Raw genomic sequence first — 57,671 nt, forward strand, 5'->3', positions numbered from 1 at the left:
TCTCAATCAAAAAATATACAGTCAATTCTCGGCAACTAAAAAGGCTGCCCCTTTTGAGACAGCCTCTTCTTTATTATTAATTGTATTTCGTTAGGAAAGTGTTATACTCAGATTTTAGTTCATCGAAGATTTTTTGATAAGAACTTGTTCGACTTCTGAGTTCTTCAGGATCATCAACCGTTAATTGACTTACATCAGACCCATTTTCTTCGGCCTTGAGTTTAATAGCCTTATCTGCTTGTTTCAAATCGTGAAATAACTCATCAGAAACTTCACTATGCCTGATAAACTGGTTTTGAAAATGTTCAACAAAGGGCATAGCGTCGGCGTTTCTTTTTTTAACCACCTCGGTTAAGCTCGAGTTAAACTTTTTTAGTTCATCTCTAACCGTGTTTACCAGGTTTTTCCATTCTGCAATTTCTCCGTGTAAGTCGGATGCTTGAATTGTGCTGTTCATAAGCGTAATTTTTAATTAATGAACAAATAGAAGAGTATATCCGGTGGGATATAATTAGTATAAATTTTATAAAAAAATACCTTATTTCGAAATCATTTTCTTGAAAAAATGAACCTCTTTTAGTTATCTGAATAAGCTGATTTGGCAGCGGTTTTTCGAAGAAAAAAATAATTTTCAGCATTGCAACAGTTCTTTTAATAAATTTGGGTATGGATAATCTACTTGCCGCCCGTTCACAAATGGCCCTATCCCTGGGCTTTCATATCATATTTTCTTGTATAGGCATGGCAATGCCTTTTTTTATGGCCGTTTCTCACTATAAATGGCTAAAAACAGGTGATGAACAATTCAAAAACCTTACAAAAGCATGGAGTAAAGGGGTTGCAATATTTTTTGTTACCGGAGCTGTTTCAGGCACTATGCTATCATTTGAATTAGGTTTATTATGGCCAGCATTTATGAAACATGCCGGTCCTATTTTCGGAATGCCATTCTCTCTTGAAGGCACCGCCTTCTTTATTGAAGCAATTGCCCTAGGATTTTACCTTTATGGATGGAAAAAATTTAAACCGTGGTTCCATTGGTTTACAGGTGTAATGGTTGGTGTAACCGGACTTGCTTCTGGAATTTTGGTGGTTTCGGCAAATGCATGGATGAATAGTCCGGCTGGATTCGAATTTATAAATGGTGAGTATCTTAATATCGACCCAATTAAAGCCATGTTTAATGATGCCTGGTTTTCACAGGCGTTACACATGACCATAGCAGCCTTTGTATCTACAGGCTTTGCTGTAGCAGGCATACATGCTTTAATGATCTTAAAAGGCAGCAACACATTATTTCATTGGAAAGCCTTTAAAATTGCTATTTCATTCGGAGCTGTTTGCGCCATTTTACAGCCTTTGAGTGGTGATATTTCGGCAAAAGATGTAGCTCAACGCCAGCCTGCCAAGCTTGCTGCCATGGAAGCGCATTTCAAAACGGAAGAAAAAGCAGCTCTAATTATTGGCGGTATTCCAAATGAAAAAGAGAAAAAGGTTGATTATGCCATTAAAATCCCGGGGGCTTTGAGCTTTTTAGCCCATGGCGATTTTAATGCCGAAGTAAAAGGACTTGATCAAATTCCAGAAAAAGATCACCCCCCTGTAGCAATTACCCATTATGCTTTTCAGGTAATGGTGGGTTGTGGTGTAGTTTTAATGTTAGCTGGAATATTGTTTCTAATTGCCTTTTATAAAAAGAAGAATTGGCTTGAATCCACTTGGTTTTTCAGGCTTTTTGCCATTCTAACTCCTCTTGGGTATATCGCTTTAGAAGCAGGCTGGGTGGTTACTGAAGTCGGTCGTCAACCCTGGATCATTTATGGTGTGATGAGAACCTCCGAAGCCGTAACACCTATGCCTGGCATTCAATATTCATTTTATCTATACTCATTAGTTTATTTATCCTTAAGTGTAGCCGTTACGTTTTTATTATACCGACAAATTAAAAGCATTCCGCTTAAATACGATTCTAACAACATCCAGCAATCTTTTACTTTAAAATAACCAATGCTTTATATTGACATTGCCTTTTTAGGCCTTTCGATTCTACTCTACTTGTTATTTGGCGGTGCCGATTTTGGTGCTGGAATTATCGAATTATTCAGTTCGGCTGAGACTAAGAACAAAACCCGAAAATTAACTTACAAGGCCATTGGCCCTATTTGGGAAGCCAATCATATGTGGCTCATCATTACCATTGTAATATTATTTGTAGGTTTTCCGATAGCTTATACCACTATTACAGTCCATCTTCATATTCCTTTGCTGATAATGTTGTTTGGCATTATTGCACGTGGTACTGCCTTTGTTTTCAGACATTACGATGCGGTTAAAGATGATATGCAAAAAGTATATAATTTGATCTTTGTCTATTCAAGTTTTATCACTCCCCTATTTTTAGGAATTATAGCAGGATCTCTAATGAGTGGCAAAATCAACCCAACAGCGATAAGTTTCCATGAAGGATTTATAGCGCCATGGTTCAATTTGTTCTCAATAAGTGTCGGTTTATTTACCGTTTGTATCTGTGGTTTTTTAGCGGCTGTTTACCTAATAGGTGAGGCAAAATCAGCAGATGATGCTGCTATTTTTATTTCAAAAGCTAAATGGATGAATGTTGCTACTGTTTTATCAGGTGCATTGGTATTTATAATTTCAGAGGTTGAGCATATTGGAATTTTTAGAGGATTACTTACTAACCGAATCAGTTTGCTTGCTATTATTGCAGCGTCAGTTTCATTATTCTTTTTGTGGGATTATCTTCTAAAGGGAAAGAAAAACAGAGTGAGAATATTGGCTGGGTTTCAAATCACGATGATCTTATTTGCTGTAGGATATGAGTATTTTCCTGCTTTTGTTTTGTTAAAGAATAACTCATTTATATCACTGCTTGAAAATACGGCCCCTTTAAGTACATTAACAGCCTTAGGATGGGCGCTAATACTGGGCAGTTTGTTTATTCTCCCTGCATTATTCTATTTGTATTATAGTTTCCAGCATAGGGAGCAGGAATATTAACAGCTCACTACTAAATGTCAAATGCGGGCTTCGTAATGAAGACTGTATTATTCATATTTCCAAAGACCAAGGTTTTTAGTCCGTGCTTCGCGTTCGAGTTTTACAAAATACTTTGAGAACTTCACATTAGGAGGAAATGTTGCTGCTTTGGCATAACCAAGAGCAACCAGCTTTTCATTAATAAAAACTCCATTAGGCAAATAAGCGTAAGCTAATGTTCGCCCGTATCGGTCTTTCTTGCTAACGTCATATTCCAGTTTTATTTGTTTATCCTTCAACAACGCAATTAAAAAGGCCTTTGCTTGCTGACCATAAATTCCAACGTCTTTATGAGCCGATTTATGAATCTCGGGTGCATCAATGCCAATTAACCTGATCTTTTCAATCTTATTATTACCTATTGAAATATAAAAGGTATCTCCATCAATGACTTTCTGAACATGATAATATCTTATTTCCGGTTCGGTTTTGGGCGAATTAATCTCAATAACGCTGATAAAGAACAGCATTATGGTTGATAGAACTTTAATCATTAAGTTTTATTGGTTTAATTGAAGGCTATACAAGAAACCGGCGCTCTCATCACTGATTAGCGCCGGCAATAATACAACCTATCTACGTATTTTGCTTAATTATTGTTCCAAAACTGTACACCCATTAAGCGTTTTAAAGCTAACTGGGTGGTTGCTAGTTGATATTCGAATTGAATTTGATCGACCTTAGCCTTTAATAAATTACTTTGAGCATCCAACAATTCAATATTGGTTATTACACCATTTTTGAATCTTGAGTTAGCCAGATCAAGCGCCTTTTGAGCTTGCTCCACTTGCGTGGCCGAAAACGTCACTTTTTCGCTTTCGGTACTTTCATCAGCAATTGTTTGCTGAATATCTTTTTTAAGGTTAATGCTTACAGCATCGGTATTGTATTCAGATGCTTTATAGTTAACTTTTGAGATATTATGCTCATTGTCGTTACGCCCTCCCGTATAAATTGGAACAGATAAAACCGCCCCAACATTATAGTTGAACTTCATTTTGTAAATATCTCCAGGGAAATAGCCGTTTTTATAGCCTGTTCCTCCAACAAAACGCAAAGCCGGAGCCCAATTCTTTTCCGTTGTTTTCAGCTCACTTGCGGCTGCATCCTGACGAGATTTTGCAGCAGCTAAATCAGGATTGGTTGCTTGTGCTACAGCGAAAACTGAGTCGGCATTATGCTGGGTAAGTTGGTAATCGAAACTCTTAAACGGAATTGAACTACTATTGTAAGAAGTACCCGCCATGGTGTTCAACAAAATAACTTGCTTTTGAAGGGAATTCAGAAGTTCGGTTTTACGGTTGATGGCATCATTCAGCTTAACCTGTGTCGATACCAAATCAAACTCAATACCCACACCATTACGAATACGGCTGTCGATGATCTTCTTTGTACCATTTAGTACTTCAATTTGTGCGTCAATGGCATCAATACTTTTATTCAGAAAAATAATATTGTTGTAAACATTGGCCACACGATAAGCAAAACCAAACGAGGTGCTCTTGTATTGGCTTTCTACAACCTTTTTCTGACTTTTACTTTTATCAATATCAGCTTTGGTTTTCCCAAAATCATACACCAGCTGATTTACTTTAATACCAGCATCCCATTGGTCGAGTGGGTAAAAAGAGAATTGCTCCGGTCCAAAGTTAGCGTAAGAATCAGGGTACACGTGATGATAAGCAGCGTCACCAGTAACAGTTGGCAAATATTTACTTTTAGTAATTTCAGTTTGAAAATCGCTTACTTCCAACTGAACCTTTTGCTCTTTTAATGTTGGGTAATAATCGATCGCCTTGGCAACAATGCCATTTAATGACGCTGGTTCATTGGTTTGCGCCTGTAAAGAGGTAAATGCAAACAATGAAATTATACCGAGTACGTATTTTTTATTCATCTATCTTTCGATTTATTTTTTGATTGTAGTTGTAAATTGAAAATGTAGTTCAATTTACTACAAGCTATTTTTATTTACTAATGTGCTGCCTCTGCTGCTGCTTTTTGAGCTTGTTCAGCTTCTTTTTTGCTCATGGTTTTACGTTTTACCAAACCAATTAAAGGAAGGCAAATAATAAAGAAGATCCCAACCAAACGAAATGCATCCTGATAACTTAGTAATGCAGCCTGTTGATTAACAATGCCGTCGATCATGTGCAAGGCCTGATCTTTGGCGCGGGTCAAGTCAGCTCCTTTGCTCATAAAAAAGCTGGTTAATTGATTGATACGTTGTGATGAAATAAATCCACCATCTACGTTGCTTATCAAATCAACCCGGTGTGTGCCCATACGGTTGCCGATATATGTATTGGTGATAGCAATACCAAAAGCTCCACCCAACTGGCGCATCATATTGTTAATAGCAATTCCTTGCGGAATATCTTTTGGTGCTAAGCCCATAACTGCCTGGTTGGTCAACGGCACCGTTAACATAGCTGCTCCCACCCCACGGATGATCAAGGGATGAAAGAAATCCCAGCTACTTGCATCAGCATTAAAGCTGGCCATCCAAAAACAAAATCCTATGTAGCAGGCAAAGCCAACACCTACGAATAATTGTGGCGAAGTTCCTTTAACCATCATTTTACCAACGATAGGCAAAATGAAAAAGGCACTTAATGTCCCCGGAATTAAGGAGACACCTGTCATTGTTGGCGTATACCCCATTAGACGCTGCACCATCACCGGGTAAATAAATACCGCCGCAAACAATCCGTAACCGAAAATAAAGGTTAAAATAGTGGTAAAGGCCAAGGTTTTATTACCCATTACCCTGATGTTAACCACGGGTTCTTTTTGCCTAAGCTCCCAGATCACAAAACCTACCAGACCTACTATAGCAGCAATGGTTAAAGCGGTAATATAATTGGTATGGAACCAATCTTCCGATTCACCTTTTTCAAGAACAACCTGTAACGCTCCAATCCCTACAGCAAGCAACACGATACCAATCACATCAATATGCATGTTTTTGCGATCGATACTGTATTCTTCCGGTTTCTTGTCTACAAAAAGATAAACTAAAACCGCGGCTACAATACCTACCGGAACATTAATATCGAATATTAAGGGCCAGTTAAAATGATCAATGATCACACCTCCTAGAGTTGGGCCGAAAGCCGGTCCAACAATTACTCCCATACCAAATAAAGCGGAAGCAAACGGGCGTTCTTCAGTAGGAAATGAATCAAATAAAAGAGCTTGAGATGTAGATAGAAGCGCGCCACCGCCTACGCCTTGTATGAACCTGAAAATAACTAACTCAACCAAACCAGTTGACTGACCACAGGCATACGAAGCAATGGTGAATAATATAATGGAGCCGAGATAGTAATTTTTTCTGCCGAAATAACGGGCAAGAAAGCCTGTCATTGGAATAATGATTACGTTGGCAATAGCATATGATGTTACCACCCAGGCTATGTCTTCAATTGACGCACCTAAACTGCCGCTCATTTGCGACAAGGCAACGTTTACAATTGAAGTATCAATAAGCTCCATGATTGCTGCAACAATAACCGTTATTACAACAATCCATTTTTTAAAGCCTGTTGGAGTAGCCATATTACTTAACCTCTACAGAAACGTCCAAACTTAAGCCCGATTTTAAATACTCGCGGTATTTATCAGGTTCGTTCAACTGGATTTTTACAGGAACACGCTGGGTAACTTTAACGAAGTTACCAGTGGCATTATCAGGTGGCAATAAAGAGAATTTAGCGCCCGTGGCTTCAGAAATTGAAACAACTTTACCTAAAATGCTTAAATCAGGATAACTGTCGATAGTGATTTTAGCGGATTGACCAACTTTGATCTTCTCAATCTGAGTTTCCTTAAAGTTAGCTACCACCCAAAATTCATTATTATCAATGATGGTCATTAATGGCTGACCGGCTTGAATATATTGTCCGTTCTCAATGTTCTTTTTACCGATTTTACCACTTGCTGTTGCAACAATAGTCGTATAAGAAAGCTTCAATTTTTCTTCATCTATTTTAGCTTTCTTGAAATCAACATTTGCCTGGGCTTTAGCTACAGCAGCCTGCATCATTGGAATTCTAGAAGCTGAAATGGCTACATCTTCCTGTGAGGCTACTATTTGTTTTTGGGTAACATCATAATTGGTTTTCGAATCATCAACTTGTTTAGAAGTGATGGCCTGATCTTTAAACAGGTTTTGATCCCGTTTATAATCAGCTGAAGCCTTATTAGCTTTAATTTGATTTAAAGACAAATTGGTTTTGCTCAGGTTTGCGGTCAGTTCCGTATTCTTTAACGAAGCCTTTGCACTTTCAAGATCAGCCAATGCCGTTTGATATTCAGCTTCCATTTGTTTCAGGGTTATCTGTAACTCATCGTCATCAACGGTAACAATGGTATCCCCTACTTTTACTTGTTGATAATCCTGAACATTTACAGTTTTTACATAACCTCCCACACGCGATAAAATTGGCGTCATGTGACCCTCTACTTGTGCATTATCAGTGCTTTCGTGGGCTAAAAAGAAGATAACGCGCTTATAGCCATAAATACAAGCAGCGATAATCACTATACCAATTATCACGCGGCTAATAATTTTCTTACTTGGATTTGATGTAGAATTCTCAGTGCTCATAAGTTTTAAAATATTTTACAAAGGTAAACCACGTTGACTATATTGTCAACCTTATTGACTATTTTTGTAAAATAAATTTACATATTGCACTCTGAATGTTATTGTAGCTGCAATCAGAAACGTGAGTATTTTATGAAAGAACTATTAAAAGGTCAACTTGAGCAATTAAAGGATTTAAGAAAGAAAAGTCTTAGCCGAACAGTTCATAACCTCAGAATGCATTTAAGCAGTAGACTTACTAAACGTATTCACGAAATGGGTTATCCTTCGTGCTCGTTTCAGCATACAGCCATTTTTGCCAACATCGATATTGAGGGAACCAATATTGTAACATTAGCCGACAGAGCTAATATTTCTAAACAAGCGATGAGTAAGCTGGTTAAAGACATTGAAGAAATGGGTTATGTAGAGACGATTAAAGATCCAAAAGATTCAAGGGCACTTCTGGTTATTTTAACTGATTTGGGAGCTGAATTAATAATTAACGTGCAATCTTGCATTAAAGAAATCAAGGATGAGGTGGAAAGCGTTATCAGTAAGGATAAACTCGATACCTTCATGTCCATTGCTACCGAAATCAACGAATATTTTGATCAGGATAACAGATCAGAAAAAGGATATAAAGTTCAATAAAAACGAATGGATCTGATTTCAGATCCATTCGTTTTTATTGTTCTATTTTATTTCAACTTCCATTTCGTCAAGCATCCCTACTCCCCAATAAATATTCGCAGAAGTGTTAGTGCCCTAAACTAACCTTTTAATTTCGACACAAAACCTCAAATAGATTTGGATTTACCGTACCATAATTTGCTGCCAGATGAGCATATAGTTCTTTCTTTACCGCATTGTTATTGTTAGGATAAAGCTGTTGTAAATTATTGCGAAGCACTCCTAATTCAGAAACAATTTCAGCTTTATCCACTACCACAGGAGTAAACTTGGCCACTACTTTTGACTTAGGGCTTCCGCTTGTAACTTCCTGAAAACAAAGCATGGTGCTAACGTAACTATCAGAATTTAAAACGGCCCCACTTTCATTAATAAAAATCCCCTTATTAAATGCAATAGCATTGCCTTGTGCCGGTAATTTCTTCAAAACAGTTTTGCCATTGATAGAATATTGAATAAAGAAAAAATTCCCTCCTTTTACTGAATATTGATCATTGATAGGAATCCATTCGTTTTCGACTATTAAGAAATGATCGTCAGTATCGGTTTTAAAATAAGTCTCTGGATTCACAGTTGGCTCAGCTAAAGAGCGTGTACTTAAATGGTAGGTTCCGGTTGCAGGAACAAGGCTTGATTGCAAAACAGCAAACAACTCTCCTTTGTTACCTGCCTTTACCGATTGTGCATTTATATCAAATCTGCCTTTTGACGGACTTATACAAGACAACTTTGCAGTTTTATCACCAAACACAAGCTTATCTTGTGGATCTAATGCATCTCCAATTTTAACTGCTTTTTTGGTGCGATCTAAAACAATGGTTCCTTTTACGAAAGTGACATAATATTTTTCAACAGGCTTTGCAACCATTGAAATCAATAATAAAATAGTAAGTAGTTTTCCCATCATTATTTAAAGTTAAAATAAGTTTCACGTATAGCCAGCGCCCATTCCTTGAACTGGTCTTTAGTCCATTCCACTTGATTAAGCCTTATAGTATATCGAAGAATGGTTATATATATTGTTAATATCAAAACCTGAAGGTGAATATTAAATATTAAGTAAGATACTATCGATAATACACACAGAAAAGTGGCACATCCTAAAAAAGGCCCTAGCCAATTTATTTTTTTAACCTTTTCAGCATCTTTTTCCGGAAAAAGCATGAGTCGCGAAAAAATTGTATACCCTATCACTAAGAATACAACCCACCAGTACGTTATAATATGCCAGCCTGATTTTAAAGTAAGGTATACGTTCAATAAAATTAGTGTACCGGGAGTTGATCCATAAATTGTACTATGGACATCACTATTAAAATCACCAAGTAATACAATTCGATTCTTTAAAAAATCGTTTACAATTACCTCCTCGGGCAGCATAAGAAGCTCTGAAAGATTAACCACGGGATATTCCGCTTGCTCAAAAAGCTCATGGCTACGTATCTGGTAATCAATAATCGTTGAGTTCAAGTTTAAGTTTCCATTATCGAAATACAGCCCATGCAGCCCCGTGAATTTCCTCCCTGTAGTTTTCTCATAGAGGTAAACAGGAACAGTAGAAAGCGTGTCATCCTGAAAAAGCTTGAATTTTAGAAATCCTCCGCTCGCCATCCTATAATCAGCAATGGCACAAGGAACATTCAAGTCCAGTTTTTCAAGCTCCCCTTCATCGTTATGGTGCGTTGGAAAAACCACATTCCTAATCCCGGAAATATTATGTTGAAGCAACCTATCGTTTTCTGATTTCCCCTTTAAAAACACATCACACACAGTAAATTTAACCGACTTCTGATTCCGCTTAAGAATCTCGAAGAACTGCGCAAGCTTTGCTCTGTCGGTAATTACCTCCTTCCCTAAGCCATCTTCTCTTTGAATTAATGCTTTTTCATAAGCTAAGTTGATAAATAAATAATCCTCTTTAGGTGGATCCTCGTCAATTTTAAAAACCACCCGTTTAAAAATTGATGCCCACTTAACCAATAACTGTTCATCGCCATAGCTAAAATCAGAGTTTAGCCAAAAGGCAGTTAGTACCAGCAAAACAATGGCATGTCCGAAACTGATGAACCATTTTTTCCAATTTTTCATTTCTTCGTAAAAATAAAATCTCCACCCACATGCCCGGCTGCCTCTAAAGTGCCATAACGAGGTTCTGTTTTCGTTTCAGACATCACCGCTTCAATAATTTGAGTGATGAACATTTTCTGTGCGGTAAGGTATTTATCTTTATTATCCGACAAGGCTTTTACCAGATATTTCATAAATACAGATTCATCAGGAACTTCCGTATCGTTACCTGATGTAATGGCCACGCGACTGATCTTTTGACCTAGTTCCTTTACTGCTGCAGGTGCATCAGCACCAATGCTTCGTGTCTTGAATACTGAGCCTGAAAAACACGCATCAGTAATCAACAATGTATGGCGGCTAGGAAGTACGGAAATCATAGTTAAAACCTCTTTGTTCGGCAGCCAAGTATTTACATCATTTCGCATGGCATCTGTCAATAACCAGTATCCTTTCTTCTCTTTATCCACCCAAATACCATGGCCGGCATAGAAAATGATCAAGTTGTCTTCTGGTTGAATGATCTCAGATAACATCAAAAACTGTTTCTTGAAATTAGATCGCTCCGGGTTAAACAGCGTAATAATGTTTTCTTCAGTAAAATTATAACTGTTTTTGAGGATCAATTTTAATTTAACAGCATCCGAAATGGGGTTTTCAAGAGATGGAATTGAACTGTCATCATAATTTTGACTTGCAATTAAAACAGCGAAATTTCTTCCTATCTTTTCTTGCACTGGTATGATATCATTAACTGCAATAGGATTTATTGGATTTACTGATTTTTCAAAATCAAAGATAAATTGGGCCGTATTGCCGGCCATATCAGTTGCCGCAATCATTATTTTGGATGAACCATCTTTTAAAGCAACGTTTCCCCAAAAACTTCCAGCTTCTTGTGAATACACAGCTTGCCCGTTAATGGACACCGCTTTTAAACCAGACGGATCTATAGCGGTACCTTTTACCATGATATCACTTCCAGAAACAGTTACCTTTAACCCTCTACTTACAGAAGGCTCCGTCACTGTAATTACTGGAGGAGTTTTATCAGCCTTTCGATCCTGCACCATCCTTCCCTCTAATTTTGCAATTCCATTTAAAGCTGGTTCATAATCGGGATTATACGTTAAAGCCGCATCATAGTCCTTTCGCGCCTGAATCAAATCACCTATGGCAAGATATGCTTCTGCCCTTTTAGTATAGTGCTTATATTTTCCTACAGGCTCTATCCTATGATATAAAAACATTTTACCTTGTATTGCCTTGCTGAAACGATCAATTGCTCCCAAATAATCCTTTTTATTAAGTGCGATTAATCCATAAACATATTGAAAATCATCCTCTCCAAGTAGAATACTTCTTTTCGCATTGTCAATAGCGGCCAGCGCTTTCTCATTTTCTCCCATATAGGCAAAAACAGTTGGTAATAAACTATTAGCAACCGTTTTTGAAGTCATAAAACCACCGTTCACTTGTACATCTTCAATCCTTTTAAGTGCTTTTTCATAGTCTTTATTCAACAGATTGAGATATACAAAACTTAAAAACTCGCCGTAATCAGCATTTTTTATACTTGCAGCCTTTTCATGAAGCTTAATGAGCGCTTCTTTATTGTCAAGGGCAAAGGCCGTTTCAGCAGCTGAAGTATAAATAGGTAGAAAAAGATTACGCTCTGATAGTCCGATCCTATCACCCAGCGCTTCCATAAACTGAAGAGTTGAAGCTAGCCCAACCTCCGGATCTCCTTTTTTAAAGTTGTTATCTATCTTTTGATAATAATACAAATTCAATGACTGACGGGCCGTTAATTGGTTCCCCTTTAGGTTTTCTGTTTGATCTTTAATGACAATATCAAAAACAGAATTTGCTCCTTTTATATCACCTATTTCAAATTTCTTATTCCCTAATTCGGATAAATAAAGCGTATTTCCATTATTAGCATATGCTTTTCTATAAAACTTTTCAGCTTCTGTATAATCTCCATTCTTCCATAATTTTTGAGCTTCCCTATAGTTTTTATAATCCCCATTAGAAGCCCCTAAACCACCATACAGCTGTGAATAGACAAACGAAACAGGCAATAATAGTAATAGAGTAAAAAATATTTTCTTCATACATTTTGTAGTTTACTTCTTCATAAAAATAAAATCTCCAGCCATGTGTTCGGCTAACTCAAGCGTACCGTAACGAGTATAAATGATAAGGGTAGTCCATTTTTCATGCCCAGAGTTTAATTTTTCAGGATTATTATTTATGTTCCAACTCTACCATCATGGCTACCACTTGCTTGCCTTTACTGAACCCTTTAAATGCTAGCTTATCTTTAGAAAATTGAATATTCTTAGGGTCTACCAATTTATCTCCGATCACTTTAAATATTCTTTCACTAAAAGACCCTTGTTGAATGCTTATCTTTTGAATCAAATCGTTAATGTTCAATTCCTCCCTACTATACAAAACACATAAGAAATCCGTTCCTGGTCGATTGTCAAATTCTATAAAATGATCTTCATCCGGTATAGCTACATCATTTCTTTTGTCAGTTAAAGCTGCACTAATATTGTCTTCATAGGGAAATATTTTCGTTATTTCATTACTTAGATCGGTACTGAAAGCGTATACAAAGGCTGGCTCATTGTTGGATATGTAAATTCTGAACCGGGTGCCAGAGGTATAAGGTTCAGCGATTCGATAAAGGGTTAAAGGTCCGGCAGCTGGTTTTGCAGGTACAACAGTTAAGCCGCGGCTAGAAACATAAAGGTTCGCAGGCATTTCCTGCCCTGAAGCCAACACAAATTTCAATGCTCCGGAAAGGTCCGCTACTTCCGGCTTTGGTTGTGGTAGGTCTACCAATTCGAAAGCGTATTTGGTGTATTTGGCAAAGTCCTGATACCTGATCCATACATAACCTTCGTTGGCCCAGGTTTTACCCCAGCTGTTTTGAACTTCTACTGCTCCTCCAAACTTTTCATCATCATAGCCTACTATGCACATGGCATGGCCGCCATATTTAGTCCAATCGGCTTCTTCTCTAGGATTCCACACTTCGCCACAATAGTTAAACGAAGTAGGACAAAGCATTCCAATTATTACGGGTTTCTTTTCTGAGATCGATTTTTTTACACCTTGAATTTTTTGTTGATCGGTAGCATTTACATCAAATAATGTTAAATAGTCGTTTATTCTTGATTGAAACGCAGTTGTTAATTGGCTTTCGGTAACGGAAGGGATGCAACTTGCTGAAATCTCATTATAGGGTAGCGCACCTTTTTCTTTCAATAGCAATAGTGCCGTATTTAGATAGGCTCCTCCTTTACATAGATTATCATCAGGTTTTAACAGTCGGAATAAAAAAGCAGGTGAAAAAGCATGACGAGTAATTTCTTCCTTTTGCGTCCAATTGTTTTTTATGGCTTCTACAATTGTTTTAGCACAATAAGCTGATGCCCAAGCAGCACACGTTCCGTAATTACCCTGATTACCCGGATTGGGCGCATACGACTTAAGAGAGGCTGAATTAGGAACCACCTCAAGTCCACGTGTTAATTTGGCTTTACGGGGAGTTTTAGCATAAGAATCGTCATCAAAATCCAATCCTGTTGGAAATTTGTCCTGAGAAAAAGCATTTAAATGACTGAGAGAGGTAATTAATAGAAAGCAAATACAACGCAATAAGATGCCGGGCATATTTTTTTGTGGATAAATATATCCGAACTAGATTGAGAAAACAATACCTATAATTAGGTAATTTTATCAACAGTGAATATTCAAGAAACATCTTTCGTAAAAGTATAAATAATTAAAAATTAATTACTTACAATTAGATCAGATAATCTAGGTATCACCTATGAAATCAAACCCATTTTACCAACGGTGAAATACAAACCAAAGCATTTTGCTACTGTAAATTTAAACCTGCAAAGGATAAAGAGGTTATTGCACAATTGAAGTTTAAATAATTTCCATCGCTGTTTCGTTCTTAATTTCTTTTAAAACAAAACTACTTTGCAAGTTTGCAATATTTGGAATTTGCGACAATTTGTTTACCACAAATGCATGATAATCATTTACATCTTTTACTGCGATCTTCAATAAATAATCATGGTTACCCGCTAAACACAATACTTCTAATACCTCTTTAAAGGTTTTTATGGTTTGTTCAAAACTCACCAGCGTTTCCATTGATTGCTGCTTTAAAGTAACCGTACATAATACTAACAAGTGTTTACCTATTTTTTCCCGGTTAACTATAGCTACATATTTCTCTATAAAACCGTCTCGCTTTAACCTGCTAATTCGCTCATATGTAGGTGAAACACTTAAACCTATGGCCGACGAAACGTCTTTTACGCCTAGCGAAGAATCCTTTTGAAGTAGATTTAAAATGCGAATGTCAATTGAATCAAGCTTTTCCATAATCTTTTTTCCTGTTAAGGCCCCAAAACACCTCAAAGTTCAATAATATTTTCTAATAAAATTAGCCAAACAGAAATATTTACTGATTATATAAATTTCATAGGAGCATTTTTTATATCACTGTATTTTTGCAGAAGATTAACCTAAATGATTATGAATAACTTACACCCATCAGATCGCACCCGCTTGCATGATTACATGCAAAAAGCCGTTGAGCGAGGAAAGCATTTTATAGGCTATCCTATTGCCCGCGACTTTGATTACTCTGAATTATATCCTCTACTTGAACTTCCATTGAACAACGTTGGCGATCCTCAGGTGGAATCAACATATGATTTAAATTCCCGTTCATTAGAGCAAGAAGTTCTTGAATTCTTTGCAGAGTTGTTTAATGCACCTTCGAACAATTGGTGGGGCTATGTTACTAATGGAGGCTCAGAAGGAAATCTGTATGGCTTGTACGTTGCTCGTGAGCTTTATCCAAATGGAATTGTTTATTATTCTGAATCAACCCACTATAGCGTTCAAAAAAATATTCAGCTGCTGAACTTAAGAAGCATTGTTATTCGCACGCAGGAAAATGGTGAAATGGACTATGAGGACTTACGTCAGATGTTGCAAATGCACCGTGATCAGCCGGTTATTATGTTAGCCAATATTGGAACCACTATGACCGAAGCGAAGGATGATTTAGGGCAAATTCAAAAAATATTAAGAGACCTCGCCATAAAGAACTATTACATCCATTGTGATGCAGCATTGTCAGGTACTTATAGTGCTTTATTAAAATTAAATCCGGGGTTTGATTTTACCTACGGTGCAGATAGTATTGCCATCAGTGGTCATAAATTTATTGGTTCTCCTATTCCTTGCGGATTAGTGTTGGTGAAAAAGAATTATAAAGAACGTATCGGTCGCACTATTCCTTATATCGGAACTGTTGACACTACAATTACTGGAAGTCGTAACGGACACAGCCCCATTTTTATGTGGTATGCCATTAAAAAAATGGGTAAAAATGGACTTACCCAACGCGCCTTGGCAAGCTTAGCAATGGCCAATTATACGGTCGATAAATTAAACTCTATTGGTGTTGAAGCCTGGAGAAATCCGGATGCACTAACAGTGGTATTTCCGCAGCCTTCTTATAAACTTCGTCAGAAGTGGCAAATAGCGACAGAGAATGGCAAAAGTCACATCATTTGTATGCCTGGTGTAACGCAAGAGCAAATTGATGAGTTTGTAAGTGAACTAGAGGCTGAAATTGCCGAAAGTAAAGCAAACGCAAATCGTTTGCAACCAGCTATTTAATCTTCATTTTTCATATATCGATTTTGGATCGGCTTTGAGTATTCTCTTAGCCGATTTTTTTTATTTATCCTTCATCTCCCTGATCATTTTAAAAGAAATCAAGACCAAGATTCCTACTAATAGAATCAAACCGGTCCAAATCCAGTTTTTACTGGTAAAGAAAACAGATTCCTTTGTTTCAGCTGCTTTTTCAATCGGCTTAATTTCATCTACCTTTAATGCAGGCAGATTACCGTTGATTTTATCAGTAAAATAGCTGAGATCATATTGAGGCGCTGAATTAATAGTGGGATTGCCGAAATTCAAGTTATAATTTTTATCCTTTTCCAGGTAAGCAGTTAAATAATATCGCTGTTGAAAGGCTTCTATCTGTTTAAAAGCTAAAGGCTGATTATCTTCATTTTCAATAACTAAGTACACTGAGCTTTCTTTAACAGGTTTATCTAAAGTAACTTCTTGTATTGCACCAGAAACTAAAGAAAATGAGCTTACAGGTAGGTATTCAATTGTTGATTGCTTTTTATGTCGATGAACTTTATCATTTTTCAAAGCCAAAATAGCTTCTCTTTTAAAAAATTTAGGTGCAGCAACATCAAATAACAACTTCCTTATAAGAAAAGGTTCTTTAAAAGTTAGTCGTAGAACTGTTTGATGGCTGTTGGAACTCTTTACTTTAGTTATTACCGGAGATGGAACCTGGTCGTAATCCGAATTATTGATTATCGAAGTATTAAATCTTCCAATATTTTTAATAAACAATGGAGCACTTAATGAATCATTAATCTCCAATTTATAAAACTGGTAATTAGTGGTTGGAACCGCGATCGTGTAAATCAGTTCCGTTCCTGATTTAGTAAAAGATGCTTCCTGCGGATCAAGGCTGATCGAATTATTTACGCTATACCATTGTGTTTTATCATTACTGCCACTTATTGATGCGACTTTCAGTACTGAAGTATTGTTTACCACAATGCTGAATTCATCCAGCTTAGCGGCATTTTCATTCGCAAATATTACTGATGTAAACTGCTTTGGAGTTTCTGTTTTTTGAATACTATTAAACGGCGTTAGTTTAGTTTCGTCGTATGCAAGTGGTTTAGTACGCAAAACATAGGAAACTTCCTTCTCCCCTTCTGTTAATCGTATGTCGAAAAGATCAGGGCTTTTTGCTTTCGCAATGATTTCGGGCGAAAGCAAAATCTCGTAAAATCCATTTTTATCGACAGGTTTTAAAGAACCTTTCCACTCAAAAGATTGTGCAATTGATACCGTTGAACACAGCACGCAAAAAAGAAATAGTAAATAGCTCCTTCTCCACAAAAAAAACTGGCCATTAGGATTCAATTTGAACCTCCCCATTTTCATCATTATTATTTTCCTGGGATTCATCTGACAAAAGGATCCTTTTTAATCGCTGATACATAAAAGATATTACAAGTAGTAATGCTCCCAATGAAAGGAATGCAGCAATTTTACCACCTTCAGATAATCCTCGTAAATCAAAAGCAAAAAGCTTAATCAAAGTAACCGCGAATACCGACAGTGAGATAATACGTACATTTTTGGATTTCCAATGCATTCCTAAATAGATAAGGATAAATGCAAAAACTCCCCACAAAATTGCATAGCCTGTTTTATGTGTTACTTCCGTTAAGATATCGGCATAGGTTTCAGGATTTCCGTATACAGCGGCAACAACATGATCAAGTTCCGAACTTAAAATGAAGATCATACAAATAGCGGCAGACCACTGAAAAATACGCAACAACTTTTCATTTGAAAGTATCTTAACAAGTCTGTAAACCTGAAACAAAGTAACAAAGAACAAAGCCACCAGCCCAAAATGCAATAAGACATCGAACGTTGAAAATCCATTGCTCATGTTTTGCAAACGAAGTGTAATAAGCTGATCATTATAAAAAGCAGGGTAAGCAATTAGGTTAATTAATCCTATTATACCTAAAATTTGTGTTGCAAACAGAGAAAACTTCTCTTTTGCTCTTACAGCAAAGTACAAAAGAATAGCAATGAACACATAGTTATAGCAACCAACTATTATGAACAACTCATCGTTAAAGTAATAAGCAGCCTGGTAGTTGATCTCCAATCGGAATAATATATAGATCAGTAAAACTGAAATTACCGACAATACAGCTTTGTAAGATTCAATCTTAATACCATTTACTAAATGACTTTCAGGTTCATCATTTTTTAACAACTTAAGCGTTGTATAAACTGAAACAATTGCAGCCACACCGGTTATGAAACCATTGTTACTAAACGGCCTTAAAAACTTAAGGGAAGTTAGGTAGATTGAGTCAGTATTGTAGATAGTGAACCAATCCATTCCTAAGCTGACGAACATCAGCATCATTACAATTACGGATGCAATTCTTATATACACAATGCCCGATTTTTGAGATAACCAGAGTAATAAAACTGCCTCTGCTGCCCAGAATAGAGTAATGTAGTTGCCATGTAATTGTATTGGTGCAACTAAACTGCAGAAAGTTAACACCAAGCCGATCAACAGGTAGATCAAATTCTTATCAACCCGCTCATTTTTATATAATACATAAGCAAATACTAAATTAAATACGGCTAATAATGCAGTAAAAAGACCTTGGTAGGCATCTGCTTTCATGCTGTTAAGTACCAGCATTCCGGCCGAAAAATAAAAGAAGGTATTACTTAATAAAATACTTATTTCAGCTGCATTAAACCTTGTTTTCTCTTTTATATTGTTGATAATGTTCATCAAAAAGAAAACAAAATAGAATAAGGTTGCAAATAGTAGAGCGCCGGCATAAGGGACATTTTTAGCATCACTTTCAACCCTAATTACTTTAGTTGAAAGCCAAACCCCAAACATTATTACGGTAAATACATAGCAGATAATGTTTAATATATTCCACTTTTTAAAGTAAGCCAACACCAGCATACCGATGTTTAAAATTAGGATATAAGAGAACAGTACGATGTAATTACCCTCACCGGTGCTAATCATTAATGGCGAAGTAAAACCACCCAAAATAGCCAGAATGGCAAGCTCTTTTCGATCATAACTTATTGACAACAACACAGCAAAACCGGTTATCAATACCATGATAATAAATGCAATTGTTTGGCTGAAAAGCTGATATTGCTGAAAGGCTATGGTAATAGTAAAATAAAGTATGGCAATACCACCACCAACTAAAACCGAACTGAACGCGGCAAATGATTTACGCATTCTGTGCGCAATTGTTATTAGTGCACCACCCGTCACAATACCAATAAATGTTCTGCCTATTTCATTGATCCAGTTTTTGTCGATAGCGTATTTAAGGAAAAAGCCCATCCCCAATACCAATATGGCAATCCCAATTTTATTAAAGAGGTTTTCACCGATGTATTTTTCAAGATCCGGATTCCGTTCAAGGAATGATTTTTTCTGTGAAGGGTCTTCGTAATGACTGTTAACGAAAGAAGCTGATAAATCATCCGCTGAAAGTGATGATGATTCAGGTTTGTAACCTGTACCAATGGAATCAGATAAGGTTAAGAGTGCACTTTCTTCTGGGAAGAATAATCGCTCAGCATAGATCTCATCTTTTTCAGGTGAGGGCTCAACTTCCGGCTTAACTGTTGGACTAACCACATCCGGTTTTATATCTTTTGCAGAGTCACTTAACTGTTCTCCTTTAGATTCAACTTTAATAGTTTGACTATTAATTAGCTCTGAAAGTTGATCTATTTTATAGCTTAAGTGAGATGTTTTTTGATTTAAATCGTTCTTTTGCTGTATTACCACAACCAAAATAACCAGCAGAAGGATAAAAATTAATGCTTCAATCATAAGTAGAAAAATTACAGCCAAAATTCATTTTACGCAGCAATATATATTATTGTTTCAGGCTACTAACATAATGATTAAGATTAGTACTTAAAACAAAAAACACCGATCCATCTTAACGACGAATCGGTGTTGCAAGAATATCTCAATTGAAAACTACATTCTTTCAGGAACTTCTATTCCTAACAATGAGGTTCCTCGATTTAATACATCCGCTGTTAACGATGATAAGGCCAAACGGAATTTCTTCAGCTGTTCATCTTCATTTTTCAATATCGGATTATCGTGATAAAATTTATTGTAGCCTTTAGCCAACTCGTATAAGTAATTAGCTACCGATGCCGGGTTATAATTTTCGGCAGCGTCAGCAATAATAGTCGGGAACTTATCTAGTTGTTGAATCAGTTCACGCTCATCTTTATTGATGGTTTCAGGAACTATTCCGGCAAAATCGGCCTGTTCACTTTTACGAATTACTGATTTAATACGAGCATAGGTATATTGAATAAACGGTCCGGTGTGCCCCTGAAAATCAATTGACTCATTTGGGTCGAACATCAGGCGTTTTTTAGGGTCAACTTTTAGCAAGTGATACTTTAAGGCACCTAAGCCAATTTTACGGAACAATTCTACTTTTTCTTCTTCTGTAAAATCATCCACTTTACCCAAATCTTCAGTATGCTGACGAGCGGTATCGATCATTTCATCAAGCAAATCGTCGGCATCAACAACTGTTCCCTCGCGCGATTTCATTTTGCCGCTTGGTAAATCAACCATTCCGTAGGATAAATGATAAAGTCCTTTTGCCCAGCTTTTTCCCAATTTCTCCAGAATCAGGAATAAAACTTTAAAATGATAATCCTGCTCATTACCAACCACATAAACCGACTTATCCATTTGAAAATCATCGTGCTTTAACTCTGCAGTTCCTAAATCCTGGGTCATATAAACCGAGGTTCCATCTGAACGTAAAACCAGTTTCTCGTCCAAGCCATCAGCTGTAAGATCGATCCAAACAGAGCTATCCGGTTTACGGAAAAACACTCCCTTAGCAAGACCTTCTTCGATAATATCTTTTCCTAGCAAATAGGTATTCGACTCGTAGTAATATTTATCGAAATTAACACCCAGGTTAGTGTAGGTAACATTAAAACCTGCATAAACCCAGCTGTTCATCATTTTCCAAAGCTCGATAACCTCCCTATCTCCTTCTTCCCATTTCTGAAGCATTTGCTGCGATTCAATGATTAGAGGAGCTTGTTTTTTAGCTTCTTCTTCAGCTAAACCCTGAGCTTTTAATTCATCAATCTGTTTCTTGTATTCTTTGTCGAAAATCACATAATACTTTCCAACCAAATGATCGCCTTTTAACCCGCTAGATTCAGGAGTTTCGCCATTACCAAACTTTTGCCAAGCCAGCATTGATTTACAGATATGAATACCTCTATCGTTCACCAGATTCGTTTTGATCACTTCATAGCCTGCTGCCCCAATAATTTGTGCTACCGAATATCCCAAAAGGTTATTACGAACGTGACCAAGATGTAAAGGTTTATTGGTATTGGGTGATGAATACTCAACCATTACTTTTTTTCCATTAGGGGCACTAAATCCAAAGTTTGAAGTTGAGGCATTAGTTTTATATCGATTGATCCAATAAGAATCATCGATAACAATATTTAAAAAGCCTTTTATTACATTGAAATCGGCTATCTCGGTAACATTTTGTTTTAAGAATTCACCAATTTCCTGAGCGGTAACATCAGGAGATTTTTTCGAAAAACGAGTAAAAGGAAAAACAACAACAGTTACATCGCCTTCAAATTCTTTACGTGTTTCTTGTAGAGTGATGTCAGAAGAAGTTAAGGTTTGATTGTAGAGTGTTTGAACAGCTTCTAACGTTTTTTGAATAATAAATTCCATGGGCCAAAAATATTAAATCCCCTGAACTTTTGACGATGTGATTTTCAATAAAGCCCTTTTCTGAAAATCGCTCACTCCTTTTAGGGTAAAAACTCAAACTTTAAACTAAAAAAACATTTTTTTTACAAATGCTTTCTTTCAGTGAAAACAGAGTTTAAATCATTTAAACTCAGAAAACAGACCAAATACTCTCTTTAAAACAAGTTAAAAATGCCCCTTACAGACCCACAGGGGCTTTTTTATGTTCTTTTTTGCTATAGATTTGTAGTTCAAACTAAACTTTTATGACGTTTAATAATGTAGAAAACAAAATAAATGTAACCTCCGAAATTGGCACACTCCGCCGTTTGTTGATTCACAGTCCTGATAGCGGATTGGGAAAAGTTGTACCTTCAAAAGCACAAGATTGGTTATTCGAAGACATTGTTCACCTGGATACCATCCGTAGAAAAGAGTACGATTATTACGTTAAAATTTTGTTGTATTTCCTTGATCCAGGGAAAATCAAAGGAAAACTTGCCCAAATTGATGCAGAGTCATCAAACCGTGGCTTTTTTAAACCCGACAGTCCTGATTTTCACAACTCTGATAAAGTAATTGAATTGCAGGTTCTGTTGAAAGATATTCTTAAAAACAAAGACATAAAGCTTAAAATTGTTGCTTCGGTATGTGCTATAGAAAATTGCACTTACGAGTTACAAAGTGAACTCATTGCCTTACCGGAAGCCCAATTGGCAAAAACCCTTATTTGTGGTTCAATTGACGAAGAACGAATGATCTTCGCCCCTATCCCGAACTTTATCTTTACCCGCGATATTGGAATTACTATCAATAATTTCATCTTATTGAATAAAGCGGCTAAGCAGGCTCGTGCCCGTGAATCAGTTTTATCAAAATATATCTTCTTTAATCATGAGGTTTTTGCTGACTACCGCAACAACATTATTGAGATTCCTGAACATGTTCACCATTTCTTATTACCTGATGAAGAAAATCAGGATAGAAAGATAACACTAGAAGGCGGCGATGTGATGGTGGTTAGTAAAGATCACTTAGTTATTGGCTGCAGCGAGCGTACTACTTTATATGCTTGTAACCAGGTTGTTAAAACCTTGTTTAAAAAAGAAGTAGTTAAAAAGGTAACCGTGGTTAAGATCCCTAAGAAACGTGACTTTATGCACATAGACACGGTTTTCACTCAAGTGAAGCGAAACGTTTGGGTGTTGCTTGGATCATTGGGCAGAAAATCGGATGCTATAAACGTTCGGGTTACGGAGATCATTGAAGAGATGAAAGACATCCGTAAGGAAGACAAAACGCAGATCATTCAGTTTAAAATTGAAAATCCACTGGAGCCTACTTATTTCGAATACCTGGAAGACTTGTTAGATGATATTAGTCGCAATGATTTGGGAAGTACAGAAGAGACCAAGTTTATCTATTCAGGTAATAATAAATTTCCATATGATGCACGCGAACAGTGGACAGATTCATGTAACTTAGTGTGTATCAAAGAAGGAGTTGTTCTAGGCTACGACCGAAATGATAAAACTGTAGAGGCATTTAAAGAAAATGGATTTTCGGCAATTCATGCGCATGACTTAGTGCAGCAATTAGAAAGTGGTGAGATCAATACTGAAACCATCGCAAATACCATTATTTTAATGCCTTCTGCTGAGCTTTCTCGTGCACGCGGAGGTTTTCATTGCATGAGCATGCCGATCTTAAGAGATAACGTATAATAACCACTAAATTGAGAATGATGCCCTAGTATGAAAGTCATCATTCTCAGTTTCGATTTCATCAACCAATTAATACCTACAACATGCAAACTACCAATCATATTTTAATGATTCGCCCTGTTAGGTTTGGCTTTAACGCCGAAACAGCGGTGAACAATGCTTTTCAAAACCCAAATGCACAAAACGAAGAAACACAGGAAAAAGCACAGCAGGAATTCGACAACTTCGTTGATATTTTAACTGAAAACGGTGTGGATGTTACCGTTGTTGAAGACACAGATGCTCCACATACTCCTGATTCAATTTTTCCCAACAACTGGATCTCTTTTCATAACGACGGTACCATTTGTTTATACCCAATGCAGGCTGAAAATCGTCGCTTAGAGCGTCGTAGCGATATTCCTGAATTGTTAAAAATGAAAGGGTTTGAGTTAAAAAGAACCATCGACCTAAGTCATTACGAATCTGAAAATTTGTTTCTGGAAGGAACTGGCAGTATGGTTCTCGATCGTGTTGATCGTGTAGCATACGCCTGTTTATCACCACGTACCAACATGACAGTTCTGGAAGATTTTTGCAAGCAAATGGACTATGAGTTTGTTGCATTTGATGCGGTTGATAAATCGGGGAAAGCCATTTACCATACTAACGTAATGATGTGCATTGGTAGTGGTTATGCAGTAGTTTGTTTAAACTCTATTCCGGATGATGATGAACGGGAAATGGTGGCTAGCTCATTAAATGCATCCGGTAAAGAAATCATTGAAATTACCCTGGAGCAAATGAATGAGTTTGCCGGAAATATGCTCGAATTGCAAAATGATAAGGGAGAAAGTCTATTGGTAATGTCTGAACAAGCTTACAAATCTTTGGCTGCATCACAAATTGAAAAATTGAGCAAATACAGTAAGATTGTTTATGCTCCAATTTATACAATTGAAGCCAATGGTGGAGGCAGTGCAAGGTGTATGATAGCCGAAGTTCATTTATCCCTATAAAATCACGCTATTTTTAAAGTTCTTTTGAGAAATTTCCTTTTTCTATTTTTTGTACCTAACAGTACTGAAATACAGGTGAATACAAATTTTAGTTTTTGATAAAAAAGTCAGTTTCTTTTGAAAATGTTCCTAAGTAAAAAAAAACTGACTTTTACTTAATTTTTTTACTCCAAAAATTACATTTTTGCAAAAAATTAAAATAGATGCAAAGCTACCAGGAATTTCTTGACTTAAGTGTTGGTTTTCCCCAAGACGGATTTGACGTTATTGAGGACGAATTATTCTTTAATGATATCAACCTTATGGAATTAATTGAAACATACGGCACTCCCTTACGATTTACGTATGTACCATTAATCTCAAAGAAAATTCAACAAGCCAAACTATTATTTCAAAAGGCGATCATCAATAATAACTACAGAGGTAAATATATTTATTGCTACTGTACCAAAAGCTCGCACTTTCGTCATGTTGTAGAGGAAGCTCTCAAAAACGATATCCACCTTGAAACATCTTCGGCATTTGACATGCCAATGATTGATTCATTGGAAAAGAGAGGTATTGTTAGCAAAGATGTATATGTGATCTGTAACGGTTATAAAACCTCGCAGTACAAACAATATATCTGCGATATGATCCATGATGGTTTCAAAAACATCATGCCCGTTTTAGATAATAAAGAAGAGTTTTTCTTTTACGATGACGAATTGGAAGAAGAATGCAACCTGGGTATCCGTATTGCCACAGAGGAACAACCTGACTCGCAGTTTTATACCAGCCGCTTAGGTATTCGTGCTGAAGATGTGATTGACTTTTATCATCAACGTGTTGAGAAGAACCCGAATTTCAATATTAAAATGCTGCATTTCTTCATTAATTCAGGCATTCAGGATTCACCGTATTACTGGAATGAGTTGGAGAAACACGTAACGCTTTATTGTAAATTCAAAAAAATCAATCCGGCATTATCGATGTTGGATATCGGCGGAGGTTTTCCGTTTAAAGATTCATTGGTATTTGATTTCGATTACGAATACATGACCAATGAGATCATTAGTCGTATCAAAGAAATTTGCGCAGAGCACGAAGTAGAAGTACCTGATATTGTTACTGAATTTGGAAAATATACAGTAGCTGAAGCATCAGGGATTATTTATAAAGTTTTAGGCCGTAAACAACAAAACGACCGTGAAAAATGGCTGATGCTTGATGGCAGCTTTATCACCAACCTTCCTGATGTGTGGGCACTGAATCAAAAGTATATCCTATTACCAATTAATAACTGGGATGCAGAATATGAACGAGTGAATTTAGGCGGAATAACTTGTGATGGCCAGGATTATTATAACCAGGAAGCTCATATGAACTCGGTTTATATGCCTAAAACGCGTAAAGTGCAGTACCTTGGTTTCTTCCATACCGGTGCCTACCAGGAGGTATTAAGCGGATATGGAGGTATTCACCACTGTTTAATGCCTACACCGAAGCACATTTTAATTCGTCGCAACCGCGATGAAACATTTAACTACGAAGTATTTGGCGAAGAACAAAATTCTAAACAAGTACTTAAGTTATTAGGATACGTACAATAGACTTTTTTAGTCAATAATTTAGAACCTATAAGTCTGGTTTTCGTATAAGCAAAAACTAGATTTATAGGTTTTTTAATGCCGAAAAGCGATGAAGAGTTTTCTCATAATCATCTTTTTTTCATAATTGCTCTCTATTTTGCGCCAAAACCAAATACAAATCATAAAATGAAAAAACTCTTACTATTAGTTATTTGTTCTCTTTTTCTTTTTTCCTGCACCAAAACTGTATATGTGGAGAAGGAAAAACATCATAAAAATGGCCCTCCTCCACATGCAAAAGCTTGGGGAGTAAAGAAAAAGCAACGCGTTTACTATTATTACTATCCTTCAACAAACGTTTATTTCGATGTGACTTTTGGCAAGTACGTATATTTTAATGCGGGTGCCTGGGTTAGGGTAAATACTTTGCCTTCAACAATCGTAATTACTAATAACGAGCGAGTAAGAATTGACTATGCTGAAGACAATGTTTATGCATACAATTCCGACCATAAAGCGAAGTACAAAAAAATTCCGCCGGGACAAGCGAAAAAGATGAATAGCTATAATGATAATGACCAAGGCGGAGATGATGATAGAGGAAACGGTAAAGGAAAAGGGAAAGGAAAAGGGAAGCACTAATTCATAAAATATTAAAAAAGCCATTTGGAATAACACCAAATGGCTTTTTAAGTATAAATATTTTCTGTATCACACTTTACGTTGTCTTATGGCCTCATATAGGATAACTCCAGCAGAAACCGAAACATTTAATGAAGCTATATCACCAAACATTGGAATTTTAGCTCTGGCATCGCAAAATTTCATATATTCAGGAGATATACCATCCTCTTCGGAACCCATAATAATAGCTGTTGGGCCGGTATAGTCAACATCAGCTAATAAATTATCTGTTTTCTCGGTACATGCCACCAACTGCACACCTGAATCTTTTAAAAACTCCAGTGTTTCTTTTAGTTTCATTTCCCGACAAATAGGAACTCTAAATAAAGCACCTGCAGAAGTTTTAATTGCATCCGGATTTACCTGCGCCGATCCTCTGGCTGGAACAATTACCGCATCAACGCCCATACATTCAGCTGTTCGAACAATGGCTCCGAAGTTTCGAACATCAGTAACCCTGTCTAAAACCAAAAGCAACGGTGTCTTGCCAGCTGCATAGATTTCAGGTACTATTTGATCGGTCTTATGATAACTGATCGGTGATATAAATGCAACTGCTCCTTGATGGTTCTTTGTAGTTAACCGATTTAACTTTTCAATAGGAACAAATTGGAATGGAGTATCATACTCACCAATTACCAAACGAAGTTCAGCATATAGATTTCCGGTAAGTCCTTTCTGAATAAAAAGACTTTCGATTTCTTTTCCAGCTGTAATTGCCTCAATTACAGCACGTATACCAAATACTAATTCGTTACTTTCTTTTTTAGGCGTGCCAAAATCTCTCATAGAACCGCAAAACTACAAATCAATTATTTTAATCTCTGAAAATCTGTCATTTAAATTTTAAACAATTTTAAGTTCAGCCCTTCTTGCCTTGAGCGTTTTCCACAAAAAAATAATTATCCACATCGATTTTTAATCACCCAAAATGTTGGTAGTTAAGCTCTAATAAACATTTTTGTTAATCGAATTCGCACTTACCAACATTTAGTGTTAATAAGTACCAATATGTATGTCGCTAGTTTTCAGGTAGATTTAATATATCTAATTTGGCTGTTTATAAGTAGAAACGGAGGCTATGATATAAGTAAATATATTTGTCGCCGAAACTAAAAACTACCTGCTAAACTAATATGAGTTCAGATAATTTCGAAACAAGCGGAAATTCAAGAGCAAAATCCGACAGGCGCGGTGTTGCACGTAAATTACCATCCAATTTAATAGGTGGTAAACTGCAGCCACAAGCTGTTGAGTTGGAAGAAGCTGTTTTAGGATCCATAATGATCGAAAAAAATGCTTTAACTTCCGTAATTGAGTTTCTTCGTCCTGAAATTTTCTATAAAGATGCCCATCAAAAGATCTTTAAGGCAGTAATGGATCTTTATAGCGAGTCCTCGCCTGTAGATATTCTCACTGTAACCAATCAATTACGAAAAAGTGGTGATTTAGAGATGGTTGGTGGTGCATTTTTCATTACCGAGCTAACCAATCGTGTAGCTTCTGCCGCTAATATTGAATTTCACGCACGTATTGTTGCCCAAAAATACCTTCAGCGCCAATTAATAGAAATCTCCACGGAGACTGTAAACATGGCGTATGAAGATACCACTGATATTTTCGAACTTTTAGATAAGGCTGAAAGTGGTTTGTTTAAGATCACTGAAGGAAATCTACGCCGAAATGCAGAAAATATGTCGGACTTGGTGAAGAAAGCGGTTCTGGAAATTGAAAAGCTGAAAGACAAGACCGATGGCTTAACGGGTGTTCCATCTGGCTTTACAGCCTTGGACAGGGTTACCTCTGGGTGGCAGAAATCCGATTTGGTAATTGTTGCCGCTCGTCCTGCCATGGGTAAAACCGCATTTATTTTAAGTGCCGTTAGAAACGCTGCTGTTGGCTTTAATTTCCCGGTGGCTGTTTTCTCACTTGAGATGTCTTCTGTTCAGTTAGTGAACCGTTTGATTGCCGGCGAAGCAGAAATTGAAGCTGAGAAGCTTAAAAAGGGAAATCTGGCACCTCATGAATGGCAACAGTTGCATTCAAAAGTCGGTAAACTTTCAGAAGCACCAATTTACATTGATGACACCCCTGCCTTAAACGTATTTGAGCTTCGTGCCAAAGTTCGTCGTATGAAACAACAGTACGGCATTGAGATGATCGTAATCGATTACCTTCAGCTGATGCATGGTTCTGGAGATGCAAAAGGAAACCGTGAGCAGGAGATCAGTGGAATTTCGCGTGCTTTAAAAGGTATCGCCAAAGAATTGAATGTGCCGGTTATAGCCCTTTCCCAGTTGAGTCGTGCGGTAGAAACCCGTGGTGGTGATAAAAAACCAATGCTTTCCGATTTGCGTGAGTCAGGTTCAATTGAGCAGGATGCCGACATGGTAATGTTCCTTTACCGTCCAGAATACTATGGTTTTACACAAGACGAAAGTGGTCGTTCAACCGCAGGTGTTGCCGAAGTAATCATTGCAAAACACCGTAACGGTTCATTGGAAAACGTTCCATTGAAATTCGTTGGTAAATACATCAAATACCAGGATTTAGAACCTGATAATTTTGATTTTAGTGGATTTGACGCTTCCAATTTAAGTGCGGCAGCCGGACTATCACCTTCATCAGGCTTTGATGATGAACGCCCGCAAAACTTTATGATTCGTCCTTCAAAAATGAATGATTTGGAAGGTGATGACTTTGCACCATTCTAAGAATTTATGATTTAAGAAGAAAATAAATAACAAAGGCCATGTAATCCATGGCCTTTGTTATTTAATATTTTATACAGAATGTAGCATTTAAAGAAAAAATCCAATCACTAATCCAATAACCATAATCAATGCCGCTGGAATTTTGGTAAATCGCAAAAGACAAAATGTAGCAGCTATTACAATCATTGAAAAATACTCAAGACCTATTGGCTTAAGTAAAAGAAAAAATGCTGCTGCCACAAAACCCACTGAAACAGCATTTACTCCAGCCATGGAGTTTTTTATATGAGTAATCTTCTTTAAATCATTCCAAAAAGGCACAATGAAAAGGATTAATATCAGCCCGGGAAGATTGATTCCTAAAACAGCAGCTGAGCTACCTAACAATTGTCCTCCAATACCCTGTTTTTTCATGGCCATACCACCTAAGAAAGAACTGAACGAAAACACTGGCCCCGGTATAACTTGTTGGAGTGCATATCCAGAAAGAAACTCCTGTGTTGTGAGATACTTCTTTAGCTCAACAAATTCGGTAAACATATATGGAATCAATACCTGCCCTCCACCAAAAATCAAAGCTCCGTTTCGATAAAAGTTCTCAAACAAACGAACTGGTAAACTGAAAAAAGAAGTACGATTGATCAGACCTCCCAACAATGCGAAAAAGATAAGTATCCCAAAGAAATAAGCCACCTTCTTTTTATTTACATTGATCACCAATTTCTCTCCCAAATCTCTTTCAGCTTCATCAGCATTAACCCTTGAAGTAACAAAACCTCCTGTTAATACCAAAAGCGGAAACATAAAAGGGAAAACATATGGATTTTTCAGAAGAATAGAACAAGTGAATGCCACCAAAGCCAAAAACAATGTAATTCTATTTTTCAATACCTTGATCGCAAAAATATAAGCGGCATAAGCCACAAAACCTAATGCCATAGGCTCTATTACTTTAAGCAACTTAGGCACTTCTATTTTTGACGAATAATTAGTAAAAAGTATGGCAGCAATTGCCATCATAATTGCTGACGGTAATAACCATATCAGGAAAGTTAAAATAGCAAACCACAACCCTCCTATCTTATAACCAATTGCGGTAATGGTTTGAGTTGAAGCAGGCCCTGGTAATACCTGGCATAAAGCATTTAATTCAAGTAATTCCTCTTCAGTAAGATAGTTTCGTTTTTGAACAAACTCCCTTAACATAATTGCCATGTGTGCCTGAGGGCCACCAAAAGCCGTTAAGGTATATTTAAACACATCTTTTAGAAAACGAAACTGTAGTGAAGTCAATCTGGTAATGTATTAGCAGCAAAAATTATGAGTCCAAGTTAATTAATCATCCTCGTAATCCAAACCAAGCGCCGAATTCAATGCTTGTTGAAGTTCTGATGCAGCATGCATATTGCCCGCTTTTCTGGCAATTATCAATCCCTTTTTGTATGTTGCTTCCGCATCAGTCTTTCTGTTCAGCTTCTCATAAAGTTTACCTAAATGATAATAAGTGCCGACGTAATTTTCGTCAGTTGACACCAAATCGGTAAAATAGCTAAGCGCCTGATCAGTGTCATTTAATTTTAAATATTCAGTAGCGATGGCATATTTCAGAAATGAATCATTGGGTTCATTAACCAGAAATTGCTGTAATTGCTCTAAGCGAGAGATTTGCATTTTGAGATTTTAGGCTTTTAGGTATTTTTACAAAATAGATGCATGCAAAATTAGTTAAATACAATTTGGTTTATATATTTGTATGCATGCATAATGTTTTTAATTCAATCAATTAATCAATATAATATATTATGAAAGTACTAGTTTGTATAAGTAACGTTCCGGACACCACAACAAAAATAGCTTTTACGGATAACAATACCCAATTCAACACTGCAGGAGTACAATATATCATCAATCCATATGATGAAATTGCACTAGCACGTGCCATTGAGCTTTGTGAAGGTGGCAAAGGAACCATTACTGTTATAAATGTAGGTGACGCATCTACCGAACCAACCATTCGTAAAGCCTTAGCTATTGGCGCAGATGATGCCATTCGTGTTAACGCTGCTCCAAGAGATGCCTATTTTGTAGCAAAGCAAATAGCTAATGTAGCAAAAGATGGAGGTTATGATTTTATCTTAACCGGCCGCGAATCTATTGATTTTAACGGATCACAGGTGGCTGCCATGGTTGGCGAATTTTTATCTATTCCATCTATCTCTATTATCAAAAAATTAGATATTAACGAAAATACTGCTTCAATTGAGCGTGAAATTGAGGGCGGAAAAGAAGTTATTGAGACTCCTCTTCCATTTATTGCAAGTTGTGCCGAAGGTGTAGCAGAGCCTAAAATTCCTAATATGCGCGGAATCATGTCGGCACGCACTAAACCATTAATTGTAGTTGAACCAACTGAAATTACCAAGGTTGCTGAAGTTAAATCGTATGAAACACCAGCCCCTCGTGGTCAGGTTAAAATGATTGACGCGGCAGATATGGAAAAATTGGTAGATGCCTTACATTCAGAAGCAAAGGTAATTTAATCAACAACCGCCAACAACCAAGTGTAAAGAGAAAAACAAGGTTAGTTATACCTCTTTCTCAAATCCTTAATTTAAAATCTAGTTTTAAACCATGTCAGTATTAGTATATGTTGAAAATGCCGATGGCAAATTCAAAAAATCAACCTTTGAAGTAGTATCATACGCAAAAGAAATAGCAAATCAGTTAGGAACTTCATTAACCGCGCTTTCTATTGGTAATGTAGCTGATGGCGCATTGGCAGAGTTAGGAAAATATGGAGCTCAAAAAGTTCTTACAGTTAACAACGATAAACTTAAAAGCTTTGTAAACCAGGCTTATGCATCAATCATCTCGTCGGCAGCAAAAGCAGAAGGTTCAAAAGTGGTTGTTTTGGCCGCCAGCTTTTCAGGCAAAGGTTTAGCTCCTCGAGTAGCAGTTAAGTTAGAGGCCGGTTTAGTTGACGGAGCAGTAGAACTACCTGATTTAAAAGACGGTAAATTCACTGTTAAGAAAACCGCCTTTTCAGGTAAGGCATTTGCCCATGTAGAGTTAACCTCAGCTGTAAAAATCGTTTCGTTAGTTCCAAACTCTTTTAAAGTGGTTGAGCGCCCAGAAGCGGCAAATGTTACAGCTTTTGAATCAACTGCTGCAGAAAGTGATTTTGGCGTAATGATTAAAGATATTGTTAGAGCATCTGATAAGATCTCATTACCCGATGCGGAACTGGTGGTTTCTGCCGGTCGTGGTATGAAGGGCCCAGAAAACTGGGGTATGGTAGAAGAGCTGGCCAACCTTTTAGGTGCAGCAACAGCTTGTTCAAAACCAGTTTCGGATGCAGGATGGCGCCCTCATTCTGAGCACGTTGGACAAACAGGTATTGCAATTAGTCCGAACCTTTACATTGCAATTGGTATCTCTGGAGCAATACAACATTTGGCTGGAGTTAGCTCATCGAAAGTTATTGTGGTGATCAACAAAGATCCTGAAGCACCATTCTTTAAAGTGGCTGATTATGGAATAGTTGGCGATGCTTTTGAAGTGTTACCAAAATTGATCGATGCTATCAAAAAGTTTAAGGAAGCAGCCTAAAACAAATATTTTCCACGATTTCGATTTCTAAATCCTATATTAGCATGTCGTTTGGTGATGAAAGCCAAACGACATTTTTTACTATTAATGAAGAAGATAAAGCTAGATATTGTAGGATTATCATATAGCCAAACCCAGTCGGGTGCATATGCATTAGTAATGGGCGAAGTCAATGGCCGTCGTCGTTTACCAATTATCATTGGTGGCTTCGAAGCTCAGGCAATTGCCATTGAAATTGAAAAGATGACCCCTACCCGTCCGCTTACTCATGATTTATTCAAATCATTTGCAGTAGCCTTTAATATTCAAATTCAGGAAGTTGTTATTTACAACCTTGTTGACGGAATCTTCTACGCAAAACTTATTTGTTTTGATGGTAAAAGAACACTTGAGGTTGATGCCAGAACTTCTGATGCTATTGCCTTAGCCGTTCGCTTTAGCTGCCCAATTTATACTTATGAATTCATTTTGTCTCAAGCCGGTATTTTAATTGAAGGCAATGAATTCGTTTTTCTGGAAAACGTGGAGAATAAAGAAGAAATACCTCCAGTAACACCTAGTGGAGTTAGCAGTTATGCCTCTTTATCAGATGATGACCTAAAAGTTCAGTTAAAAACTGCCTTGGAAGAAGAAGCTTATGAAAAAGCAGCCAAAATCAGGGATGAACTAAGCCGCAGAAAATCTTCGTAAATTTACAATTGCTCCCTATTTTTTTATTTTTGTCCCGCTCTTCTATTAAAAAAGGATACACAATCATCTTATGGGTAGATTTACCGGTTTAATAGGCATTGTCCTTATTTTGGGTATTGCTTTTTTAGTGTCAAATAATCGACGAAAAATAAATTACCGTGTAGTGCTTAGCGGTCTGTTGCTACAAATCATCATTGCCTTACTCGTTTTCAAAGTCCCATTGGTTCGTCATTTTTTCGAAATACTGGGGCATGGTATGGGTCAAATTGAACACTTTGCCTTTCAGGGAGCATCATTTGTTTATGGTGGTTTAGCAGTAGACAAAGGCAATGGCGTTATTGGTAATTATGTCTCAGGCGGCTTTGTTTTCGCTTTTAATGTTACGGCAACCATTATATTAGTATGCGCTCTAGTAGCTGTATTCTACCATTTTGGTATTATGCAACGAATTGTATCAATCATTGCCCGCGCCATGAATTTTATTATGCGTGTCAGTGGAGCCGAAGCGCTAAGTAACGTAGCCAGTGCATTTGTTGGTCAGGTAGAGGCCCAGGTTATGATTCGCCCCTATTTAAAATCAATGACTAAAAGTGAGTTATTAGCTAGTATGAGTGGAAGCTTGGCTTGTATTGCTGGGGGTATTCTGGTGGTTTATGCAAAAATGGGAGCTCAAGCAGGTATGGACCTTGCGCCTAAATTAATTACAGCTAGCTTAATGGCCGCACCTGGAGCGTTGGTAATTTCAAAAATTATTTTCCCCGAAACAGAAGAAAGCCAAACTTTGGGTCAGGTTAAACTGGAAGTAAAAAGCAGCTATTCGAATGTAATTGACGCTATATCTCATGGCGCCGCAGATGGTTTTAAAATTGCCATGAACGTAATAGCCATGCTTATTGGCTTTATTGCCATTATAGCCTTGTTCGATTCTGTTTTGCAATGGTTCGGCCATTTATTCAATCCTAACTTTGATTTAAGCCTTAATTATATTTTCAGCCAGATATTCTATCCTTTTGCTTATGCCATGGGCGTACCTACGGAAGATGTAAAAAGTGTGGCTACCCTATTGGGCCAAAAACTTACCGTTAACGAGTTTGTGGCATTTTTAAATCTTACCAGTAAAAACGTACCTATTGTCACTGAAAAAGGTTTATTAATTGTAAGTATCGCGATTTGCGGTTTTGCAAACTTCAGTAGTGTTGGAATGCAAATTGGAGGCATTGGTGCTTTAGTCCCTGAACGTCGCGCAGATTTGGCGAAACTAGGACTAAAGGCTTTATTATGTGGAACCTTAGCATCATACTTGTCAGCAACAATTGCCGGTATATTAATGTAGGATATAAAAAATTAAATATTAGTTAAGAAGGCTGAGTCAAATTGATTCGGCTTTCTTATTTTTAGGCTAAACTAGAAAGAGATATTTATAACATGAGCAAACATTACAGAAAAGAAAACGATTGCTTAAACTGTGGAGCAGTGGTAACCGGTAAATTTTGTGCTAATTGCGGACAAGAGAATCTGGATACCAAAGAAAATTTCTGGCATTTCTTATCTCATAATATTGGGCATTATTTTCATGTAGACTCGAAATTCTTTAAAAGCATTGTTCCATTATTGACCAAACCAGGGTATTTAACAAACGAATACAGCAATGGACGAAGAGCTAGCCATTTTCCGGCCGCCAGTATGTATTTATTTGTAAGTTTAATCTATTTCATACTTTTCTTTAAGCAGCAAAATTTTATTAGTGTAGAATCTGATAAGGTTCAAAAAAGTAAAACTGAAGTAAGTGATACTACCAAAGTTTTAGGCATCAATATTATCAACAACAAGAACTCATCAAATAAAGCTAAAGTTGATTCATCTGGTTCAGAAAACTTCTTCCGTGGAAAGAGAAATTATACGGTTGAGAAATATGAAAAAGAGCAAAAGGCTTTAAAACCCTCAGAAAGAGATAATTTCTTAACATATTTCCTTAATAAGCGATTAATTAAAATATTTAATGGTCATGAAGCACAAGAGCACTTTGTGGATACCTTCGTCCATAACATACCAAAAATGATGTTTCTTTTGCTGCCATTATTTGCCGTTGGATTAAAGCTTTTTTATTACCGTTCCCGAAAGTTCTATGTTGAACATCTGGTTCACTCTTTACACTTACATACGTTTCTATTCATCCTTTTTTCGGTATCCATCCTTATTAATTTTCTTCCTTTATCAAATGCTGCATCCAATTGGCTGGTAGTAGTAGTCCTTTTAATAAGCTCCTGGTATATCTATAGATCTTTCAGAACAGTTTATGGCCAAAGTCGAATGAGGACCTTAACCAAAATGTTTTTCCTCTACTTTTTTTATGCACTGTCTTTGACAATCTGTCTAGGAATTGTTGCCATGATAACTATTGCAACGATTTAATATTTAACAATCCTCAATAGTGAAATTCATTCTTATACCCATTGAGATTGATTGAGTATAATGGTTAAGAATTATCAAGAATTAGTCATGATGATCGTTCTTAAAAAGCACCGAGAAGAAACAACTGTAAAAGAAAAGGCTCCGAAATGTTTATTTCGGAGCCTTTATACTATTATATTTTCTTAACTATCTTTTTTCAATTGAAACATACTCACGAGTAGTGTTACCAACATATACCTGACGAGGACGGCCAATTGGCTCATTATTTTCACGCATTTCTTTCCATTGAGCAATCCAGCCTGGTAAACGACCTAATGCAAACAATACGGTAAACATATCAGTTGGGAATCCTAAAGCACGATAAATAATACCTGAATAGAAATCAACGTTTGGATACAATTTACGCTCGATAAAGTATTGATCGTGCAAAGCAACCTCCTCTAATTTCTTAGCAATATCTAAAACAGGATCTTGGATACCTAATTTGTTTAATACGTTATCACATGCCTCTTTAATGATTTTAGCACGAGGGTCAAAGTTTTTATAAACCCGGTGACCAAAGCCCATTAAGCGGAACGGATCATTTTTATCTTTTGCTTTAGCAACCCATTTATCCACGTCACCACCATCCTTCTTAATCAATTCAAGCATTTCAATTACCGCTTGGTTAGCACCGCCGTGAAGAGGGCCCCATAATGCAGCAACACCTGCCGAAATAGATGCAAACAAATTACAGTCAGAAGAACCTACGATACGAACCGTTGAAGTTGAACAGTTTTGCTCATGATCTGCATGCAGAATTAACAATTTATTCATCGCATCAACGATAACCGGATCCATATCATACTCCTCAGTACGGTAACCAAAGGTCATATAAAGGTAGTTTGAAACATAGTCAAACTTATTTTTTGGATACATTACCGGATGACCGATGGCTTTTTTATAGATCCATGAAACGATAGTTGGCATCTTAGCGAACATACGGATCATGTTCAACTCCACTTCTTCCGGAGTTTGATTTGGGTCCAATGATTCAGGATAGAATGCAGACAAACAGCAAACTAATGAAGCCAATTGGCCCATAGGGTGAGTTTTTGAAGGGTAACCATCAAAAAACTTCAACATATCTTCATGTACAAGAGTATGACGAGTTACACGAAGTTGAAAGTCAGACAATTGTGTTTGAGTTGGCAGTTCGCCATAAATCAACAAATAAGCAACTTCTAAAAAAGTTGATTTAGCAGCAAGTTCTTCAATAGGATAGCCACGGTAGCGTAAAATTCCCTCTTCACCATCTAAAAAAGTAATCGCACTTTTAGTTGCTCCAGTGTTTTTGTAACCTGAATCTAAAGTAATGTACGTGCTAAGATCTCTTAATTTGGCAATATCTACGGCTTTTTCATTTTCCGTACCGGTAATGATTGGGAGCTGGTACGTGTTGTCTCCTAATTTCAGTTCTGCTAATTCTGACATAACGTTTTGTGAAAATCAATTTGATTGTAAGGAAACCATAAACACCCAGAAATTATAGATTTTACCCTAGTAATATTGAACGGGTTTTTTATGGAAGCCCAAATTTAATTAAATAAGAGAGATTTAAAAATAAATGTACTTTTCTTTATATTATTTTTAAAAAAGCAGCAAGTTTTAAGTCGATTATATGATAATTTTAAAAAGTTAACACTTCGTATCCACAAGTAAACTGCTCATTTTGAAGCAATGAGCGAATCCCTTCTTTATTTTTAAACTCCATCGTACTTTCTACCTCATCTGCTATCCCATGCCATGGTTCCAAACAAACGAAATTGGCATTTGGTTTGGCCCAAATTCCCAAAAAAGGAAAGTTTTTGAATGAAAAATCCAACCCATGCTCAGTTTTTTGACATTTAATACTGATTTTGTCTGATTCTAATCCTTTAAAAACTAAAGCATCGGCATTAAATAGCTCATTAGATAGTGGCAGCTTATTTTCATTCTGTAAAACCCGATGATAAGGTTTACCAATAAGCCCTCCTTCTATCGACCACCTCTCGATATTTTCAGTTCTATTGAATTCTAAATAATAATCACTGTAATCAGTTGAATCAACCAATGGAATTTTAAAAGCCGGGTGAAATCCAATTGAAAAATACATGGTTTCAGGACCCAAATTAGTAGTACGTGTTTCAACTTCAAGGGCTTTATCTTTTAATCGATAAATAATATCCAGTTTGAATTTAAAAGGGTATTTTTCGTAAGTAGCCTCTGAGCTATTGAGTGTAAGTACCAATTCATCTGTGGATGAACTGCTTAGAACAAACTCCATATCACGGGCAAAACCGTGCTGAGAGAGAGAAAATGACTTCTCGTTAAACAAATAGGTATTATCTTTTAATTTGCCAACAATTGGAAACAATATTGGTGCATGTTTAGGCCAGGCCTCCCCTGCCTGCCATAAGTATTCTAACTGGGTTTCTTTATTAAAAATACTGCAAAGTTCAGCACCTTTCGTTTTTACTTGTATTGAAAGGTAATTATTCTCGAGTGTAAACATAATTTTAGGGAATACTGATAAAACTAGAAATCAAAAGAAAGGGGAAAGCTAGGCTCTCCCCTGTTATAGATTATTCCTAATCACCATCTAATAAATTACCTAATCCACCTAAAATACTTCCTTCTTCTTTACGTGGCCCAGTGGCCATTGAAAGTATTCTGCCTGCCAAACGTGAAATTGGCAATGATTGAATCCAAACCTTTCCCGGGCCTCTTAGGGTAGCAAAGAACAAACCCTCTCCCCCGAATAAAGAATTCTTAATTCCCCCTACAAACTGAATATCATAATCGACCGTACTTGTGAAAGCCACAATACAGCCTGTGTCAACTTTTAGCATTTCACCTGGTTGCAAATCGCGTTCAATCACCATACCTCCCGCATGTACGAAGGCCATCCCATCACCTTCGAGTTTTTCCATAATAAAACCCTCGCCACCGAATAAACCAGTACCTAATTTGCGTTGAAATTCAATTCCTATTGAAACCCCTTTTGCAGCACATAAAAAAGCATCTTTTTGACAGATTAATCTTCCTCCTAAATTGCTCAAATCCATCGGAATGATTCTTCCAGGATAAGGTGAAGCAAATGTTACATGCTTTTTAGCTTGTCCAAGGTTGGTAAAGGCGGTCATAAACAAGCTTTCTCCAGTCAATAAACGTTTTCCGGCTGAAAACAACTTACCCATAAAGCCAGAGTTTTGTTGACTTCCGTCACCAAAAATAGTTTCCATCTGAATTTCCTGATCCATCATCATAAAACTGCCGGCTTCTGCAACAACAGTTTCTTGTGGATCAAGCTCAATTTCAACACATTGCAATTCTTCGCCATAAATGCGAAAATCAATTTCATGATTGCTTTTCATCAGAATAATTTATGTTAATAAATGTAAGATGATTAAAAAAAGGCCTTTAAAATTGCAAACCAATAGATTTACATTTTCCGTTTTTTCTATTCAATTTTGTCCGATAAAAATACCATAACTTATCAGATCTGGAATTCAAAAAAAGTAAAATTTTAATGGCAAAAAAATGGTTTAAGGTTGATGCAGTTGAATGGATTAAATCCGACAAAGAACAAAACTACTCAGTTGGGCTTTCAAGAGTTAATGGCCAAAAAATTTGCATTGTTCAGAATAACAATGAACTATACGCATTTGATCATAAGTGTCCGCATGCAGGTGGACATTTAAGTCAGGGTTGGTTGGAAGAAAACATGTTGATATGCCCTGTTCATCGTCATAAGTATGATTTAAGAACTGGAAGAGGAGCAGGCATGCAAGGTGATTGTGTACGTACCTATGAAATAAAACAGATTAATGAAGATATTATGATCAAGCTTAAATTATCAACTTTAAATCCGATGAATTGGTTCAAGTAAGATCAATTAAAAAAGTACATCAGTTTAAACGAACCAAATTGAGTTGATTTTATGGCTTCTTTTGTTTCCTTACTTCTATAATTATACATCAGATTGAGACCCCAACGATTTTTGGTATACATAAAGCCAATCTGTTGGTTGAAAACAAATGGTGCTGGAGTTTTAATAATTTCATCTTGAATATCATGCGATTCAAAAATATTCCCCTGAATTGTGGCATCATAGGCTACATAATTTAACATCGGGATAATATAAAAAGCACATTCAAAGTCCCTTTCTTTTTCATCAGCACTTAATCCATTTACTGTTTTTGCATTATAAACAAGGCTATTGAACATTTTTTCAAGTGCTCCCAGTCGAATTGTAGTTTGAACTGATGCTCCATTGAAAAAAGTTCCAACTCGCGCCTCGCCCCCTACCGACATATCAAAGAAACGCTTCCCAAACTGATTACTTACTATTTTCTTCTGGTAGCCAGCTTTAGCATTTGCACCGAATGCATTTTGAATCTGATGATTCCAGCCCAAAGGATGATAATATCCAAACTTCTCGTGAGTCCAGCTTTGCAACTCTTGTACATTCGTTGATGGCCCTACAAATCCAATAGATGTAGAAAGTTCCAATGCTGATTCGTTTTTATAGTAGGTATCCCAATTACCGGTTAACGAAATATAACCTGCATACGGACGGTCAATGAGACTTTCGCTATAATATTTTCGCTGGGCAGTATAAGGCATATAGATTTCATGTCCAAAAGAAAATCCGAATATCTTTTTGGCTACTGATGATCTAAACTTATTCGACTCCGAATCCATGGTTTTACGAAAGGAAAGAAATATTCCATTTGAATAATATCGATCGCTATTTGTAAAGGCATAAGAATCATTATCTGTTTGCGCACTCAATTGACATTTAAACTCTTGGGTTGTTTGAGAAAACACTAAAACAGGAAATAACAAAAAACAAAAACAGCAAATAATACGCATACTCCATCTAATCTTTGCGCAAAGATGAAATAAAAACTCCTAACAATAAACAGTAATTTAAAACTGATAAACAAGTAGTTAGAGAATGGCTTTACCTTAATAATGCAAAAAAAGCGCTGAATGATACTCAGCGCTAATTTTTTTAATTCAGTTAGAGAACGAATATTTAAACCAGGCAGAAGTGGGATTAGAGATTAGAATAGTTAGTTTCATATTCTAAAGTTAAATGTCATTATATTTTAATATAAACCTGTAAGTATTACTACGTATATAACCACGTACAAATACGTATATTTAACTAGTATTTATACTTATTAACTTCAATTAAAATTTCTTTTAATTGGCGGTCTCTATTTATAACCAAATTCTCAATTTACAATGACACCTAAAAAAAACAAAATTTCTATTGCCGATGCAAAGGAAATGATTAACCGTTATCGGAACAATGCTCAAAAGCATGTAAAAGGAATTAAACTCCCTAATTCGATTGATTTCGATCGGGAAACAGTAAAGAACATTTTAAGTACAGGAGACTGCCAAGGAGTAAGGGCTTATTTTACTGAAACAGAAGACAATCAGGTACAATTGGTTTTGGTTGGTTATGATGCCAACGATACGGATATACTGCCTCAAGCAACTACCGAATCCTCGTCAACTGCACTAAAAGTATCTGCGGCTTCAGCATCACTCGATGGTCCAATTAGAATATGCCCTCCAGATTGCACTAAAAAAGATCCGTTAACCCAATAAATATCAAGGTTATATTTATTAAATGTTATTAACCTCAAACGATATTAATTCTATTGCATTAATTATAGCCCTCATTGTAGGGCTATATAAGTTTAAAAAGGTTGAAAAGGATAATAATGTTTTTATACTATTTATTTTCTACTGTTCGATTTTTGATTTATCATCGATGGTTTTAAATAAACTTTATACCAACAATCATGTCTTATTAAACTGTAATATTTTAATAGAATTTCTGATCTTAAACCTGCAATTTAAAAGATGGGGATTTTATGTAAAAAGACCACGGGCCTTTATTACACTAAATAGCTTTATTGTTTTTGGTTGGAGTATTGAGGCTCTTTACACACATGATCTATTCAAATTAAACAATTATAGCTGGGCCTTAAGTTCATTTATGATTGTAGTTTTAGCTATTCAACAAATAAACCAACTTCTTTTTAAAGAAAAAGGCAATCTGTTATTCAATCATAAACTCTTGATTTGTATTGGATTAATAGTTATTTATGTTTTTTATACTCTTTTAGCTGTTTTTATTAACTTTAAGTTTGGTGCAAGCAATAGCTTTTATTTGAGTGTTATTAAACTACATACCCCAGTAAGCGCCTTTATAAACTCACTCTTTGCCTATGCTATTTTACGAATGCCGGAAAGCAAAAGATTCCTTTCGGTAGATAAATAGTTTAAGGATAAACAAATTGCTTTTTTGATATAAATATTTATTTTTAGGAAAATTTTTTACCTATTAATTAATTATCATGAAAAAAAACTTTTTATTTCCTGCACTTTTTTTTTGTGCCTCAATTTTTGTAAGCTGTAAAAAAGATGAAGCTGTAACAAAAAGTAAAGAAGACAAGGCTGCTGACTTAACAGCTTACAACTTTAAAAACTCAACCTCGGATAATTTTGTCAACAATTTAAATGCTGCCATTGCTAATTCAGCTACTTTAACCGTTGGTAAAGACATTGTATTTCCAAAAGCCTATTCAATTAGCCGAGAACAATTACAAGCATTATTAGATAACCCTCAATTGGGCAAAGCCAATATCTTTTTAGGTCTTAATGATAAAAAGGAGCTTCAAGTAATGCTAATTGGAGCGGATGGAGCCGGTAAAAATTTAAGTAGTGCAGAAAGTAATTCAGACAATGTCGTGTTTTCGGATGTGCGAACTTGTCCGCCTATGTGTAAGTAGAGAAAAAGAATAATTCATTATCACTATAAAATTTTGCTTATATAAAAATGTAAACTTGAGAGAAAATAATTTTTACTCTCTTTTAGCTGTTTTTATTAACTTTAAATTTATTGCAAGTAATAACTTTTAATAAGTTTTACCTGACTACCTACACAGGTTAGTGCGTTTATCAATTTAGTTTCAGTATTTGCAATACAGAGCTTTGCTAAAAAGAAGTAGTTTTTTAATTGACAAAGTGGCTTGAAGGCGGTTATAACAAGGAAAAAATTAAAAAAATACTTTTAATTGTGATTTAATATATTAGCTTTACAAACATTGTTTAACTTACAATATTATTTATGGAAAAATTCAAACAGCTTAAAGATCTAATTGCTGCTGCAGAAGAAGACGCAGCAAAGTTTTATGAAAAGTCTAATGGCGCTGCCGGTACCCGTTTAAGAAAAGCAATGATGGATATCAAAAATGCAGCTCAGGAAATTCGTAATCAAGTTACTGAAGTAAAGAACAAAGAAAAATAATAAAAGGCCCTTTTGAGGGCCTTTTTCGTTTTATATTGGTTCTTAAACTATTATAGCAACAGAATATCGATGCGGTGAGCATGAACCATTTCCAGCTCATTTGACCAATTAAAAATAGTGAATCGCCCATCTTGTGAAGCCACCAGCGCAAGGGCGTCCCGTTGGTCGTAAACAAATTGAGCTGCTGCTAAATGTCTGGTACCTCCAATTTGCGAAGGATGCATTAATACAGCTGAACCTCCGTGTACAGGCTCAGTTGTGATCACTTCATTTACCGGAAAACTACTTTCAGCACGCGAAACTTTTGCCCCAAAAGCCAAGAGTTCATACCTATCATTTAAAATGGTGGCTCCATCAACAGCGGTAAAACCTCCTACTACTTCAATCATTCGCTTTAAGGATCCCTGCCAATAAGGGTCCATTCTATTTTCAGCATTTTGCCCCATTAATTCACTAATGCCTGTAAATGTAGGATTGGATGGATAGTTGATCGGATGAACTATGGAATTTCGCCAGGTGAAAGAGTCTTCTGGAATTACCAATACCAATCCTCCCCTTTTATGTGCCCTCATACTTACTGCAAGTTCTATTAACACATTTACTGAATCATTCTGAAACTTAGGCAAAGGCATTCCTAATAATGAGTTTAAAATAGCAGGACAATCATTTAAACTCAAACTTTCTTCGTCGACCAATTTGATATCATCTCCTTTTAATACTGCAACATTGATAAATTTTCCAAACCCATCAATCCGCCGGTGTTTAATTACCATTAAACCTGGCTCTATTACTTCAAGCACAAAACACAAAGTAGAAATATGAAGCACTGTACCCCATATCATTAATTCATCATTTTCAAACCAAACGCCCAAATGAATATTCGGACCTGATAAGGCGGGAGCTAGTTTGGTTATATTTTTAGGTGTTAATCTTATCGATTGTTCAAAAACTAATGGATTCTCCACCAGTTCAGGTGGTAAAAGTACAATTGAAAACTTAGGAGGGATTCCCTCTTCATGCCGCAAGCTTGCCCAAAAAGAAGTATCAATAACCGCTTCAATAATTTGTGCACTTGGAATAAAGCTACTATCTACCCAATCAGTTGGACCTAAATTTTGAATATGATTTTTAAAATGCTTTTCGATGGAAGGCGCCACAATACGGGAAGCCAGGTAACTTGGTTCAGATATCATTGCTTGGAATAATTATTTGGCAAACTCCGCTTTACTTGCTCTCTAAAATACAGTTAATAATTTATTTAAACCGAACACAGTAATCCGAATAAAGTTTGATCAGCCTGCTTTAATATTTGTAGTTTTAGCCAAATGAAGAAACTTCAGTTTATAACTGCTGCAATTGTTAAGTATCCCGGCGAAATAATAAAAATCACTCTTGAGCCTGCATCAGGGATTAAACCTAGTTTTATTTCAGGGCAATTCCTATCAGTTGTAATAACCAACTCCACCAAAGAAATCAGAAGATCTTATTCCATTTGTAGTTCACCATTTATCGATGAGCCGATAACAATTGCTGTAAAAAGAATAGAAAACGGAGAAGTTTCGAGAAGGTTATTTAATGAATTAAGACAAGGAGATGTACTAACGACCTTAGAACCTTCAGGTGTTTTCACTTACACACCAGAAACCGAAAGCAACCGAACTATCTTTTTGTTTGCGGCAGGTATTGGTATTACTCCTTTATTCTCCACATTAAAAACAATATTAGTCGCTGAAAACGACTCACATGTAGTACTTATTTATAGCAATCGAACAAAGGAAACCATTTTATTTTACGATGAACTCCATGAGCTTCAAAACAAATATAGTGGTAGGTTCAAATTGATCTGTTTAATAAGTGAATCTCAGAACCTGTTAATGGCCCGATTGAACAAGCAGCTTATTTATGAGTTGGTGGAAGAACATTTAGTTTATAGCCCGGAATCTGCCTTGTTTTATACTTGTGGTCCTATCAATTATATGGATACTTGTCGATTAACCTTATTGGGAATGGGCTTTGACAAATCGCAAATAAAGCGGGAGACATTTTTTATTAGTGAAGATGAGGGTGATGATGATAATGAATCAGAGGTTATAACAGTTGATACTAACACTTACACTGTAAAACTAAAGCATAAGGATAAACAAGTTGAACTTGACATACCCTACAATAAAAGTATCCTGGATATTGCGCTCGACAACAACTTAGATTTACCTTATAGCTGCAGATCAGGGATTTGTGGCACTTGTACTTCGCTTTGTACCGACGGCGGCGTTAGAATGGATTATAATGAGGTTTTAACAGATACTGAAGTTGAAAATGGCAAGGTTTTGATCTGTGTAGGGCATCCAATAGTAAACGGCAATGAAATCATCGTTTAATAAGATCATTTCTTCAACCAAAAGTTCAGCTTTGAATTAAAGTGGGATTCGATCAATTGATAATCAGCTGGTATTTCATGCTGCGTACTTTGGTAGGTAACTAGTTTCGTTCCACTTGGCCGATCTTTTAAAATTTTATGCAAAGCATTTGTATAACGTTCATACAACCCTGAATTACTAAAATGGTTGTCAATCAGAACATCTTCCTCTTCTACCAAATTCTCAAAAAATGAATTATAAAAGTAAAAATGCTGATAGTCATCAAAGTTCAGCTTGGCAAAATCGTTATGAATAAAATCTACATTCTTTATTTTTAGAATATTACGAACTCGCTCAGCTTCTGCAATCAAATCCTTACGTTGTTCTACTCCATAAAAAGAACACTTATCAAAATGTTTTGCCCCTATCAGACAAAACTTGCCTACACCTGATCCAATGTCCAATATTTTAGCCCCATCTGTTTCGGCCAGATAGTTCGCTGCTTTAACAGCTACCAACATCGGAGTCCAATGCTTGCCCGAAAGTTGCTGCACATTTTTAGAATATAAACTGTCGAAGGTTTTGTTAGCAGAAAAAAAATCGGTTACAGTTGCCGATGGACCCATACTCAATTATAACTAGGCTAAAAAGCAAAAATACCATTCAAGGGCTATGTATTAGTATAACCATCAACATAATTTGACAAATATCCTTAAAGCAAAAATCCCCACCGTTTGTTTAGGCAGGGATTTTTGTTAATATTCGTCTTCGTTAAACAAGAAGTCATCTTTCGTTGGATAGTCAGGCCAAACTTCCTCAATGGTTTCATACGGTTCGCCGTCATCTTCCAATGCTTGTAAGTTCTCAATCACCTCCACCGGTGCTCCTGAACGGATAGCATAATCGATCAATTCATCTTTGGTTGCAGGCCATGGAGCATCTTCAAGGTGCGAAGCTAGTTCTAGTGTCCAGTACATAGGCAATAGATTTTAATATGGTTAAACAGATTTTTCTATATTTTTGCGAATATAAAATAAAAACGATTACTTGAATAAAAAAGTTTTTTTTATAAGAATTATATTAAAAAGAGAAAAACTTAATTAATCAATTTGGGTTTTAAACCCTTGGTATCCAAATATATTCGTCGGCATTTAAATCGCTGGCAAGTTTCCTGCCTAAAACAAAGAAATAGTCGGATAAACGATTCAAATATTTTATCACCAATTCATTTACGGTCCCTTCTTCGGCAAGTTCAACAACTAAACGCTCTGCCCTGCGACAAACTGTACGTGCTACATGACAAAAAGATACCGTTGTATGCCCCCCAGGCAGCACAAAATGTTTTAGCATAGGCAGCTCATCATTCATTTTATCCATTTCCTTCTCCAATAATTCAATGTCGGCTTCATGAAGATCAGGAATGACCATTTTCGACTTTTGAGGATCGGAAGCAAGAGAAGCGCCCACTGTAAACAATCTATCCTGAATTTCTTTTAAAACTGATTTATAATGGTCGCTAATCTGTTGATCACGGATTAAACCCACATAAGCATTCAGCTCATCAACCGTTCCGTATGAATCAATCCGTAAATGATGCTTTGCAACACGGGTTCCTCCAATAAGTGCTGTTGTTCCTTTATCTCCCGTTTTGGTATAAATTTTCATTTTAAATGTTAAAACATTAAGTTTTTTAATAAACCCTTTAAATATAAATAGGTTTGATCTTTTTACTAAATCAAACCTATTTAAAAACTATGTAATAAAGTACTTTGCCTATAATATTTCAGCTGCCTCTTTTAAAGCACTACGGATGTTGGTATTCAGGTAATCATCTTCAATTAAACCATCCCGTAAACGAATGATTCGATGAGCATGCTGAGCAATGTCTTCTTCGTGGGTAACTAAAATAATGGTATTCCCTTTTTTATGAATCTCTTCAACTAAACCCATAATCTCAATAGACGTCTTGGTATCAAGGTTACCGGTAGGCTCATCGGCCAAAATAATGGAAGGGTTATTAACCAATGCCCTTGCAACAGCCACACGTTGGCGCTGGCCACCTGAAAGTTCATTTGGTTTGTGACTTACCCGATTGCCCAATCCAACGTCTTCTAAAGCTTTTTGAGCACGAGCATTGCGTTCCTCTTTCTTTATACCAGCGTAAACCAAAGGCAACGCTACATTATCCAATGATGACGAACGTGGTAATAAATTAAATGTTTGAAAAACGAAGCCGATCTCTTTATTTCTTACTTCAGCTAATTCATCATCGGTCATTCGGCTTACATCAGTACCATTTAATACATATTGCCCTTTTGTAGGAGTATCTAAACAACCTAAGATATTCATCAAAGTTGATTTTCCTGAGCCTGAAGGACCCATTAATGCAACAAATTCCCCTTTGTTAATTGTCATGGTTACCGAATTCAAGGCATGAATAACCTCCGAACCGATGACGTATTTTTTACCGATATCTGTAATTGAAATTAAAGCCGACATATTTTTCTATTAGCTGTTAAGTATCAAATCTAAATTAAAAGTAAAGCTTTGGATGTTTGTATGAATAAAATTACAATTCAGCAGTAATTTAGCTCTATTGTTCTATCACTTTAGCCACTTTAAAGAAGTTTTCATCAGCATCAGGAGCGTTTTTCAAGGCTTCCTCGTGGGTAATTTCCTGTTTTATCTCATCCTGACGAAAAGCATTCACCTCATCGGTTAAATACACCAAAGGTTCTACATTGGCAGTATCTAATTCATTCAATTTTTCCATAAACGTCAAGATCCTGTTCATATCAGCCACACTTTCATCGGCGTTTTCAACGTCGAGCCGTGCTAAGTGTGCTATCTTTTCTACTACGTTTCTGTCGATCTTCATATTCGTTTAATTTACTATTTATAACCTGATAAACTTTATTCTTCAACAGTTCGTCATCTTCCACTGTTAAACCTGCAGTTTCAATAGGTTGATGTACAAATATATCAATTACACCCGGACGAGAGCCAAATAGTTTGCCATCGTCGAAGAAAACTTGCCATGCATTTGCAATGGTTACCGGAATAATGGGTATTTGTTGCTCAATTGCTAATCTGAATGCTCCATTTTTAAAATGATGCAGCTTTGGTGGATACCGATCCAAAATGCGTCCTTCAGGAAAAATAATCAAACTCATACCATTGGCAATATTTGCCGCAGCCTTTTTGAATGCGCGATAAGACGAAATTTTGCTTTCGCGCTTAACCGGGATATCTATTGTTTCAAAAAACAGCTTAAAAACAGGATTGCCTTTCAGCTCTTCTTTCCCCATAAAATGGTGATTACCATTACCAAGTAGCAGCATTATCGGGATATCCAGAAAAGAAGTGTGATTAGGGCAAAACACATATATCCCATTTTTACCTAAGGGCTTCTCCACTCTTATTTTCCAAAACATCCCACTTAACAACAAGGGTAAAGCAACATTAATCTTTCTAAAAAAATTAAGGATGGGATAACGTTCTGGCTTACGAGAGTAATAATAAAAAAAGGGATAAAGGAGGTAAAACACTATGGCAGTTAGTGTAAAATAATAGTATAGATGAAGTTTTCTCAATATTGTTTCCACAGGGCCAAATTTATATGATTTACTAGATAGGTTTAAAAGTTTAATTCGAAAAAACACAAAACTTTAAAAAATCGCTAATAGAATGAATAATTACTTCTACTGAAATCAATTTTTCAATCTCTTTTTTTACTTTCGTGCAATGGAAACAGTAGTAAGTGGTATACGTTCTACCGGAAATTTACATTTAGGAAATTACATAGGAGCTGTAAAAAACTTTGTTCAAATGCAGAACGAGTACAACTGCTTCTTTTTTATAGCTGATTATCATTCATTAACAACCCACCCTAACCCGGCCAACCTTCACAGTAGTGTTCGCCAGGTGTTGGTTGAATATTTGGCTGCGGGTATCGATCCTGAGAAAAGCACCATTTACATTCAGTCGGATGTACCTGAAGTAACCGAATTGTATTTGTTGCTGAATATGAATGCCTATTTGGGAGAGTTGCAACGTGCTACTTCATTTAAGGATAAAGTAAGAGCAAATCCAAATAATGTTAATGCCGGTTTATTGACCTACCCTACATTAATGGCCGCCGATATTTTATTGCATCGTGCCACCAAAGTTCCTGTTGGAAAAGATCAGGAGCAGCATTTGGAGATGACCCGCACTTTTGGTAATCGCTTTAATAACATGTACGGGACCGAATATTTCCCAGAATCTTACGCATTTAACTTTGGCTCTAAATTGATCAAAGTTCCTGGATTAGATGGTAAAGGCAAAATGGGCAAATCTGAAGGCGAAGGAAACGCAGTATTTTTGGCTGATTCTCCTGAAGTAATACGCAAAAAAGTAATGCGTGCTTTAACAGATAACGGTCCTACTGAACCAAACTCAAAAAAACCTGATTATATCCAGAATCTTTTTGATTTGATGAAAATGGTTTCGACTAAAGACACTGTTAAACATTTCGATGAGGCATGGAAAAATTGCAATATCCGCTATGGAGATTTGAAAAAGCAATTGGCAGAAGATATGATCACTTTCCTTACTCCTGTTCGTCAAAAAATTGAAGCTATTTCAGCCGATGAAACTTATCTGCGTCAGGTTGCCCGTCATGGAGCAGCCAAAGCCCGTGAAAGCGCGCAGAAAACCATTCAGGACGTAAGAGAGATTATTGGAATTAAGAGATTTTAATCTATAATTCATTAAAAGAGCTTGTCTTCTTAAAGTTTCAAATCGAAAATTAAATCAACTAAACCATGCATATTGCGATTGTTGGAAATATCGGAGCCGGAAAAACCACATTGGCTGAACTGTTAGCTAAACATTATAACTGTGAAGCCTTGTATGAAACGGTTGATGACAATCCATATCTGGAAGATTTTTATAATGACATGAAAAGATGGTCGTTTAATCTTCAGATTTACTTTTTGAACAGTCGATTTAATCAGATTTTGGATATTGATCGTAATAAACGATCGGTTGTGCAAGATCGTACCATCTATGAAGATGCCTACATTTTCGCCGACAATCTTCATGATATGAGCCTGATGACCTCACGCGATTATCAGAACTATCTTTCCATATTTGCTTCAATAAAACAATTTATAAAACCACCTGATCTATTGATCTATTTGCGAGCTTCGGTTCCTACTTTGGTAAATAATATCCAACGTAGAGGCCGTCAATACGAAGCAGGTATTCGTTTAGATTACCTAAGTAAATTGAATGAAAAATACGAAAAGTGGATTGGTGATTATACTGAAGGAAAATTATTGATTATTGACAAAGACAAAGTTGATTTTACCGGTAATCCTGAAGACTTGGGAATTATCATCAATAACATTGAAAAAGAATTCCACGGATTGTTTAAGTTTTAAGACCAGTCTAAAAAACATAAAGTAAAAGCCCTTGAAAACAATCAGGGGCTTTTATTTTTTTCAGACCTCATCAACTAAATTTCACATCGATTCTTACTTAACTACATTATTTAGTTATTATAAATCTACCTTCCCTCCTATGGCTTTGAAGGAGTTAATTTTCGCTTTCAATCAATCGCCGGTGATAGTTTATTTGCCCTAAATGATAGGCTAAATGTGTAGTCAGGTGAACTAGCAGGTATTCAGAGGTGGTCTTTTGATCAAATACTAAAATAGGATATTCGGTTTCCAAAAGGTCTGCATTCAAATTATCCAAGGTTCGATTGACCACTGAAATTGTATCTTCAATTTTTTCCATCAAATCTTTTCTCGAAACATCCTTTAACGAAAACTCCAGCTCCCTGTTTCGTACATAACCGGTATTGCCTAATTCTTTTCCTATATAAGTATTTAAATTACCTATCAGATGTAAACAAAGATTGCCAGCTGAGTTATTTATTTGCCCTTTAACCTTCCAGAGGTCAGCTTCATTAGTGTACAGTTCAATCTCTTCTTTAAGTCTTTTCAAATCTCTGTTGAACAGTACTTTTAAGGTTTCAATTAACATAGTTATAAGATAAATTGACCTTCCAATACAATTAGCGCTTCACCTAAAATGCAAACTTTATCCTGTAAAAGTTCTGTACTCATAATTCCAGTTCTTAATGACGATTGAAAGGCGTTTAGTTTTGTTTTATTCAGTTTTGTTGCCTAGTATTTTGTTAAAAAAGTTTGAACGCCTCCTGTTACGGGATCTTCGTTTGTACCGGCCCAAGGCCAAAAATATCGGTAATGAAAATCAAAATCTTCATTATCTGAAACGGCTGTTACCAACACTCCATTTATTCCGGTATATGAATTTATCAATGCACTAAAATCAGGTGTTAAAGATGCAAGCTGAGAAGCACTTTCGATTTCAATTAAAATGATTTTATTGGTGGCACTGTAGCGTTTATTTACGATTTCGGTAACACCAAGAGCATTCAACATTGTTTGGGGCACGTCAATTTCATCTGTATCATAAACAGGAAATTGCATTTTAATTTTACCACCAACCTTTTCAATAGGCAATTCAACATTGTTAACGTTGGTAAACTTTAAACTATTTAGGGCAGTTGTTTCGAAAAGGATTTTTGCCGAAGCCAATGTTGCATGTCCGCATAATGGTATCTCAATTTTGGGTGTAAAAAAACGGATGCTATAAATATTGTCTGACAAGTGTTTTATAAATGCAGTTTCTGAAAAGCCTATTTCCATTGCTATTTTCTGCATAGTATCATTCGTCAAATCTTTATCAGGAATACAAACAGCGGCAGGGTTTCCTTTAAATTTTTCGGTTGTAAAAGAGTCTACAAAAAATGTCTTCATTATTTAGTTTTTAGGTAGCCGAATTTCTTCGTTTTCATTTGGTTTTTAAGTCCGAAAGGTAGTCTTCTATAATAACAATGTCCAACTGGAATTACCCAATTGGACATTGTTCAGGTATAACTTTATTATTTCACTGCCAATGCTTTTTCAATCATAAAATTAATATACGCCCGATGCGCTTTTGTTTGCTCATCAGGTGAGGCGGCTGTACCAAGACTTGTTTTGATTTTTTTAAGTGAATTGTAAGCTGCCGCTTTTGAAGCGTTATCATAACCGGCGCCTGGAGCACTATTAACTACATTTGTCAATGCTCTAACATACTCAGCTTGCAAGTTCTCGCGGTACAGATTTACCGAAGTTTTTAAATCAGCATTAAAAATGGCTGCTGTCAAATCATTGAAGACTTCTGCAACCGAATAAGTGTTGCCGTACAAACCTGAGTTATTGATACGTGACAAAGTTGTTGGGTGAAAGAATTGAGAAAGAACAGTTTGTTGTACCATTAGAGCTGTACTCTGAGGTTTATAATCCTCCGGATTTCCAAAGAAATTAAACCCACGACGTTGCATCTGCATGTATGGGAATAAATAGCTATCGGCAGCGAAAGCATTAGGAGCAAATACATAAGTGCTTAATACTTCCATTGCTTTTTTCTGCTTTTCTTTAGGTACGGCAGTAAACGGTTTGTTTGGAGAGTTTTGACCAACAAAGCTCCTGTCGACATACACACCGCCAATATAACGACTTACACCAGCAGCCATTCCAAAACGCTGATTTACCAAAATACCATAGCGACTTCTTAATTCAGCAAATGATTGTCCCTGTTTACTGTACTTTTCTTTCAATTTGCCCATCATGGTGTTAACCAATATAAAACGATCTTTAGAATAGGTAATCATATCGCTACTCATATCGTTTATCATTACGCGCGGATCAATACCGTTGCCTGGAGAACGCATGTCATCGGCATCGTTACCAAAAGCTAATTGAGGATCGGTGCTTCTGCTTAAAATTTTATCCAAGCCCGCTTTCTCATTCGATGGAGCAAAAGGTGTGTATCCAAACTGGATAGCCCAAACGTCATATGGCCCTACTTTCGTGGTGTAATAATCACCTTGCTTGCTTCGGTCATTTGCAACGTTAATGGCTGGATAATCCATTACCGAACCCTGCAAACCTATTTTATGCGTAAGCTCCTTATTATTCACTTCAGCAGGACTCAACATTGTACTGGCTTTCATATTATGATTAAGCCCCATGGTGTGTCCCATTTCGTGTAAAATCAGGTAATACAAAAACTGCTTGTGCATTTCTTTAATTTCAGATGATCCTGCTCCCATCATTTCAGCCATACTCATACCAGCTGCCAGTTGGGCCTTTAATTCATTAGCCATGGTACAATAGCTGGCATTTCCTTTTAAGGCTAATGGATGTTTTTCAGGCGCTTCAGTTGCCGGAACTGAATTAAACAAATCATCGAATACAGGAGTAGAACTTCCTGATCGCCATTCAACGGTAATATCGGCACCTAATATTTGTCCGGTGCGAGGGTTTACAAAGCTTGGACCTATAGCACCATACTGAGGATAAGCCGATGATACCCATCGAATCACATTGTAACGAATATCAGCTGGGTCCCAAGTGGCAGTATCCGGCATGATTTTCATTACCACCGCATTCTTAAAACCGGCCTTTTCAAAAGCTTCATTCCACTTCTCCCCTGCTTCAACAATGGTTTGACGATACTCAACCGGAGTTGTATTCTCTACCCACCAAACAATTGGTTCTACCGGTTCGCTGATAGCTGCAGATGGATCTTTCTTCACCAGGTTCCAGCGATTGATCACGTCTTTATAATCAGCAACTTTAACTGTGGTTAAATTATCGACTTCCTGACTGAAATAACCTACGCGAGGATCATCGTATCGTGGACGAAAATCGTTTTTAGGCATTTCTAAGAAGCTATGTTGCATACGCACCCTGGTATATCGTGCATCGGTAATATCTTTACCACCACCATTTAATGGAGCAGGATTATCATATGCCAGATCAACCACCACATCAGTATTATTTGGGTATGAACGAACCTTGCCGTATTTCGATTTTGAAGTATTCAGGTTACCCAGATTGAAAATGGCACCCGGTGGAAGTGATGGCGGTAAAACAGGTTTTACCTGATCAAGCTTTTCGCTTAAGAACAATCCATCAACCGCCACTAAATAACCGTTTGCATCTTCGGCAACAATCTTATCAGAATAAAAGACAGATTCAGCAACATCTACGTCTGCCGCTTTGCTAACAGCATTTGCGGGATCATACCAAAAGCTTGTATTTGCTTGCAAGAATTCCAGTTTATCGTAGGTTTTCTTGATTTTAAACACCCAAGTGGTCCTGATCATGTTTTGGTTAAGAAACAATGAGGTAGGGCCCCCCATCGAGAAACTCTGGTAAATAAACTCCTGACCAAGCTGCTCCTTTTTAATGTAGAGCTGCATAGTACCCTTGGCAGTATCGAGGTATAAGGTAAACAAGCCTTCTGATTTTGCGGAGCCTTTGATTTTATCAGTGATACCAGCTTTTACAGGTGCTTTCTTCACTGTATCGACAGCGGCTGCCTCTTTGTTCTTTTTATCTTTTTTGTGTTGTGCAGAAAGAGAATAACTGCATAATAATACCGGCACCAACAGCCAGATAACATTCTTAAGTGATTTCATACGGTAATTAAGCTTTAGTAGATTGATTGGGCTATAAATAATAAAATGAAAAAATATTTACTAAAAGTTTAAGTTATAGATTAAGCCCAATATAATGAAACGATAATTAAAAGGATATAAGGTTGTTACAAATGATCATTTATAAAGGACAAGAAGGAAGTAATCAGACCATTAATCCATAATCGTTTAGGTACATGATTTAAAACAAATACCTCAAATTTCAATTCAGGAAACTCAAGGACTGTTAAAAAGGTAAAATAAATGATATAGACCCTACTGACTGCAAAACATTGATAGCTTTGTGGTGCCAATTTTTAAAGAAGCTCCCATGCTAATGATTGTTTCTTTAATATTTAACCTAGCCATATATGAGATTTCTTTACCTTTTTTGCCTGCTTGGCATTTTAGGAATTAATGTTAATGCACAGTCGGTTAAACGAGGAGCCGTAAAAGGTAAGATCACCTCTGCTGTTGTGCAAAATGAAACCTTGGAAGGTGCCATTATTTCAGTTATAAACCTGCAAGACTCTGTTGTTGCCGGTAATGCCTTTTCTGACAAAAATGGATTGTATGAAATCAAAGGGTTGGCGTTGGGTAAATACAAAATGGCCGTGAGCTTATACAGCTTTAAGACAGCTACTCACTATTTTTCAATTACTTCCGAGCAACCTTTATATCAAATGGCCGACATAAAACTCGATTCAATGTCTTATTCATTAAAGGAAGTTGAGGTGGTGGCAGAAGCCGTTCCGGTGAGATTAAAAAAAGACACAGTTGAGTTTAATGCATCTTCATTTAAAACCAGGGAAAACGCTGTAGTGGAAGATCTATTAAAAAAACTTCCCGGTGTGGAGGTACAGGCCGATGGAAGTTTGAGCGCTCACGGACAAAAAGTAACGCGAATATTGGTTAATGGAAAGCCTTTCTTTGGAAATGATTTAAAAATGGCTACCCAAAACCTTCCATCAAACATTGTTGATAAGATTCAGGTAATAGACCGGAAGACGGAAAGAGAAGACGCTGATGACAATGAAACCGACAAGGTCATTAACATTACCATCAGAAAAGATAAAAGAAAAGGCTTGTTTGGAAAAACTTCGGGTGGAGGTGGAAACGATGAACGACATGAAGCTAATTTAAACTTAAATCGCTTTAACGACGATCAGCAGATCAGCATAAATACGTCCTCAAGGAATAACCTTATAAGCAATACTCTTTCGGCAGGACTGAATTTTTCCGATCAATTGGGGCCTAAACTTTCATTTTCCGGAAGTTATACATTCAACCAGTCGAAAAATGAAAACGAAAGTCTGTTAAAGCGCAATATCCTCATTCAGGAGCAATCGGTTTATTACCTTGATCAAAGTGAAGGGCAAAATAAGAACACGGGACATGGACTGGGTTTGCAATTAATCTATAAGTTCGATCCCTCAAGTAACTTAACAATATCACCTTCTTTGAATTTTCAGGAAAATAGATCGCAATCCGCCAACCGGTTTGAATCGACTAATTCGATGATGGAAAAAATAAACGATGGGAATAGAAGTACAGAAATGCTTTCCAGATCGCCCAATATTACCAATTCACTTTCATATGAGAAAAAGTTTGCAGAAAAAGGGAGAGCATTGGAACTTACCATTAATAATAAATTCGATGAAACGGACGGCAGCAATTTAAATTCGTCATTTAGTGCTTTTTACCAGAATGAGCCTGTTCAAAACAGTTTTGATCAACAAAAATTAAACGATAACAGCTCTCAAAATCATAACATTTCATTAAACTATACCGAACCTATTCCGAAATTAAAAGGAAAGCTAATTGAGTTTAGCTATCAGTATGGTAACAGGATCGAAAATTCATCAGCCAATACGTTTGATTACAATGAACTTACCGATGCTTATGACCAACAGAACGAATTGTTAAGCAATGTTTATCGCAACCATACCATCTCTAACAAATATGGGATACGTTTAAAAAGCAAGACTAGTAATATTAATTATAGTGTCGGACTTTCTTTGCGTCAAAATGATCTGAGAGGTAAATCGATTACGAAAGATAGCTTATATCGCCAGCAAACACTAAGTATAGTTCCGAGTG

Annotated in this window: 53 protein-coding genes (1 of these 53 running past the window's edge); 23 read left to right on the forward strand and 30 right to left on the reverse strand. The window is 36.5% G+C overall.

Features of this window, described 5'->3' with window-relative positions; translation table 11 throughout:
* Window positions 1–76: 76 nt before the first annotated feature.
* Window positions 77–457, reverse strand: a complete 381-nt coding sequence (locus NF867_RS01365; protein ID WP_252585747.1) for a hypothetical protein — start codon at window positions 455–457, stop codon at window positions 77–79.
* Window positions 458–666: 209 nt separating this feature from the next.
* Here NF867_RS01365 and NF867_RS01370 point away from each other — a divergent pair, with 209 nt between their 5' ends.
* On the forward strand, window positions 667–2,004 hold the full coding sequence (locus tag NF867_RS01370) for a cytochrome ubiquinol oxidase subunit I (RefSeq protein ID WP_252585748.1): 1,338 nt from the start codon (window positions 667–669) through the stop codon (window positions 2,002–2,004).
* 3 nt (window positions 2,005–2,007) lie between these two features.
* Window positions 2,008–3,018, forward strand: coding sequence for a cytochrome d ubiquinol oxidase subunit II (locus tag NF867_RS01375; protein WP_252585749.1), 1,011 nt, complete (start codon window positions 2,008–2,010; stop codon window positions 3,016–3,018).
* Between the two features lie 47 nt (window positions 3,019–3,065).
* Here NF867_RS01375 and NF867_RS01380 read toward each other — a convergent pair whose 3' ends face one another.
* The 4 genes from NF867_RS01380 to NF867_RS01395 form a co-directional block, all read right to left on the reverse strand.
* Window positions 3,066–3,551, reverse strand: a complete 486-nt coding sequence (locus NF867_RS01380; RefSeq protein WP_252585750.1) for a thermonuclease family protein — start codon at window positions 3,549–3,551, stop codon at window positions 3,066–3,068.
* Window positions 3,552–3,646: 95 nt separating this feature from the next.
* On the reverse strand, window positions 3,647–4,954 hold the full coding sequence (locus NF867_RS01385) for a TolC family protein (RefSeq protein ID WP_252585751.1): 1,308 nt from the start codon (window positions 4,952–4,954) through the stop codon (window positions 3,647–3,649).
* Between the two features lie 77 nt (window positions 4,955–5,031).
* The gene (locus NF867_RS01390) at window positions 5,032–6,618 is read right to left on the reverse strand and encodes a DHA2 family efflux MFS transporter permease subunit (protein ID WP_252585752.1); all 1,587 of its coding nucleotides are present in this window, start codon (window positions 6,616–6,618) and stop codon (window positions 5,032–5,034) included.
* Window position 6,619: 1 nt separating this feature from the next.
* Window positions 6,620–7,669 (reverse strand): HlyD family secretion protein, encoded by a 1,050-nt coding sequence (locus tag NF867_RS01395; RefSeq protein ID WP_252585753.1) that lies wholly within the window; start codon window positions 7,667–7,669, stop codon window positions 6,620–6,622.
* A gap of 132 nt (window positions 7,670–7,801) precedes the next feature.
* Between NF867_RS01395 and NF867_RS01400 the strand changes: the two genes are divergently transcribed.
* A complete protein-coding gene (locus tag NF867_RS01400) occupies window positions 7,802–8,302 on the forward strand; it encodes a MarR family winged helix-turn-helix transcriptional regulator (protein WP_252585754.1) in 501 nt (166 codons plus the stop codon).
* A 127-nt stretch (window positions 8,303–8,429) separates the two neighbouring features.
* Here NF867_RS01400 and NF867_RS01405 read toward each other — a convergent pair whose 3' ends face one another.
* The 5 genes from NF867_RS01405 to NF867_RS01425 all read right to left on the reverse strand — a co-directional run bounded on the left by NF867_RS01405 (window position 8,430) and on the right by NF867_RS01425 (window position 14,827).
* Window positions 8,430–9,248 (reverse strand): hypothetical protein, encoded by an 819-nt coding sequence (locus NF867_RS01405; protein WP_252585755.1) that lies wholly within the window; start codon window positions 9,246–9,248, stop codon window positions 8,430–8,432.
* Window positions 9,248–10,429 carry a CHASE2 domain-containing protein gene (locus NF867_RS01410; protein WP_252585756.1) on the reverse strand — a complete coding sequence of 394 codons (1,182 nt, stop codon included), beginning with the start codon at window positions 10,427–10,429 and terminating at the stop codon, window positions 9,248–9,250. The genes NF867_RS01405 and NF867_RS01410 overlap by 1 nt, the downstream gene beginning before the upstream one ends.
* Window positions 10,426–12,525 (reverse strand): caspase family protein, encoded by a 2,100-nt coding sequence (locus NF867_RS01415; RefSeq protein WP_252585757.1) that lies wholly within the window; start codon window positions 12,523–12,525, stop codon window positions 10,426–10,428. Before NF867_RS01415 ends, NF867_RS01410 begins: the two co-directional genes overlap by 4 nt.
* A gap of 133 nt (window positions 12,526–12,658) precedes the next feature.
* Entirely contained in the window at window positions 12,659–14,098 is a 1,440-nt protein-coding gene (locus NF867_RS01420; RefSeq protein ID WP_252585758.1) for a C1 family peptidase, read from the reverse strand.
* A 264-nt stretch (window positions 14,099–14,362) separates the two neighbouring features.
* Window positions 14,363–14,827, reverse strand: coding sequence for an Lrp/AsnC family transcriptional regulator (locus tag NF867_RS01425; protein ID WP_252585759.1), 465 nt, complete (start codon window positions 14,825–14,827; stop codon window positions 14,363–14,365).
* Window positions 14,828–14,980: 153 nt separating this feature from the next.
* On the opposite strand from NF867_RS01425, the gene NF867_RS01430 reads away from it, so the two are divergent.
* Complete coding sequence (locus NF867_RS01430; RefSeq protein ID WP_252585760.1) at window positions 14,981–16,138, forward strand: histidine decarboxylase; 1,158 nt, start codon at window positions 14,981–14,983, stop codon at window positions 16,136–16,138.
* Window positions 16,139–16,198: 60 nt separating this feature from the next.
* Here NF867_RS01430 and NF867_RS01435 read toward each other — a convergent pair whose 3' ends face one another.
* The 3 genes from NF867_RS01435 to argS all read right to left on the reverse strand — a co-directional run bounded on the left by NF867_RS01435 (window position 16,199) and on the right by argS (window position 21,896).
* Window positions 16,199–17,497, reverse strand: a complete 1,299-nt coding sequence (locus NF867_RS01435; protein WP_252585761.1) for a hypothetical protein — start codon at window positions 17,495–17,497, stop codon at window positions 16,199–16,201.
* The gene (locus NF867_RS01440; RefSeq protein WP_252585762.1) at window positions 17,472–19,976 is read right to left on the reverse strand and encodes a DUF2339 domain-containing protein; all 2,505 of its coding nucleotides are present in this window, start codon (window positions 19,974–19,976) and stop codon (window positions 17,472–17,474) included. The genes NF867_RS01435 and NF867_RS01440 overlap by 26 nt, the downstream gene beginning before the upstream one ends.
* A 153-nt stretch (window positions 19,977–20,129) precedes the next feature.
* On the reverse strand, window positions 20,130–21,896 hold the full coding sequence (gene argS, locus NF867_RS01445) for an arginine--tRNA ligase (RefSeq protein WP_252585763.1): 1,767 nt from the start codon (window positions 21,894–21,896) through the stop codon (window positions 20,130–20,132).
* 284 nt (window positions 21,897–22,180) lie between these two features.
* On the opposite strand from argS, the gene NF867_RS01450 reads away from it, so the two are divergent.
* From NF867_RS01450 to NF867_RS01465, 4 genes are all read left to right on the forward strand, one after another.
* Entirely contained in the window at window positions 22,181–23,638 is a 1,458-nt protein-coding gene (locus NF867_RS01450; RefSeq protein ID WP_252585764.1) for an arginine deiminase family protein, read from the forward strand.
* An 83-nt stretch (window positions 23,639–23,721) separates the two neighbouring features.
* A complete protein-coding gene (ctlX, locus tag NF867_RS01455; protein WP_252585765.1) occupies window positions 23,722–24,636 on the forward strand; it encodes a citrulline utilization hydrolase CtlX in 915 nt (304 codons plus the stop codon).
* A gap of 203 nt (window positions 24,637–24,839) precedes the next feature.
* A complete protein-coding gene (locus tag NF867_RS01460) occupies window positions 24,840–26,228 on the forward strand; it encodes a type III PLP-dependent enzyme domain-containing protein (RefSeq protein WP_252585766.1) in 1,389 nt (462 codons plus the stop codon).
* Between the two features lie 165 nt (window positions 26,229–26,393).
* Window positions 26,394–26,849 (forward strand): hypothetical protein, encoded by a 456-nt coding sequence (locus NF867_RS01465; RefSeq protein WP_252585767.1) that lies wholly within the window; start codon window positions 26,394–26,396, stop codon window positions 26,847–26,849.
* A 69-nt stretch (window positions 26,850–26,918) separates the two neighbouring features.
* Here the strand turns inward: NF867_RS01465 and rlmB are convergent, their stop codons facing one another.
* The gene (gene rlmB, locus NF867_RS01470; protein WP_252585768.1) at window positions 26,919–27,680 is read right to left on the reverse strand and encodes a 23S rRNA (guanosine(2251)-2'-O)-methyltransferase RlmB; all 762 of its coding nucleotides are present in this window, start codon (window positions 27,678–27,680) and stop codon (window positions 26,919–26,921) included.
* Window positions 27,681–28,027: 347 nt separating this feature from the next.
* Here rlmB and dnaB point away from each other — a divergent pair, with 347 nt between their 5' ends.
* Window positions 28,028–29,605: a replicative DNA helicase gene (gene dnaB / locus NF867_RS01475; RefSeq protein ID WP_252585769.1), complete on the forward strand. Its 1,578-nt coding sequence runs from the start codon at window positions 28,028–28,030 to the stop codon at window positions 29,603–29,605.
* Between the two features lie 87 nt (window positions 29,606–29,692).
* On the opposite strand, the gene chrA is transcribed toward dnaB, so the two are convergent.
* Both chrA and NF867_RS01485 read right to left on the reverse strand, forming a co-directional pair.
* Window positions 29,693–30,898, reverse strand: coding sequence for a chromate efflux transporter (gene chrA, locus NF867_RS01480; RefSeq protein ID WP_252585770.1), 1,206 nt, complete (start codon window positions 30,896–30,898; stop codon window positions 29,693–29,695).
* Between the two features lie 42 nt (window positions 30,899–30,940).
* A complete protein-coding gene (locus NF867_RS01485; protein WP_252585771.1) occupies window positions 30,941–31,276 on the reverse strand; it encodes a tetratricopeptide repeat protein in 336 nt (111 codons plus the stop codon).
* A 131-nt stretch (window positions 31,277–31,407) separates the two neighbouring features.
* Here NF867_RS01485 and NF867_RS01490 point away from each other — a divergent pair, with 131 nt between their 5' ends.
* The 5 genes from NF867_RS01490 to NF867_RS01510 all read left to right on the forward strand — a co-directional run bounded on the left by NF867_RS01490 (window position 31,408) and on the right by NF867_RS01510 (window position 36,316).
* On the forward strand, window positions 31,408–32,145 hold the full coding sequence (locus NF867_RS01490; protein ID WP_252585772.1) for an electron transfer flavoprotein subunit beta/FixA family protein: 738 nt from the start codon (window positions 31,408–31,410) through the stop codon (window positions 32,143–32,145).
* 91 nt (window positions 32,146–32,236) lie between these two features.
* Complete coding sequence (locus tag NF867_RS01495) at window positions 32,237–33,214, forward strand: electron transfer flavoprotein subunit alpha/FixB family protein (RefSeq protein ID WP_252585773.1); 978 nt, start codon at window positions 32,237–32,239, stop codon at window positions 33,212–33,214.
* Window positions 33,215–33,301: 87 nt separating this feature from the next.
* A complete protein-coding gene (locus tag NF867_RS01500) occupies window positions 33,302–33,904 on the forward strand; it encodes a bifunctional nuclease family protein (RefSeq protein ID WP_252585774.1) in 603 nt (200 codons plus the stop codon).
* 70 nt (window positions 33,905–33,974) lie between these two features.
* Window positions 33,975–35,237 (forward strand): NupC/NupG family nucleoside CNT transporter, encoded by a 1,263-nt coding sequence (locus NF867_RS01505; RefSeq protein ID WP_252585775.1) that lies wholly within the window; start codon window positions 33,975–33,977, stop codon window positions 35,235–35,237.
* A gap of 92 nt (window positions 35,238–35,329) precedes the next feature.
* A complete protein-coding gene (locus tag NF867_RS01510) occupies window positions 35,330–36,316 on the forward strand; it encodes a DUF3667 domain-containing protein (protein WP_252585776.1) in 987 nt (328 codons plus the stop codon).
* Window positions 36,317–36,502: 186 nt separating this feature from the next.
* Here NF867_RS01510 and NF867_RS01515 read toward each other — a convergent pair whose 3' ends face one another.
* From NF867_RS01515 to NF867_RS01525, 3 genes are all read right to left on the reverse strand, one after another.
* The gene (locus NF867_RS01515) at window positions 36,503–37,789 is read right to left on the reverse strand and encodes a citrate synthase (protein WP_252585777.1); all 1,287 of its coding nucleotides are present in this window, start codon (window positions 37,787–37,789) and stop codon (window positions 36,503–36,505) included.
* 196 nt (window positions 37,790–37,985) lie between these two features.
* Window positions 37,986–38,849, reverse strand: a complete 864-nt coding sequence (locus NF867_RS01520; RefSeq protein ID WP_252585778.1) for an aldose 1-epimerase family protein — start codon at window positions 38,847–38,849, stop codon at window positions 37,986–37,988.
* A 76-nt stretch (window positions 38,850–38,925) separates the two neighbouring features.
* Window positions 38,926–39,711: a TIGR00266 family protein gene (locus NF867_RS01525; protein WP_252585779.1), complete on the reverse strand. Its 786-nt coding sequence runs from the start codon at window positions 39,709–39,711 to the stop codon at window positions 38,926–38,928.
* Between the two features lie 155 nt (window positions 39,712–39,866).
* Between NF867_RS01525 and NF867_RS01530 the strand changes: the two genes are divergently transcribed.
* Window positions 39,867–40,226, forward strand: coding sequence for a Rieske (2Fe-2S) protein (locus NF867_RS01530; protein ID WP_252585780.1), 360 nt, complete (start codon window positions 39,867–39,869; stop codon window positions 40,224–40,226).
* A 2-nt stretch (window positions 40,227–40,228) separates the two neighbouring features.
* On the opposite strand, the gene NF867_RS01535 is transcribed toward NF867_RS01530, so the two are convergent.
* Window positions 40,229–41,212 carry a lipid A deacylase LpxR family protein gene (locus tag NF867_RS01535; protein WP_341870020.1) on the reverse strand — a complete coding sequence of 328 codons (984 nt, stop codon included), beginning with the start codon at window positions 41,210–41,212 and terminating at the stop codon, window positions 40,229–40,231.
* A gap of 378 nt (window positions 41,213–41,590) precedes the next feature.
* On the opposite strand from NF867_RS01535, the gene NF867_RS01540 reads away from it, so the two are divergent.
* The 4 genes from NF867_RS01540 (at window position 41,591) to NF867_RS01555 (ending at window position 43,670) form a co-directional block, all read left to right on the forward strand.
* Window positions 41,591–41,962: a hypothetical protein gene (locus tag NF867_RS01540; RefSeq protein WP_252585782.1), complete on the forward strand. Its 372-nt coding sequence runs from the start codon at window positions 41,591–41,593 to the stop codon at window positions 41,960–41,962.
* Window positions 41,963–41,984: 22 nt separating this feature from the next.
* Window positions 41,985–42,641, forward strand: a complete 657-nt coding sequence (locus tag NF867_RS01545) for a hypothetical protein (RefSeq protein WP_252585783.1) — start codon at window positions 41,985–41,987, stop codon at window positions 42,639–42,641.
* 76 nt (window positions 42,642–42,717) lie between these two features.
* Window positions 42,718–43,152: a hypothetical protein gene (locus NF867_RS01550; RefSeq protein ID WP_252585784.1), complete on the forward strand. Its 435-nt coding sequence runs from the start codon at window positions 42,718–42,720 to the stop codon at window positions 43,150–43,152.
* 338 nt (window positions 43,153–43,490) lie between these two features.
* Entirely contained in the window at window positions 43,491–43,670 is a 180-nt protein-coding gene (locus NF867_RS01555) for a histone H1 (protein WP_252585785.1), read from the forward strand.
* 50 nt (window positions 43,671–43,720) lie between these two features.
* Here NF867_RS01555 and NF867_RS01560 read toward each other — a convergent pair whose 3' ends face one another.
* Window positions 43,721–44,863 (reverse strand): putative sensor domain DACNV-containing protein, encoded by a 1,143-nt coding sequence (locus tag NF867_RS01560; protein ID WP_252585786.1) that lies wholly within the window; start codon window positions 44,861–44,863, stop codon window positions 43,721–43,723.
* 132 nt (window positions 44,864–44,995) lie between these two features.
* Between NF867_RS01560 and NF867_RS01565 the strand changes: the two genes are divergently transcribed.
* A complete protein-coding gene (locus tag NF867_RS01565) occupies window positions 44,996–46,048 on the forward strand; it encodes a ferredoxin--NADP reductase (RefSeq protein WP_252585787.1) in 1,053 nt (350 codons plus the stop codon).
* 5 nt (window positions 46,049–46,053) lie between these two features.
* On the opposite strand, the gene NF867_RS01570 is transcribed toward NF867_RS01565, so the two are convergent.
* The 6 genes from NF867_RS01570 to NF867_RS01595 all read right to left on the reverse strand — a co-directional run bounded on the left by NF867_RS01570 (window position 46,054) and on the right by NF867_RS01595 (window position 49,443).
* Window positions 46,054–46,653, reverse strand: coding sequence for a class I SAM-dependent methyltransferase (locus tag NF867_RS01570; protein WP_252585788.1), 600 nt, complete (start codon window positions 46,651–46,653; stop codon window positions 46,054–46,056).
* 129 nt (window positions 46,654–46,782) lie between these two features.
* Window positions 46,783–47,004 carry a DUF2795 domain-containing protein gene (locus NF867_RS01575; RefSeq protein WP_014680377.1) on the reverse strand — a complete coding sequence of 74 codons (222 nt, stop codon included), beginning with the start codon at window positions 47,002–47,004 and terminating at the stop codon, window positions 46,783–46,785.
* 139 nt (window positions 47,005–47,143) lie between these two features.
* The gene (locus tag NF867_RS01580) at window positions 47,144–47,692 is read right to left on the reverse strand and encodes a cob(I)yrinic acid a,c-diamide adenosyltransferase (RefSeq protein WP_252585789.1); all 549 of its coding nucleotides are present in this window, start codon (window positions 47,690–47,692) and stop codon (window positions 47,144–47,146) included.
* Between the two features lie 108 nt (window positions 47,693–47,800).
* Entirely contained in the window at window positions 47,801–48,526 is a 726-nt protein-coding gene (locus NF867_RS01585; RefSeq protein ID WP_252585790.1) for an ABC transporter ATP-binding protein, read from the reverse strand.
* 94 nt (window positions 48,527–48,620) lie between these two features.
* Window positions 48,621–48,905, reverse strand: a complete 285-nt coding sequence (gene gatC, locus NF867_RS01590) for an Asp-tRNA(Asn)/Glu-tRNA(Gln) amidotransferase subunit GatC (RefSeq protein WP_252585791.1) — start codon at window positions 48,903–48,905, stop codon at window positions 48,621–48,623.
* Entirely contained in the window at window positions 48,847–49,443 is a 597-nt protein-coding gene (locus tag NF867_RS01595) for a lysophospholipid acyltransferase family protein (RefSeq protein WP_341870021.1), read from the reverse strand. The genes gatC and NF867_RS01595 overlap by 59 nt, the downstream gene beginning before the upstream one ends.
* A 328-nt stretch (window positions 49,444–49,771) precedes the next feature.
* Here NF867_RS01595 and trpS point away from each other — a divergent pair, with 328 nt between their 5' ends.
* Together trpS and NF867_RS01605 are read left to right on the forward strand one after the other, a co-directional pair.
* Window positions 49,772–50,767, forward strand: a complete 996-nt coding sequence (gene trpS, locus NF867_RS01600; protein ID WP_252585793.1) for a tryptophan--tRNA ligase — start codon at window positions 49,772–49,774, stop codon at window positions 50,765–50,767.
* Window positions 50,768–50,832: 65 nt separating this feature from the next.
* Complete coding sequence (locus tag NF867_RS01605; protein ID WP_252585794.1) at window positions 50,833–51,453, forward strand: deoxynucleoside kinase; 621 nt, start codon at window positions 50,833–50,835, stop codon at window positions 51,451–51,453.
* Window positions 51,454–51,607: 154 nt separating this feature from the next.
* On the opposite strand, the gene NF867_RS01610 is transcribed toward NF867_RS01605, so the two are convergent.
* The 3 genes from NF867_RS01610 to NF867_RS01620 all read right to left on the reverse strand — a co-directional run bounded on the left by NF867_RS01610 (window position 51,608) and on the right by NF867_RS01620 (window position 55,574).
* Window positions 51,608–52,060 (reverse strand): DUF1572 family protein, encoded by a 453-nt coding sequence (locus NF867_RS01610; RefSeq protein ID WP_252585795.1) that lies wholly within the window; start codon window positions 52,058–52,060, stop codon window positions 51,608–51,610.
* A 143-nt stretch (window positions 52,061–52,203) separates the two neighbouring features.
* Window positions 52,204–52,860, reverse strand: coding sequence for a PhzF family phenazine biosynthesis protein (locus NF867_RS01615; protein WP_252585796.1), 657 nt, complete (start codon window positions 52,858–52,860; stop codon window positions 52,204–52,206).
* 125 nt (window positions 52,861–52,985) lie between these two features.
* On the reverse strand, window positions 52,986–55,574 hold the full coding sequence (locus NF867_RS01620) for a zinc-dependent metalloprotease (protein WP_252585797.1): 2,589 nt from the start codon (window positions 55,572–55,574) through the stop codon (window positions 52,986–52,988).
* 368 nt (window positions 55,575–55,942) lie between these two features.
* Here NF867_RS01620 and NF867_RS01625 point away from each other — a divergent pair, with 368 nt between their 5' ends.
* Window positions 55,943–57,671 carry the 5' portion of a TonB-dependent receptor gene (locus tag NF867_RS01625; RefSeq protein WP_252585798.1) on the forward strand. Its footprint extends 887 nt past the window's final position, so the window shows 1,729 of its 2,616 coding nt (coding positions 1–1,729); the start codon lies at window positions 55,943–55,945; its stop codon lies beyond the right edge, outside the window.

Origin of the sequence: Solitalea agri, from assembly GCF_023914155.1 — a bacterium.
Lineage (GTDB): Bacteria > Bacteroidota > Bacteroidia > Sphingobacteriales > Sphingobacteriaceae > Solitalea > Solitalea agri.

Coding starts and splice junctions, on each gene's coding strand:
- NF867_RS01365 (WP_252585747.1), bottom strand. CDS start 457: ATGAACAGCACAATTCAAGCATCCGACTTACACGGAGAAATTGCAGAA.
- NF867_RS01370 (WP_252585748.1), top strand. CDS start 667: ATGGATAATCTACTTGCCGCCCGTTCACAAATGGCCCTATCCCTGGGC.
- NF867_RS01375 (WP_252585749.1), top strand. CDS start 2,008: ATGCTTTATATTGACATTGCCTTTTTAGGCCTTTCGATTCTACTCTAC.
- NF867_RS01380 (WP_252585750.1), bottom strand. CDS start 3,551: ATGATTAAAGTTCTATCAACCATAATGCTGTTCTTTATCAGCGTTATT.
- NF867_RS01385 (WP_252585751.1), bottom strand. CDS start 4,954: ATGAATAAAAAATACGTACTCGGTATAATTTCATTGTTTGCATTTACC.
- NF867_RS01390 (WP_252585752.1), bottom strand. CDS start 6,618: ATGGCTACTCCAACAGGCTTTAAAAAATGGATTGTTGTAATAACGGTT.
- NF867_RS01395 (WP_252585753.1), bottom strand. CDS start 7,669: ATGAGCACTGAGAATTCTACATCAAATCCAAGTAAGAAAATTATTAGC.
- NF867_RS01400 (WP_252585754.1), top strand. CDS start 7,802: ATGAAAGAACTATTAAAAGGTCAACTTGAGCAATTAAAGGATTTAAGA.
- NF867_RS01405 (WP_252585755.1), bottom strand. CDS start 9,248: ATGATGGGAAAACTACTTACTATTTTATTATTGATTTCAATGGTTGCA.
- NF867_RS01410 (WP_252585756.1), bottom strand. CDS start 10,429: ATGAAAAATTGGAAAAAATGGTTCATCAGTTTCGGACATGCCATTGTT.
- NF867_RS01415 (WP_252585757.1), bottom strand. CDS start 12,525: ATGAAGAAAATATTTTTTACTCTATTACTATTATTGCCTGTTTCGTTT.
- NF867_RS01420 (WP_252585758.1), bottom strand. CDS start 14,098: ATGCCCGGCATCTTATTGCGTTGTATTTGCTTTCTATTAATTACCTCT.
- NF867_RS01425 (WP_252585759.1), bottom strand. CDS start 14,827: ATGGAAAAGCTTGATTCAATTGACATTCGCATTTTAAATCTACTTCAA.
- NF867_RS01430 (WP_252585760.1), top strand. CDS start 14,981: ATGAATAACTTACACCCATCAGATCGCACCCGCTTGCATGATTACATG.
- NF867_RS01435 (WP_252585761.1), bottom strand. CDS start 17,497: ATGGGGAGGTTCAAATTGAATCCTAATGGCCAGTTTTTTTTGTGGAGA.
- NF867_RS01440 (WP_252585762.1), bottom strand. CDS start 19,976: ATGATTGAAGCATTAATTTTTATCCTTCTGCTGGTTATTTTGGTTGTG.
- argS (WP_252585763.1), bottom strand. CDS start 21,896: ATGGAATTTATTATTCAAAAAACGTTAGAAGCTGTTCAAACACTCTAC.
- NF867_RS01450 (WP_252585764.1), top strand. CDS start 22,181: ATGACGTTTAATAATGTAGAAAACAAAATAAATGTAACCTCCGAAATT.
- ctlX (WP_252585765.1), top strand. CDS start 23,722: ATGCAAACTACCAATCATATTTTAATGATTCGCCCTGTTAGGTTTGGC.
- NF867_RS01460 (WP_252585766.1), top strand. CDS start 24,840: ATGCAAAGCTACCAGGAATTTCTTGACTTAAGTGTTGGTTTTCCCCAA.
- NF867_RS01465 (WP_252585767.1), top strand. CDS start 26,394: ATGAAAAAACTCTTACTATTAGTTATTTGTTCTCTTTTTCTTTTTTCC.
- rlmB (WP_252585768.1), bottom strand. CDS start 27,680: ATGAGAGATTTTGGCACGCCTAAAAAAGAAAGTAACGAATTAGTATTT.
- dnaB (WP_252585769.1), top strand. CDS start 28,028: ATGAGTTCAGATAATTTCGAAACAAGCGGAAATTCAAGAGCAAAATCC.
- NF867_RS01485 (WP_252585771.1), bottom strand. CDS start 31,276: ATGCAAATCTCTCGCTTAGAGCAATTACAGCAATTTCTGGTTAATGAA.
- NF867_RS01490 (WP_252585772.1), top strand. CDS start 31,408: ATGAAAGTACTAGTTTGTATAAGTAACGTTCCGGACACCACAACAAAA.
- NF867_RS01495 (WP_252585773.1), top strand. CDS start 32,237: ATGTCAGTATTAGTATATGTTGAAAATGCCGATGGCAAATTCAAAAAA.
- NF867_RS01500 (WP_252585774.1), top strand. CDS start 33,302: ATGAAGAAGATAAAGCTAGATATTGTAGGATTATCATATAGCCAAACC.
- NF867_RS01505 (WP_252585775.1), top strand. CDS start 33,975: ATGGGTAGATTTACCGGTTTAATAGGCATTGTCCTTATTTTGGGTATT.
- NF867_RS01510 (WP_252585776.1), top strand. CDS start 35,330: ATGAGCAAACATTACAGAAAAGAAAACGATTGCTTAAACTGTGGAGCA.
- NF867_RS01515 (WP_252585777.1), bottom strand. CDS start 37,789: ATGTCAGAATTAGCAGAACTGAAATTAGGAGACAACACGTACCAGCTC.
- NF867_RS01520 (WP_252585778.1), bottom strand. CDS start 38,849: ATGTTTACACTCGAGAATAATTACCTTTCAATACAAGTAAAAACGAAA.
- NF867_RS01525 (WP_252585779.1), bottom strand. CDS start 39,711: ATGAAAAGCAATCATGAAATTGATTTTCGCATTTATGGCGAAGAATTG.
- NF867_RS01530 (WP_252585780.1), top strand. CDS start 39,867: ATGGCAAAAAAATGGTTTAAGGTTGATGCAGTTGAATGGATTAAATCC.
- NF867_RS01535 (WP_341870020.1), bottom strand. CDS start 41,212: ATGCGTATTATTTGCTGTTTTTGTTTTTTGTTATTTCCTGTTTTAGTG.
- NF867_RS01540 (WP_252585782.1), top strand. CDS start 41,591: ATGACACCTAAAAAAAACAAAATTTCTATTGCCGATGCAAAGGAAATG.
- NF867_RS01545 (WP_252585783.1), top strand. CDS start 41,985: ATGTTATTAACCTCAAACGATATTAATTCTATTGCATTAATTATAGCC.
- NF867_RS01550 (WP_252585784.1), top strand. CDS start 42,718: ATGAAAAAAAACTTTTTATTTCCTGCACTTTTTTTTTGTGCCTCAATT.
- NF867_RS01555 (WP_252585785.1), top strand. CDS start 43,491: ATGGAAAAATTCAAACAGCTTAAAGATCTAATTGCTGCTGCAGAAGAA.
- NF867_RS01560 (WP_252585786.1), bottom strand. CDS start 44,863: ATGATATCTGAACCAAGTTACCTGGCTTCCCGTATTGTGGCGCCTTCC.
- NF867_RS01565 (WP_252585787.1), top strand. CDS start 44,996: ATGAAGAAACTTCAGTTTATAACTGCTGCAATTGTTAAGTATCCCGGC.
- NF867_RS01570 (WP_252585788.1), bottom strand. CDS start 46,653: ATGGGTCCATCGGCAACTGTAACCGATTTTTTTTCTGCTAACAAAACC.
- NF867_RS01575 (WP_014680377.1), bottom strand. CDS start 47,004: ATGTACTGGACACTAGAACTAGCTTCGCACCTTGAAGATGCTCCATGG.
- NF867_RS01580 (WP_252585789.1), bottom strand. CDS start 47,692: ATGAAAATTTATACCAAAACGGGAGATAAAGGAACAACAGCACTTATT.
- NF867_RS01585 (WP_252585790.1), bottom strand. CDS start 48,526: ATGTCGGCTTTAATTTCAATTACAGATATCGGTAAAAAATACGTCATC.
- gatC (WP_252585791.1), bottom strand. CDS start 48,905: ATGAAGATCGACAGAAACGTAGTAGAAAAGATAGCACACTTAGCACGG.
- trpS (WP_252585793.1), top strand. CDS start 49,772: ATGGAAACAGTAGTAAGTGGTATACGTTCTACCGGAAATTTACATTTA.
- NF867_RS01605 (WP_252585794.1), top strand. CDS start 50,833: ATGCATATTGCGATTGTTGGAAATATCGGAGCCGGAAAAACCACATTG.
- NF867_RS01610 (WP_252585795.1), bottom strand. CDS start 52,060: ATGTTAATTGAAACCTTAAAAGTACTGTTCAACAGAGATTTGAAAAGA.
- NF867_RS01615 (WP_252585796.1), bottom strand. CDS start 52,860: ATGAAGACATTTTTTGTAGACTCTTTTACAACCGAAAAATTTAAAGGA.
- NF867_RS01620 (WP_252585797.1), bottom strand. CDS start 55,574: ATGAAATCACTTAAGAATGTTATCTGGCTGTTGGTGCCGGTATTATTA.